Below are 57671 nucleotides of genomic sequence, written 5' to 3' on the forward strand. Positions count from 1 at the left end.
CCAAACCATGCTGGATTGTTGAAATACCCACTGTTAACAAGTAGTCCTAATAGGACACGTGAACCCCATACAGCTGTTAAGAAGCTCAATAAAATACTAATAATTAATGTTGTAGCAAATCCTTTAACAGAGCTTGTTCCCCATTGGAACAATACTGCTGCAGCTAATAAAGTTGTCAACTGTGCATCGACAATGGCTGATAAAGATTGTTTAGATCCAATTTGGAAGGCTTGTTTAGCGGAATAGCCCACTCGCAGCTCTTCACGTATACGTTCTGCCGCTAAAATATTGGCATCTACTGCCATCCCTATACCAAGGACAATGGCCGCAATACCTGGTAGCGTTAATACCGCATTAATCCAGTCAAAGACCACCAATACTAGGAATGTAAACACAACCAGTGTAATGATGGAAATAAAGCCTGGTAAACGATAGTAGAATAGCATAAATAAGAAAATAACTACTACGCCGACAATACCAGCAAAAATAGTACTTTTCAGTGCTGCATCACCAAATTGAGCACCAACAGAAGTTGAATAAATTTCATCTAGCTTTACAGGTAATGCCCCAGCATTTAAAATATCTGCTAAATTTTTTGTTTCTTCAACAGAGAAATTACCGCTAATCATAACATCTGTTGTATTTAACGTTTGACTAACTGTTGCTGCAGATGCATAGCGAGGCTTTGCTTTTTGTGATTCCGCTTTATAGGAATCGACACCCTCTTCAAAGTCTAACCATACAACTAGTAAATTTTGACCTGCGGGTTTTGCCGCAATTTTACTTGTGATGTCAGCAAATTTTTTCGCATCTTTTAAAGTTAAGGATACAATCGGACGATTTTGTTGGTCAAAAGAGCCTTTAGCACCGTTGGCTTTCAAATCGTCTCCATCTAATAATAAATTATCATCCACATCACGGAATGTTAAATTCGCAGAAGTAGACAATAACTTACGTGCCGATTCCTGATCCTCAACACCAGCTAATTGCACACGAATACGATTTTTGTCCTCAACCTGAATACTCGGTTCACTAACCCCCATCGTATTTACACGTTCACCAAGTGCAGTGGATGTTGCTGTGACAATTTCTGGTGTAATTTTTTGTCCTTCTTTTAATTCATTTACCTCGTAAAGCACTTCAAACCCGCCCTGTAAATCAAGACCAAGCTTGATGTCCTTTAAGACGCCGTTTACAGTCGTACTAATACCTGCTGCCAATAGCACGATAATCAGTAGGAATGCAACTATACGACTTTTTAGTTTCATCAATAAATCCTCCTCGAATTGGTGTAAGGGCTGTCCTTACACGCCAAACAAGTAACTAGCAATACCTTTTGAAACGTTTAATCCTCCTTTTCATTTAGAATCGTGTTACCTGTGCTTCAAAAAGGTTGCTTTACTTATTTCAATCGTTCATAACGCGCAAGTTTATCTTTGTATTATTAGGTACTAGCCTTCTAAATGTCAATAAAAGCATAGAAGACTTATGTAAGTAAGAACTTATTCAAAATAAAAAAAGCGCAACACACTTATTATGAAACAGGTTGCGCTTGGTGTCAATTCAACACGTATAGGATTCTTTGAATTATTGTAAAATTTGACACATCATTTTACGTTCTGACTGGACCAAGCAGTAATTGTAACTCTTCTGTATTGACTTCTCCAAACCAATTATTACTTTGTAAAAACTCTACTTGATTAAATGAGACGATATCAGATGGTGAAACGGAAAAAATGGTAGAAATGACTTCATGTAATCGTAGTTGTTCAATTTTCTTTTTACGCCATTTTTTTTCAATACAGTAGCGCCAGAGTTCTTCTGCTGTAATAGCATTGTATTGATAATGATGGAACTCTGCTATCTTACTATCAATTGCCGGACGAATCTTTTCAAATAGTTGCTCATATTGCATACTCATTTTGAATCATCTCCAATCAAAGTCGTAACGTAAGACATGCTTGCATACAAATAGTGTAAATGAATTTTTGCGGCTTGAGAAGGGACGGATGGCATGAGTTCTTTTGTACGAGGTACATTATTTTTAATGTTTGTGATTTTTTTATCTAAACTTTTTGGCTTCTTCTATAGAATGCAATTTATGCGAATTGCTGGTGAAGAGGCTGTCGGTATTTATATGACCGTCTATCCAGCATTTATTTTCTTCATCTCACTTATTCAACTAGGACTACCTATCGCTGTGGCTAAAATAGTGGCTGAATTACTAGCAAAAAATAAACGTGAAAACATCTTTGGTGTCATGCGTACAGCCATTCTTTGGTCATTCATTGGCATGATCGTTTTTATGCCACTCGTTGCATTAACAATACCATATATTTCAACAACGCTATTACATAATGAACAGACAACATTTACACTATGGATTGCACTCTTTGCTGTACCAGTATCAGTTGGATCTGGCTTATTACGTGCTTATTTACAAGGTGTCGCTAAAATTACACCGACTGCTTGGGCACAAATGATCGAACAAATTGTACGTATTAGCTTCATTACTTTAATGCTTCCTTATGTGGCTAATTACAATAATGCCGCTGTAACAGCTGCTGCAGCAATGGGTATTACGCTTCTTGCTGAAGTTGTAGCATTCTTATATTTATGGCTACATTATATTGTCTCGAAAAAGAAATTACTGACACGAAAAACTAAAATTGAAGGGTATCCTGCATCACCAATGTTGCGTGTTGCCCTTCCCTCTGCTGGCAGTAAGCTTTTTGGCTCTTTCACTTGGTTTTTAGAGCCGATTATCTTTTTAAAAGCCTTGACTGTAGCCGGTTTAACCGCTTCTGCTGCCACTATTTTATACGGTGTCATCTCAGGTGTTTTGGTGCCATTATTATTATTTCCTGCGTTTGTATCAACAGCCTTATCGATTGTGCTCATTCCAGCGGTTAGTGATGCCGTCGCTCGTCAGCACATCCCCCTATTGCAGGAAAGAATTTCGGTGTCCCTAAGATTGTCTTCCCTAGTGGGTTGCTTTGCTGCTACGTATTTCTTTGTGCACGGTGATGAATTAGCTATGAAGCTTTTCCATTTAGAAGAAAATCGTGGGTACGTTAAAATTTTAGCACCTATTTTTTATTTTTATTATATTCAAAGCCCTCTACACTCCATCTTACAGGCGATTGGTGAGGCAAGAGCTGCCATGATGAACTCCATCTATGGTGGACTAGGTAAACTATTTGTGATGTTTGTACTTGCCTCTCAGCCAGGTATCCAGGAAAAAGGAGCTGTTGTAGCCATTGGCTTTGGGGTTTTACTAACGTCCTTCTTGCATATTGCAACAGTTAGACAACGAAAAAACCTGCGTGCAGGCTTCAGAATGTTTGTCGTACCATATAGTTGCTTTATTGCCGTTTGCGTCGCCCAGTATTTCCTTATTCCCTTATTATCACTACCATTTATTTTAAGTAGTGGTGTCACATTATTTTTACTATTTACCTTTTTATTATTTACCAATCAGTTGCGCATTACAGATTTCCGTTACATCAAAAAATTGGCGAAGAAAGTTTAAGATTCCTTTAATTGGATATGCAGTTTACTGTCTTCCCAAATACAAAAAAATACCGTTTCACTGTCAGTAATATTATTTTTCGCTAGCTCACCCATTAGCCAATCTACATCTTTATGCATGGTAAATAGATGTCTTTCTTGAATATCACCGTCGATAATCAATGGATACACAAAGGCTTTTTCATCTTTTTTAAAGACAGAAAGATTGCCTGAAGGCTCTAAATACGCAAAGGCTACATCTGTCACAGATGCGATTCCGTTTTCTCGTAATTGCTGACATAAATCATCTAAATTATAGCGGTGTTTTCTCATCTCACTCTCTAAAATAACACCGTCTTTTACTAATAAAGCAGGGTCACCATCTACTAGGTCACGTATTTTTTTGAACTTTAAAGACAAAAAGGCACTTAAAATTTGAATAAAGAGCAAAATAATGATAGGTAGTATGGCATTAAAGAGAGGATTTTTATAATCGTCTAGGGCAAAGGCTGCCACTTCTGCAATTAATACAAAAACGACTAAATCGATGACAGATAATTCACCCACTTCTCGTTTACCCATTAAACGGAAAACGATGATGATAAACACATACAAAAAGCAAGTTCTAAAAATAATATGGTAATATTCTTCCATAAAAAACACCCCCATACTATCAAGGTGACCTTACTTATTGTTTTTTATACAATTTACAAGGAATAGTCCCAAATAGTTCGTACACACTAACAAGGAGCTAGATGCTTACCACTATAAAATGCAAACAAGGTGAGAACATGACAAAGAAAATAATTGTTTTCGTTTTTGTTTATATCCTTTTTCTTATTAGGCCTTATCCTATTTACGGGTATCAAGAACAGGAAATACCTATTCTTATGTACCATCATTTAGAGGACAATATAAACAATACTACAGTTATTTCACCCGAGAACTTCGAAAGCCAAATGAAATTACTTAAAATGGAAGGTTACCAGGCCATTTCTGTTCAGCAATTATATGATTACTTAAACGACCAAGCGCCGTTACCTCCAAAGCCTGTTTTAATTACCTTTGACGATGGGTATTTTAGTAATTATGAAAAAGCTTACCCGATATTGAAAAAATATAATATGCATGCAGAAATCTTTGTTATTGCAAGCCGAATCCTAGAGAAGAATGGTAACAATTATTATCCAAATGAAACAGTAAAGATGAGTTGGGATCAATTGAAGGAAATGAAGGATTATATTACAATCCAGAGTCATACTTGGGATTTACATTATAAATTACCTTCAAAAAGCGGTCAACCTATTGGCGCAGTATTTGGCCCTAGTTTTGTGAATGGGCAACTAGAGAGTCAGGCTGAGTATGAAGAAAGGGTAAGAAATGATTTTATTCATTCAAGAAAACGAATCAAAGAAGAGTTAGGGTATGAGCCAATAGCAATAAGCTATCCTTATGGGATTTATTCACCCTCCACCATCAAATTAGCCAAGGAAGCTGGTTTTAAGATGGCCTTTGTCATACAAAATAAGCATGTGAAAAAGGGCGATTCCATATTTACGTTAAGTAGAATCACTATTAATGGCAATGATACTGGTGAGGCATTTATTCAAAAATTAAAAACTGCCAAAAACACGTAAGCACAGCCATCCAATATTGTATAAAAAAGGCCTACAATATAGCTATTGCCTATTGTAAGCCTTTTCTTCTGTATTACTGATTGTCATTGACAATTCGTCCAATTGCTTGACGGTCAAATTTCACTCGTACATTGTCAGCAATTTTTAATGTCACTGCTGTGTCTTCAATTGCATCAATAACGCCGTGTAAACCACCAATTGTAATGACTTTATCTCCACGTTGCAAACTACTTTGCATATTTTGTGTTTCCTGCTGTCTTTTTTTAGCTGGACGGATTAAGATAAACCACATTGCAACGAACATTAATAATATTGGTGCTAATCCTAATAATTGATCCATAATAGCATCTTGCCCCCTTTCCAAATCTCACTTTTTTAGTATAGACTATTCCACCATTAAAAAGCGATGGACAAGCCCAAAAATTTTCTCAATTACTAATATTTTTTCTATGATTGACAATATTTTGCTAGAAATATTCACTTTTTACAAAGTTTTGAATGATTTGCAAAACAATTGCTATTGATGATGGGACATTAGGGGATGCCTAATGTCCTTTTTTAATTATGCGCATGTAATAATCCGTCTAGATTAAAAGTTTTTTGCATCTGGCCCATTAAAGCCGTACTTTTCAAAGAACTCTTCACGGAAATCACCAAGACGATCTTGACGAATTGCCTCACGTACTTGCTCCATCAATTTTAATAGGAAGTGTAGATTATGATAAGATGTTAAACGAATACCGAACGTTTCTTCCGTGCGAATAAGGTGACGAACATAGGCACGAGAATAATTTTTACATGTATAGCAATCACAGTTCGGATCAATTGGACCAAAGTCACGTGCATATTTTGCATTTTTCACCACTAGACGTCCTTCTGATGTCATCAGTGTTCCATTACGTGCAATACGTGTTGGCAATACACAGTCAAACATATCAATACCTCGAATTGCCCCGTCAATTAAAGAATCTGGTGAGCCTACACCCATTAAATAACGTGGTTTATTTTCAGGCATCATTGGCGTAGTAAATTCTAAAACGCGGTTCATCACATCTTTCGGTTCTCCAACAGATAATCCACCAATGGCATAGCCTGGGAAATCTAGTTCTACTAACGCTTCTGCTGAGCGGCGGCGTAAATCCTCGTACTCTCCGCCTTGAATAATCCCAAATAAACCTTGCTCTTCTGGACGCTGATGTGCTTCCTTACAGCGTTTTGCCCAACGTGTTGTACGATCAACTGATTGCAGCATATAGTCATGTGTCGCAGGATATGGTGGACATTCATCAAAGGCCATCATAATATCAGAGCCTAAATCATTTTGAATTTCCATTGCCTTTTCTGGGCTCAAAAATAATTTATCTCCATTGAGGTGATTACGGAAATGAACACCTTCCTCCTCAATTTTTCGGAATTGACTAAGTGAAAATACTTGGAAACCACCTGAATCCGTTAAAATTGGACGATCCCAGTTCATAAATTTATGAAGTCCGCCTGCTTCTTTGACAATATCATTACCAGGACGTAGCCATAAATGGTACGTATTGGACAAAATAATACCTGCATTCATCTCTTTTAATTCTTCTGGCGACATGGTCTTAACCGTTGCTTGTGTGCCAACAGGCATAAATGCGGGTGTTTCAAAGGAGCCGTGCGGTGTATGCACGATGCCAAGGCGTGCTCCTGTTTGTTTACATGTATGAAGTAGTTCATATCGAATTGCTGGTTGTGTCATAAAATAAATAATCCTCTCTTATCTGAAGTAAAAACAGTACTCCGATTTTATCCCTATTATTTTTTTGGACGTATAAACATAGCATCACCAAAACTAAAGAAGCGATATCTTTCCTCTACGGCTTGCTGATAAGCACTTAAAATGGTCTCTCGAGTGGCTAGCGTACTAACAAGCATGACCAATGTTGATTTTGGTAAATGGAAGTTTGTGATTAACCCATCAACCACCGTAAAATTGTAGCCTGGATAAATGAAAATAGACGTCCAACCTTGTTCTGCTCGCACTTCTCCCCCATATTTAGAACCAATTGTCTCTAATGTGCGAGTAGAGGTTGTCCCAACAGCTATTACCTTGCCACCATTACGTTTTACTCGATTAATCGTATCTGCTGCTTGTTCTGTAACACTATAGAATTCCGCATGCATTTCATGATTCTCAATCGAGTCAACACTAACGGGACGGAAAGTGCCGAGACCTACATGTAGCGTAATAAAAACAACCTCTACGCCTTTAGCCTTCACTTGTGCTAATAGCTCCTCTGTAAAATGCAGTCCTGCTGTAGGCGCTGCAGCCGAACCACGCTCTTTGGCATAAACGGTTTGATAACGATCTTTATCCTCTAGTTTTTCCCGAATATATGGAGGTAATGGCATTTCACCAAGCTGCTCTAATATTTCATAAAAGATACCATCATACTGAAATTCAAATGTACGTCCGCCATGTTCAAGCTCACCTGTGCAAGTAGCTGTTAATAAACCATCTCCAAATGTGATGACTGTTCCTACCTTTACACGCTTTGCTGGTTTTACAAGTGTTTCCCACTCATCTGTACCAGCCAATTGCTTCAATAGCAATACTTCTATATGTGCACCAGTTTCTTCTTTTACACCCATTAAACGAGCAGGTAAGACTCTTGTATCATTTAGTACAAGACAGTCTCCAGCATGTAGCTCCTCTAGTACATGGGCAAAATGGTGGTGCTCCACTTTATTTGAGCCTGGTGTTACGACCATTAATCGACTCGCTGTACGATCGACTAATGGTGTTTGGGCAATAAGCTCCTCTGGTAATTCAAAATCAAAATCTTCTACACGCATGAAAAAAACTTCCTTCTTTATGTTTGTTGGGGATACTCATATCCAAAATGTTCGTAGGCTAAATGTGTGGCTACTCTTCCTCTCGGTGTACGTTGGATAAGGCCAATTTGCATCAAATAAGGCTCGTATACATCTTCTATCGTAACCCGTTCCTCACCAATCGATGCAGCAAGCGTATCTAAGCCTACTGGACCTCCTCGGAATCGCTCAATCATATTAGTTACAAGTTTATGATCAATATGATCAAGCCCTCTAGGATCTACTTGTAGCAGCTCTAATGCTTGCTGTGCAAGGCCCTCCGTTATCATACCATCTCCAAGCACCTGTGCATAATCTCGCACTCGTTTCAATAAACGATTGGCAATACGGGGGGTTCCACGTGAGCGTCTCGCCATTTCCATTGCTGCTACTTGCTCAATTTGCACCTCAAATAAATGAGCACTTCTGACAACAATTTCAGCAAGTGATTGGTCATCGTAATATTCTAGGCGCAGCAACACACCAAAGCGATCTCTTAGAGGAGCTGATAAGGCACCCGCTCTTGTCGTTGCACCTACAAGGGTAAAGGGAGGTAAATCAAGTCGTACAGAACGTGCTTCAGGACCCTTCCCTACCACAATATCTAAACAGAAGTCTTCCATTGCTGGATATAATACTTCTTCAATAGCACGGGGAAGTCGATGAATTTCATCAATAAATAAAACATCCCCAGGCTCTAGTGAACTTAAAATAGCTGCCAAATCTCCTGGACGCTCAATCGCAGGGCCACTTGTCATCCGTACGTTGACATTCATCTCATTCGCAATAACAGCAGCTAAGGTCGTTTTACCAAGTCCTGGAGGTCCGTATAACAACACATGATCTAAACTTTCTTGGCGAAGCTTTGCTGCTTCAATGAATATTTGTAAGTTTTCCTTTACTTTATGTTGCCCAATATACTGTGCTAATTTTTGAGGACGTAAAGATAACTCAAACTGCTCATCATAGCTACCTGCCTCACTTGCCATCATACGTTCAGACATGTACCTTCCCTCCTTTCCTTATTTTAGTTTTAGCAGTAGTTGCAATGCTTGTTTCATAAAGGCATCTGTCGTTTCTAGTTTGTCGTTATCTTCTAGCTGTGGTTTAATTTTTTCGAGCTCTTTTTCAGAATAGCCAAGTGCCATTAAGGCAAGTAAGGCTTCTTCTAATTCATGTTTATAAGCATTCACACCAAACAAAGGTAACTCATCTTCTGCACTAGGTAACTCCAATGTATCTAATAATGAACCAAGCTTGCCTTTCAAATCGAGGATCATTTGACGTGCTGTTTTTTTACCAACTCCGGGGAACTTCACTAAAAATGCTTCGTCCTCCCGTTCAATTGCGCTAATAACCTGCTGTGGATTCCCTGTCGCTAAAATAGCTAATGCGCCCTTTGGTCCTATACCCGACACTAAAATAAGCTTACGGAATAACTCACGCTGATCTAAATTAGGGAAACCATATAAAACTTGTGCATCCTCTCGCACATGCAAATGAACATATATCTGTTGTTCAAGGGCAGATGTCCGAAAAGCAAACGGATTGGGCGTATTAAGTTGCCAACCAATCCCCTGTTGTTCTAGCACAATAAATTCAGGCGTAATACGAGTAATTTGTCCTTTTAAATAATCATACATCTATAATCCCTCACAATCATCGTCTTCGATTATAGCATATAGCGAACGAATGCTCGACAAAAAGTAGCGCCGAAACGCCGTTCGCAGACAAAAATGACCGCCAATTGACGGTCATTTCTTGACAAATCTATCAATATCGTACCACAGTTTTGGCCAATAGGTGAGGGCTCGTTTTGTAAATGGCACTAAATAATCTAAAAATACTAGCTGCTGCTCGAGTGGTAAATCTATAGCAAACAGCCATTCTCGTAATAACTCATTCGGATATTTCAAGCGATGAAGCTTTCTTTTATCTAGTCGTTTCAGCTCAGGTAACTCTGCAAAAATCTTTCCAAGATCATAATCTACAGCAGGCAACACACGATGTAACCATAAAATATACTCGTCATCCGCTTCACCAAGGTGTGCTAAATCAAAATCAATTAAACGTAATTGTCCATCAGAGCACCATAAAAAATTATGATGGACTACATCCCCATGCAATAGCGTAATCTCTTTTTCAGGTGCATCTTCCAATGCAATCAATTGTAATGATTTATCACTATAATGCAGTATTTGATCAATTTCTTCTTTTGTTAAAAATGTTCGAAATTCATTTCTTCTACTTTTAAAACGCATATGACGCATTTGCCATTTTAAAAGCTGTGAGTAGGTATGCAAGCCTGGCATTCGCTGCCAAGCAATTTTTTTATGTGTGTCGTGTAAAGCAATTAATAGTCTTAGAGATTCCTTACGATCTTTTTTATGTGCGAAGTTAGCACCGTGGCTTCCTTCTTGCCACATTTGCACAATTAACTGCTCATCATCGCTCTGAACTAAAGGTAAGATCAACGAAGGCTCCATACGTCCTAATTGGCGATGAATGGTTTTTACCTTCTCTGCAATTTCCACTTGCTTTGCACGTTTGACAAAATAATTTTTCGATTGATACTTATATTTCCAAATATTTGGCTTTACTTCTTCTACAATATACGCTTTTTCACCATCGATAAGGCGTCATCCCGCCTGGGAAATAATGCGGTGACATCCAAGGACCTGCTGCTGATGGGCATGGTGGTGGACAATGTGTCGGACATGGTGGTGGCGGGCAATGACAAGGGTCCATTTGCCAATTTGGCATCATCATTGGTTGTGTGCCACAGCCACAAGATTGACCCATGTTCATATCAGGCATCATCATTGGTTGTGTTCCACAGCCACAGGATTGCCCCATATTCATATCAGGCATCATATCCATTTGTGGCTTTTGTTGATCTTGCGTATGGAAGAATGGTGATGTGGACTCTAAAAAGTCTTCCATTCCACCTACTTTATGATCTGGCATGTCATAGGACATTGGCTGCTGTGGCATCGTATAATGCTCGACCTGCGGCTGCATTGGCATTGGCCACCACATCTGATGATAGATTGGCTGATGGCAACTTGAACAATGTGGTACGGCAGGCATTTGTGGCATGATATGCATTGGTGGATGTGGTGCTGGTTGTGGCATTGGCATTGGCTTCGGTTTAGCTACAGGTGGTGGTGGCGGTGTAGGTGCTGGCGGTGGTGGTGGCTGTATTTGTATAGGCGGTGTTGTAACATTTTGCTCCATTTGTGGCATCACCAATTGCTGGTGCCAATTCATTTCCACAGGCTGCGGTACCCACATCGGTTGTTGTGGCATCTGCATTGGCATCGGCATCGGTATAGGTATCGGAATCATTTGTGGTTCTGGCATCGGCATAGGAGCTGGTGGTGGCGGTACAATTGGCGGCGGTGGTGGCATTGGTCGCTGTACCTCTTTTCTAGGACTTTCCTTCGGTGCCTCCTTATGCACTTGTGTTTCCTTTTTCGGCATTTCTTTATGTGAATCTCTATGCGGCTCTTTGTTTATTTTTTCAGGCAATATAATTTCCATACCTGGAACAATATAATCTGGGTTGGCAAGATGGACATTGAGCCGCTTCAAATCTTCAAACGAAATGCCGTACTCCTTCGCAATCTTCCACAATGTATCTCCCTTTTGAACAATATGAATACGCAATTTTTTCCTCCCTTCCTCTCTACGTATCATATGTTCAATGTTTCATTTGGATACAAAAATTTCAGCAAGTTCGAAAAGCTTCATGGTACACTAATTCATAAGGAATACGGATTCCTTTATTACGAGCAGGGGTGATCTCTTATGAAAAAAATGTTAGGCGAAGAACGCCGACTGCAACTATTAGCGCAATTAAAAAAAAATAAAGCACCTATAACTGGGACAGACTTAGCTAAGTTCGCCAATGTTTCTAGACAAGTAATCGTCAATGATATGACTTTATTAAAGGCAAGAAATGAGCCTATTATTGCCACAAGCCAGGGCTATCTTTATATGCATCAAGAACAAATACAGCAAACCGTTGAACGAACATTCCCTTGCTTGCATACATCAGAGCAGACAGAAGATGAATTAATGACGATTGTAGACTGTGGTGGAACCGTCAAAAATGTCATTGTTGAACATCCGATATATAGTGAACTGACAGCCTCAATCATGGTATCCAACCGTCATGAAGTGAAACAATTTATCGAACGTGTAAATGCAACACAGGCCAATTATTTATCTGCTCTCACTGGTGGCATTCATTTACATGTCATCACAGCACCCTCTGTTGAAGTTTTAACATTAATTGAGCGAGCTTTACAAAAAAAGGGTTACTTAGTGACAGATCAATGAATAGCAAAAGCACCGTCTGAAAATTAATTTCAAACGGTGCTTTCTGTTTTTAATGCAGGTATTGTGTCGTTAAGCATGGGTATTTCTCTTTTCACCGCAGCTATTGCTCCCTTAAAGGCGGCAATTTCCCTATCAGGATAGAAATCTTTGTCGTTGATCGGGCGTAGGCAATAGGCATTCACTTTTTTTCCCAAACAAACGATAGCGTTGCTTTGCAAATAAGCGATACAACGCATTGCGAATAAATGGTGGTACAAGGATGAGGGCATAGAAGCAAGGCCACAATCCATCAAATTTACGGCATATGTTTAACGCAGCTGTAGATTCAACAGACACTTTCCCTTGTTCAATAAGAATTACACTATCTATATTCTTTGGTATATGATATTGAGCGAGAAGCGATTGACCAATCTCGCTTTGCAACGATGCAAATTGAAAATAGCCAGCTTGATCATGTTTGATGATAAATTGAACAGTGCTATCACAAAAATTACATACACCATCAAATAAAATAATACCACCCATTACAATCCCTCCACTTTCAAGTTATTATGCTTCGTCTGATGTTACATACGTAAAATAGGTACCCAATGACTTTACTTTGCAGCCTAGCGCAGCTAATTCTTCCATTGCACCACGCATCATTGGTTCCTTTTCATCTGCTAATACATCAATCATAAAGAAATAATCGCCTAAACCTGTTTTTAATGGACGTGATTCGATTTTACTTAAATTCAGCTGACGCCATGCAAAAACAGAAAGCACCTGATGTAAAGCACCTGAACGATCTGTTGGTAGGGTAATCATAAACGTTGTTTTTGCTTGCCCGTCTGACAGTTCTTGTGGCAACCGTTTATTTTGCTTAGAAAGTACAAAGAAACGTGTATGATTAAAATGGAAATCATGGATATTTTGCTCAACTATTTCAAGGCCATACTTTTCCGCTGCTGCTGCATTGCCGACTGCTGCTATACACTCTTGTGGATTCTCTGATACATATTTTGCTGCTGCTGCAGTTGAAGTTGTTTGATGTAATGGTACATGGCTAAAACGATAAAATAAATATTTATGACATTGAGCTAGTGCGTGCGGATGAGAATAAACGCCTTCGATTGACTGCCAATGATCCTTTTGCGCTTTATTGACCATTAAATGCTGCTGAATTTTCAGCAATAACTCTCCAGTTACATAAAGTGTTGCCTCATGGAATAAGTAATCTAATGTTAATGATACAGAGCCCTCTAGAGCATTTTCTAGCGGCACGACAGCTAAATCTACCTTTCCCTCTGCAACAGCCTCTATACATTCTGGAATCGTGGCACACGGTACGAGCCACTCATTTGGAAAAGTAGCCTTTGTTGCTAAGTATGTAAATGATGCTTCTGGTCCTAGATAGGCGATTCGATTTTCCCATTGTTGCTTTGTCATTGCAAATACCTCCTTTATGGCACAATAAGGAGCAGTCCCTCGTGATGAATCTCTTTTGGGACAGCTCCTTATTTGAGCTTTGTTATCGTATCTTTAACCATTGGGCTTATACAACACGATGTTTGTCATTTTGTCAAAAATTAAAGGATTGAACACTCACTGTGATTATAATGCTCCAGAACTAATCACTTCCGCAGATTCTACAAAATCTAAGCGTTTTAATTGCTGGATAAGATCATCAAGATCACAGGTCATGCTTGTTACATCTAATGACAATGTAACATTTGCACGTCCCTGAATAGGGATTGTTTGATGAATCGTTAAGACATTACAATGTGTAATTGTCACAGTTTCTAAAAGCTTGGCAAGTGTTCCTTTTCTATCTTGAAGCTGTAAAAAGACTGTTAAAATGCGTTCCTGCACAATTGAATGAAAAGGAAAAACCGCATCACGATATTTGTAAAACGCACTTCGCGATAAATCCACCTGCTTTACCGCATCCCAAATGGAAGATACTGAACCACTTGATAGTAAGTGTTTCGCCTCCAAAGTTTTTTGCATTGCATCCGTTAAAACATCCTCACGAACTAAATAATATCGCTGATTCGCAACATTCTTCATACGCTTCCCCCTAAAACTCATGTCTTAATCGACAAATTCAAATTCAAACTCTTGTAGGCGTACTGTATCGCCGTCCTGTGCTCCACGCTCACGTAGAGCCTCATCCACACCCATTGCACGCAATTGACGAGCAAAACGACGTATACCATCTTCACGGCTGAAGTCTGTCATTTTAAATAAACGCTCAATTGCATAACCACTAATAATAAATGTACCGTCATCATCACGTGTGATTTCGAAATCTTCACCTTTTGCCTCATGCTTGTACATTACGGTTGCGTCTGATTGCTCCTCTAGATCATCATATAGCGGGAATTCAGGCGTTACTTCTAATAGATCAGCAATGGCAAACAGAAGCTCTTTTAATCCTTGACGTGAAACAGCAGAAATTGGGAAAATTTGTACATCTTCTCCTACCTTCTGACGGAATGCTGTTAAGTTCTCTTCTGCTTCTGGCATATCCATTTTATTGGCTACTATAATTTGTGGACGCTCTGTTAAACGAAGATTATATTGTTTTAGCTCTTCATTAATTGTTAAATAATCTTCATATGGATCTCGACCTTCCATCCCTGACATATCAATGACATGAACGATTACACGTGTACGTTCGATATGTCGTAAAAATTGGTGACCTAATCCAACTCCTTGATGTGCTCCTTCAATAAGCCCAGGTAAATCAGCCATCGCAAAGCTTCGATGATCATCCGTTTCAATCATGCCTAAGTTCGGTACAATTGTTGTGAAATGATAAGCACCAATTTTTGGCTTAGCTGCGGAAACAACAGATAAAAGTGTTGATTTACCAACACTTGGGAAACCAACTAACCCTACATCTGCTAATACTTTTAACTCTAATATAACATTTAATTCTTGTCCTGGCTCACCTTTTTCAGAAAGTTCTGGCGCCGGGTTGGCAGGTGTAGCAAAGCGAGAATTACCTCGTCCACCTCGGCCTGCTTTCGCAATAACTGCTCTTTGCCCATGCTCGACTAAGTCTGCAATAACGGCATTTGTTTCTTCATTCATAACCACTGTGCCTGGTGGTACTTTAACAATTAAATCCTCCGCATTTTTACCATGCATGCCTTTACTCATCCCATGCTCGCCACGAGGTGCTTTAAAATGGCGTTTATAGCGGAAATCCATTAATGTTCTTAAGCCCTCTTCTACTTCAAATACGACGTTACCGCCATGTCCACCATCTCCACCAGCTGGACCACCATTGGGTACATATTTTTCTCGACGAAAGGCAACCATACCATCTCCGCCGTCGCCACCTTTAACATAAATCTTTACGTGATCGACAAACATTTAATTCACTCCCTATTTGCACTCAAGACATATTGCCAGCGTGTAGTTGTCTGCTCAATTGTTTGAATGTCGAATTGTTTCAAACCTTTTTCGGTGAATGCATCAGCACTCCATAACCCATTTAGCGTGAATGTCACGGCAAATGTATGATCGTCAACACGTACATCAAGCGTTAGGATCTGCTCTGTAAATGGATCTAATGTATCATAAACATGCATAACTGTTTTGTTTAAATAATCTACAACTTCCTGATCAATATCATTGGTCACAGGCTTTTTTATCTCACCGTTTAGCTTCCACGCTAATGATGGGTAACGCCATCCTGCTGTTTGAAGCCATTCAATTGTTTGTGGTAATTGTAGTCGATTGAGGATAGAAAACACTCGTAATTGTTCTGAATAATGTTGAATAAGTTTTTTCGATTCCTCGATTCTACCTAAATCTAAATTCATGCGAATCAGTTGCAGTTGATTCACATAATCATGATTTGCAAAACGTAATACTTCACTAATGGTTAGTGATTGATTGTTCATCCCATTCACTCCAATAAAGTTATCCTTACTAGTATAACAAGTTTTGCTGTATTTTTCCCTTAATTCTTTAATCAATTATACCTTGGTGTCATTGCGTCCAAAATCGGCTGTGTTGAAATTTAGCCAAAAAAAGGACTGCAATAAATGCAGTCCTCCGCTTTATGTTATCTTATAAAAGATTAAGCTTCTTGTGTTGCTGGGTATACAGATACTTGTTTGCGATCGCGACCTAAACGTTCGAATTTAACAACGCCGTCAACTTTAGCAAATAGTGTATCGTCACCACCACGACCTACGTTTGTACCTGGGTAAATTTTTGTACCGCGTTGACGGTAAAGAATTGAACCACCAGTTACGAATTGGCCATCAGCACGTTTAGCACCAAGTCGTTTAGACTCAGAGTCACGTCCGTTTTTAGTAGAACCTACCCCTTTTTTCGATGCGAAAAGTTGAAGATCTAATGCTAATAATAATTTCATCGAGTTCCACCTCCTACTTGGTTGTAGTTGATTTGGATGTATTGTCCGTAATTTTGCACCATAGAATACACTTGGGCAGTCATTACTTGAACAATTAACTGTAGTTTTGCATCTACTTCAGGCTCTAAATCTGATGGTAAATCTACCTTGAGATAGCCTCCACCTTCAGCAGCTTGTTCGATTTCTGGTTGAATTTGTAATAATGCATAAATAGCATTTACTGTACCAATGGCAACAGTTGATGCTCCTGCACATACTAAATCCTTACCAGATTCATCATAACCAGCATGTCCTGAAAATTCGAATGCTGACACATGTCTATTTTCATCGTGATGAATCGTAACTTGTATCATTCGCTATACCTCACAATTAAGCGTTGATTGCTTCAACAACTAATTTTGTGTAAGGTTGACGGTGACCTTGTTTACGACGGTAGTTCTTTTTAGCTTTCAATTTGAAAACAACGATTTTTTTCGCACGGCCTTCTTTAACAACTTTAGCTGTTACAGTAGCGCCTTCTACGAATGGAGCGCCAACTTTAACGTTTTCGCCACCTACGAATAATACTTTATCAAAAGTTACAACCTCGTCAGCTTCTACGCCTAATTTTTCAACATAGATTTCTTGACCAGCTTCTACTTTGACTTGTTTACCACCAGTTTCAATAATTGCGTACATTTTACTGCACCTCCTCTTAGACTCAGACTCGCCTGTTTCATAAGGTGATCTTACTAGACACTTAAACCTTTACAGAGCGGTTGTAGTAGCACGGGTGCTACAAACAATAACATTAAAATATTACCACATGATTTTTTTCAAGTCAATCTATTCATAACATATTTTTCAAAGGCCACTCGATATTTTCGATAACGCCATTCTTTCAATACTTGCAACCAAATGAATAAATTTATGATGGCTAAAAAAATAGATTGTGGCAAGAACTTGAAAGTAACTAGTAATAGTATAGTAGCTATGATGAAAGATAACCAATAATAAAGCTCAACAATAGGAGCTCTTGGATATTTTAAAAATAGCCCGGCTAACAATATCCTTCCACCATCTAACGGTATGATGGGTACAAGATTTACAGCCAATAACACGAATTGTACATTTATAAGCTTAGTAGCGAGTAAATTAGGCATAAAAAAAGCGAGGCCAATCCCAATAATCGTAGCGATTGGTCCTCCTAATGCAATCCATAGGAGTGACGAAGCTTGCACAACCGCTGGATTTTCAAATTGAATTTCTCCCCCGTATGGTGTAATTACGCAGGATTTCACCTTTACTCCGCACATTACTGCCGCAACTAAGTGACCTGCCTCATGCCACAGTAATGAAAATAGAATAATCGCGTAATATGCTAATTGACCACTAAAAATCATGACAAATACGAGAGGGATACACAAAAGATGTAATTTAATCCTCATTGGTCTCCGAGGTCTCAAGCCATTGTACAATTTGCTCTAAATCAAAATGGGCATCTCCCTTTTCGATGGACACATAAAGTTGACCCGCTTCTTTCATGCCAATTAAATCATTTGCTTGAATAGATGTGTAGGGTAGTTGAGCTAAACTATCTAACATACCATAGGAAACAGTTGTACCATCTTCATAGCTGATGGTCATGGTCTTACCTGTGTATTTTGTATGGCCAGTAAAAACGACTAACCCATTCTGACCAGCATAGATGGGTAAGCCTACATCATATTGCAAAAGATAGCCTTCTTTAAATACTTGGGCATTCGCAAATGTTAAAAGATCTGCTTGCCCTACATCACTAGAAACCATGATGGTCTCTTTTTCTTTCTCGAACCAGCTTTGACCGAGCTCACTTAAATACGTTAAATCAGCAGAGGTTGTTACAAGCTTCCGAACAGGGGTATCCACTACGCCCTGATCCTCTAAACGAATTACAAGCATAATTGCTGCCACAAGAAGTATCGTGACGAACCATTTCCATTTTTTAAACAAGCCCTCATCCTTTTTTCCTCACTATATGTGACTGCATGTCCAAACATGCACAAGAAAAAAACCTTCTCGTACACTCGCACGAAAAGGTTTTAATTTATTTTGAGAAAAGCGCTTTAAGTTTGGAAAACATCCCTCTTTGCTCATCTTGAATAGCCATTAATGGCACGGACTCACCAAGGATACGACGGGCAATATTTCGATAGCCCAATGACGCTTTATTTGAAGGGTCCATCACAATTGGTTCACCTTTATTAGAAGATGAGATAACGCCTTCACTGTCTATAATAATGCCTAATAAATCAATTGATAAATGAGTTGTAATTTCATTGACATCCAGCGTGTCACCGCTCTTCATCATATGTTGTCGAATACGATTAATGATGAGCTTAGGTGCTGTGATCTCCTCCTGCTCCAGTAAACCGATAATTCGATCAGCATCACGAACAGCAGAAATTTCAGGTGTTGTGACTACAATCGCATGATCTGCACCTGCAACAGCGTTACGATAGCCTTGTTCAATTCCCGCAGGGCAATCGATTAATACATAATCATAGTCTCTTTTCAATTCCTCTACTAAGCTCTTCATTTGCTCAGGGGTAACAGCATTTTTATCTGTTGTTTGAGCAGCAGGTAATAAAAATAGTTTTTCGTCTACGCGTTTATCCTTAATCAATGCTTGATGAATTTTACAGCGTCCCTCCACCACATCAACCAGGTCATAAATAATACGATTTTCAAGGCCTAAAATCACATCTAAATTACGTAGGCCAATATCTGTATCCACTAAACATACTTTTTTACCTTGTAGAGCCAATGCAGTCCCAAGGTTAGCCGTTGTCGTTGTTTTACCGACACCGCCCTTACCAGAAGTTATGACGATCGCTTCTCCCACACTAGCTTCCTCCCTTAGACACATTTAACAATGGTCGAATATTTTTTAAGGCATGAATTTGATCGTACGTAATGCGTCCATCGTAGCCAATAAATGCACAAGTCATTTCTACTTGATTTATCGCTTTTACATGTTCATCTGACATTACCTGAACTTGATCGGCAATCATGATATGCGTAGCTTCAAATCGAGATGCTGCAATGATTGCTTCTTTATTGCCTTGCACACCCGCATGTGCAATCCCTTTAAGTCTACCTAGGACATATACATTACCTCCAGCCTCAACACGACCGTTTGGATTCACATTTCCTATGATGGTAATGTCTCCTGATGAACGCAGAATTTGTCCTGATCTGACCACTCCTATATATGTATCTTGTTGGCTTTCAAACATCTTCTGGTTGCTTTCGTGGACAGTCAGTACTTCACTTTGCACCTTCGATACAATAAGCTGCTCTGTTTCTTCAATAATTTTTATAAGTTCATTTAATTGTTCTTCAGTACAGTATCGATAGCCTAAGTATAATTGTACATCAACTTTACCATCGATACCGCCCTCTAAAACCTTATTCTTTAATTCTTCCACTAGTTCACCATACGCACATTGGTCGTCTAGGCGTAGTACAAAACCGTCCTTCGTTCCCTTCATATTAACTAACTGTTTTTTCATGAATGCCTCACCTCACGTTGTTCTTTGTTAAGAAACCTCACGTGCTCTCTGTAAGACACGCGCATTAATTAGATACTTGAAGGCCCAACCAAGAATCATTAAAAATAAAGCATTCGCAATGATTGTTGGGAGTAGTCGTGAACGTAAGAAATCCGCTAAAGGAATTGCTGTAAAATCGATTAGGAAAAAGAATTGATAGAGAATAAATTCTAAAATCGCTACTAGTACAACTGAAATTGTAGTTGTTACAACTAAGTGCTGATGTATAACTTTCACGATAGACCCTGCCAAAAAACATATAAGTGGATAAAGTACGGAATATAATCCAATAATATCAATGTAAAACACATCATACAAGACACCAAAAAAAAGTCCATACATTACCGCTCGTTGACGGCTGTAATAGATGGATATAAAAATTAGGTATAAGATTAAAAAACGCGGTACCAAAAAATAGACTTCCCCTTTAATTTCAATCGGGGAAAGCATAGCAAATTCTGGTTCTAACAGGAATAGTAAAACCGCCACAGAGGGAATGAGAAATCGAACCATCACTCCGCCTCCTCTTTACTCGCCTCTTGCGGATTCGATAAATCCTCATTCGTTGCGTTGCCATCTGAGCCATCAATAACTGTTGATGTGCGCTTAGCAATCACAACATGTTCTAAAATTGAAAAATCAGCTGATGGTTTGACATAAGCCATTTTTGTTAAGCCATAATCATCTGTACTAACCTCTGTAATTTCTCCGATTGGGACACCTTTAGGGAAAATACCACCTAGCCCTGAAGAAACTACTAGCTCGCCTTCTTTCACCTTCAAGCTAGAATCGATTCGCTTCATAATGAGATCATTACGTTCTTCATCAAAGCCCTCGATTAAACCGTATGCTTCTTTTTCTCCTAGCACCATCGCAGATACACGATAGTTTGGATTATTTGTATTTAAAAGCTCTACCTCAGATGTGAAAGGTGTTACTAGTGTAATTTTTCCCACTAACCCTTTCGCCGTCATAACTGCCATATTTTTTTGGACACCATGAGAAGATCCTTTATCTAAAATAATTTTCTCTTCCCACTGATCAGGATTTCTAGCAATCACTGTTGCATGAATTGGATTAAATGCCTTCAAGCTCTCGGTTTTATCCAATAGCTCTCGAAGCTTGTTATTTTCTGATTTTAAATCCGTTGCTTCAGCTTGTACAACTGCAAAATCTTCTAAGCGTGCTTTTAAACGTTTATTTTCTTCGTACGTGTTTAAGAGGGAGTCAATACTATTAAAAATACCATTAATATAATTCGCCGGCTTCGCAACAATGGATTGCGCGACGCCGACCGTATCTTTAATAATTTGCTCTGGTAAAGTTGCATTCGTCCGATCACGTAATGAGAAGCTAATCAATGCCACAAGAAAAACCATGCCTACGAGCAGCAAAATTACTTTCTTATTGAAAAAAAAGTGTGGCATTGCCTAAACCTCCTTACCCTTTAACTTGTTGTTGACGAATTAAGTCGATATGATCTAATGCCTTACCTGTACCAATTGCAACACAGTCTAAAGGATCTTCTGCGATGAATACTGGCATATTTGTCTCTTGGCTGATTACTTTGTCTAAGTTTGTTAACAGTGCACCACCACCAGTTAATACAATACCGCGCTCCATTACGTCAGCAGATAATTCTGGAGGTGTTTGTTCTAATGTTTTACGAACACCGTCAATAATAGAGGCAACCGCTTCACGCAATGATTCAGAAATTTCCTGTGAAGAGATTTCGATTGTTTTCGGTAGACCTGTTAACAGGTCACGTCCTCTAATATCCATTCGTGCTTCTGGTCCTTCTGCCAATGCTGTACCGATTTCCATTTTTACGGCTTCCGCTGTACGTTCACCAATTGTTAAATTATACGTTTTACGAATATACGAGATGATGGATTGATCCATCGCATCCCCACCAACACGTACAGATTCACTTGTTACAATACCACCTAAAGAAATAACGGCTACTTCTGTTGTACCACCACCGATATCAACAACCATTGAACCAGTAGGATCCCACACTGGAAGATTTGAACCGATTGCTGCTGCAAATGGCTCTTCGATTGTGAATGCCTCTTTTGCACCTGCTTGTCGTGCTGCATCAATAACAGCACGCTGTTCAACGGATGTAATGCCATAAGGCACACAAATCATCACATTCGGCTTTTTCCAATTGCCTCCCGAGTTTTTACATGCTTCTTTTAAATAATACTCGATCATTGCTGTTGTAATATCGAAGTCAGCAATAACCCCATCTTTCATTGGACGAATCGCTACGATTGAGCCAGGTGTACGACCAATCATATTTTTCGCATCATTACCAACGGCAACGATATCCCCTGTTTTTGTATTTTTTGCTACAACTGAAGGTTCACGTAATACGATTCCCTTTCCTTTAATAAACACTAATGTATTCGCTGTGCCGAGGTCAATCCCGACATCTTTGCTTCCTAGTCCAAACAAATTGTGTACTCCCTTTCTATATAAGCCATACTTTCGTTGACATCCAATATATTTGACGACAATGTATAGGAAATTGAATTGTGTAAATACACAATTGACTCCTTTCAAAGTCCATAACATCTGTCAAAGTTTTTTCATCTTCATCAGTTGGTGGTTTACACCCTTGAAAAAACTACACACTCATTCACCTCACCACCAATTTCGATGGGAGTCCTCCCTGAAATAAAGATAAAATTCATACCGTTCATTATAACGGAAAAACGCAAGAATTTGTAGTATCACATACTTCATCTCACAGAAAAGATACTATTTTAATTCCCTCTTAAACTAAAAATAGTACGTATAGATTAGCATATAATTTTTATTCTCATAAGACAATGTGTATCAGGCTACCAATTTTTGTGAAGATAATTGCTTTTCTATGAATACATTAACGTTATGTAAGAAAAAAGGTTCTCCAATATACCACAAAAAAATACAAAATTTTTATGACTGATTGTAAATAAGGTCATTATAGCAATAAAATCTTCAATACAACAAAATGAATTCATCATAAAAAACTCTGCATATTGTATGCAGAGTTAAAAATATCCTTTTTCCTTTAAACTAATATATTGATGATCGCCGATAATAACGTGATCAATTAACTCTATCCCTATAATATAGCCTGCTTCAACAATTCGCTTTGTTACTTCAATGTCCTCTGTGCTTGGTGTTGGTACCCCACTTGGATGGTTGTGGGCACATATAATGGAAGCGGCAGACCTTTTGACAGCTTCTCGATAAATTTCCCTTGGATGAACGATGGAGGCGTTTAAACTGCCAATAAAAATCGTCTGCTTATGAATAATTTGGTTTTTAATATTCAAAAAAAGCACAACAAAATGCTCCTGATTAAGCGAAGTCATATCAGGCATTAAGTAAGTTGCTGCATCTTGAGGAGAACGTATTGTGAATTTCTCATCATTATGTTTTTGAGCCAGTCTTCTACCAAGTTCAATGGCAGCTATTAATTGAATGGCTTTCACCTCACCGATTCCTTTAATAGCCACCATTTCTTCGATGGTTGCGTGCTTCAAATGATGGAGTCGTTCAAAAACATTTAATACCCTGTTTGCAAGAACAAGCACAGATTCTTCCTTTGTACCTGTCCTCAATAAAATAGCGAGTAGCTCTTGATTGGATAAACTTTCAGCCCCTTGTCGTAATAGCCGTTCACGGGGGCGATCCTCTATATTGACATCACGTATCATCAAAGTTGGTAAAGCGTCTTCCAGCAAAAATATTCACTCCTTCGCAAATTGGACTATCTGTAGATCCACCAATTGCGAAAACAAAGCTGCAAGTGGTAGACCTACAACATTGTTATAATCTCCTTCAATTCGTTTAACTAATAGTGTGCCAATCGTTTGAATGCCATAACCACCCGCTTTATCAAAAGGATCTCCTGAATCTACATAAGCTTCGATTAATTCCTGCGATAGGCGGTGGAAAACAACTGTGGTTTCTTCCACAAAGGTCGTTTCCTTTCCATTCGGTTCGATTATGGCGACGGCTGTCATCACACTATGTTTGTTATTTGACAAACGTAATAAGTGAGAAATAGCTTCCTCACGCGTCTTTGGTTTATGTAGTAGCTCTTGATTGTAAACAACAATCGTATCTGCACCAATAATCGTGGCATTAGCTGCTTTTTTGGCTACATCACGCGTCTTCAATAAAGCTACTTCTTTTACATAATCCTGCATTGTATTAGCTTGTACACTTGTTTCTTCCACTTCACTTGTCAAGACTTCAAAGGGAAGCGCTAGCATGCTTAGCAATTCCTTGCGCCTAGGGGAAGCAGAAGCAAGGACAAGCTTATGATTTGTTTTCAACATTATCTGATCATTCCTCCTTATCCTTATGATACAGAAGAATGGACAATTTGAAAATTTTCAAAAAAACAAGATAATGATGATTTCGCTATTATTTGACGTTAAAATTTCACCTGAAGACACGTATTTTTAGATTGATAATGTGCAAAAACATGCAGACGAATGATGTTGATATCGTTGGAAATAGTAGAGGCCGCTGCTCCAATGGACTGCCAATCCTCTGGTAGTGTTGAGTCCTTGCCATTTTCCTTAAAATTTAATTTTGCTGCATTTTTATCTGCTAAAGCAGTTGGGATTTCTGCAAGGGTCGGCTCTTTACAGCTTTCACCACTGATGCTAAATGCCTTTTTAAAGGTAGCAGGGTCCTGTAAAAATTGGAGCTGACTTTCCTCCGTCACCATGCTTGTCCAAACATAAAACTTGTCATCAACTTGAACAATCGCGCTCTCTTTTAAGGCAGGATACTCAGCAACAAATGAACTAGCGCTCTCATAGTTTGAATACACGCCAGCCTGGCTAGCATAAAACATTGATGCATTAGATGTATTGGTTGTCTCACCGGCAGTTGGAATCGTTTCTGTTTGTGATTGATTATTTGCCACTTCACTGCCATTTTTCTTTAATGGTAACTGTGTACTGGCTTGTAAAACGCCCAAAAAAATGGCTACACCTAATAGACCAACAAATCCACCAATAATCATTGCTCGAAATATTTGTTTTTTCATCACATGACTTACAATTTTCATTCAACTATCACCTCATCCTTCCACCTATCTATGCACTAGTAACGTTGCCAACCTCATATGGTATAAGTATATGTAGATTCCGAAGGGTAAATGCGAATTTATTATTTTTTGATAAAGGCTCCTTTATAAAAAAAACTAGGACTCACTATCAAGAGTCCTAGTCGTTTCATTGTTTTAATCTATTACGAACCTCTGTTAATAAATATAACGAGCCTGATACAATGGTTCTTTGCTGTCTATATGATTGTGCCTGTATAAAGGATGCATAGTCAACCAAGGTTGTTTTCGATGCTGCATGAGAAAGTTTGACCATTTGATGGGCTGGCATTGCTCGTGAATTAGCAAAATCAACGAAGTAAAAATCATCACTCACCTGCTCTAAAAGCCTGAGAATCTGCTGAACATCTTTATCTGCTAGTATGCCAATGACAAATGTTATCTGCTCATTTGGATATTCACACTGGATCGTTTCTACTAATTTTTCGGCACTTGCAGGATTATGTGCACCATCCAAAATAACGAAAGGCATTATTTCTTCAAAGCGTCCCAAAATAGAGGCCTTTTGCACAGCTTGACGAATAGCTGTTTTATCCATAGACACGCCTAATACTGACGCCACTTCGAAAAAGGCTGTAATGGCGAGTGCCATATTGTTCCCCTGATGTGCTCCCTTCATAGAACGAGTTAGGTTCGCAATTTGGAACTGCTGTACGTCATTCGTATAGCTTTCTCCATCAGTTGTCGGCTTTATGGCAAAATGCTTACCTAATGCAAATAGCGTGGCTTTTTTTTGATTGGCTACTTCATCCACAACACGCATCGCCTCATCTGGCAAATCACCAATAATAACTGGACGTTGTTGCTTAATAATACCTGCTTTATGGTGAGCAATGCTTTCAAGCGTATTCCCTAAAAACTTTGTGTGTTCTAAAGCAATACTTGGGATAACAGAGACAATGGGTGTTACCACATTTGTGCTATCCAATAAGCCACCCATTCCCGCTTCAATCAGTGCTATATCCACCCTGCCATTCACAAAATGTAAAAATGCCGCCACCGTCAGCAATTCAAAATCGGTTAGTTTACTACTAAGCCCAGCCTCATGCATCTGTTGAAAAACTCGATCCATTTCAGCTTCTTTAATAGGTTGACCAGCTATTTGAATTTGGTCATGAACATCTACGATACAGGGTGACATAAATTTGCCCACACGTAAGCCATGTTCTTGTGCAATAGCCTCTAGAAACGTTAACGTAGAGCCTTTGCCATTTGTGCCTGCTAAGTGGACGACATGCAAAGTTTGTTCAGGATTACCCACTAATGATAAAGCCTCTTCAATCGCTGTAAGACCTGGTTTAATTACATCATCACTTTTAACCTGCCATTTCTCTTTATAATGATCAAAGTTTGGGATCATTGTCCTTCCTCCTGTAGCCACTGTCGAGCTTGTGCTATAAAGTATAAAGAGCCTGTTATGACAATAATATCCTCTTTATGGCGTCCTTGTAATATAGTTTGAAGGCTTTTTAGCCACTCTGTATGATATGTTTTATTGGCATGTGTCGACAACTTCGCTAAGCTTTCAGCAGGCATTGCATTCGGTAGGTCTATTTGTGTAAAAGTGATCGAGGTGGCAACAGCATCCATTAGTTCTATACTGTTGGCATGATCCTTGTCTGCTAATGCCGCATAAATAAAGTGATAATTGTTTCTTGGATAGACGTTTTTTAGTGTTTGGATAAGAGCAGCTGTACCCTCGGAATTATGAGCACCATCTAGCACAATTTGATTCGGCCATTGCTCGAAGCGACCTGCCCATTGCGCACACTGTAGACCCTGACAAATAGAATCATCAGCAATGGCAATTGCCCCCTGTTCACGTAATGTTAGCATGGCTGTGATGGCCAAACTTGCATTATTTATTTGATGTTGACCAGCCATTTTTAATGGTACATCCCTCATCAAGACATGAGCCTTTTCATATGTAAAGTGCTGATAGTCAGTGCTCTGCCAACTATTTGTCACCGTGAAGCCTTGTCCTAAAACAAAGCATGATGCATGTCGTTCCTCTGCAGTAGCTTTAATGACAGCCAATGCCTCCTCATTTTGAACGCCTACAACAACTGGGATGCCTTCTTTGATGATACCAGCTTTTTCAGTGGCAACCTTTGCGAAGGTGTCACCTAAAAAGGCTGTATGCTCTAGCGAAATCGTTGTAATAATAGATAAAAGCGGCCTTACGACGTTTGTCGCATCCAAACGTCCTCCAAGCCCTGTCTCAATAAGTGCTATATCTACTCCTTCATGTGCAAAATATTGAAACATAATCAATGTAACTACCTCAAAAAAGCTTGGAAAATCGCCATTGTAGTGCTCTTCTATAATTTTCGCAAGTTTATTGAAATAGTAGAGAAATTGCTCATCTGAAATTTGGCGGCCGTTAATGGTCATACGTTCATTGACTCGCTCTAAATGCGGAGACGTAAATGCCCCTACTGTGTAGTCTGCATGTTGTAGCATTTCTCTTAATGCGTTCACCGTAGAGCCTTTACCGTTTGAACCTGCTACATGGATTACTCTTAGCTTGTTGTGAGGCTCATCTAAATGTCCTAGTACTTCACGCATAAGGACAAGTGGTGCACGTTTATGATCAACTGCTTTTAATGTAAAAATAAATTTTGTACATTCGTTCATTGTGTGAAACAAAATAAACACTCCCTCTTACTGCAATATCTTTATTTTAGTACAAGTAACGTTTAATAACATAGCAAAATGGTAAAATACAAAAAACACGCAGCTAGCGACTGCGTGTTCATATTAATATTATATTAGTGTACCTTGTGAGCACCTAATAAAGCACCCATATTGTTTAAAATAGTTTTTGCATCACTATTTAATAACGGATGTACATCTGGACGTTGCACTAATTCAAAAGCGTTTTTTAACGTTCTTTTTAGCATAGATATATCAAAGTCTGAGCAATACTCATTAATTTTTTGGATTGTTAATAAATCAGTCCTTGATAATTTAATGCTATCCTGCTGAGGATTACTATTTGCTAATATGTGCTTAATAAGGACACGGCCACTTGTATTCAATAAACGATAATACTTTGCTTCGGATAATTTTAAGAGATTCGTTTCGATCAATACTCTCGCGCTTACAAAGTCTAGTTCATCACATGCTTTGTTGACTTTTGTAATAATGGTTGCAATATTTCCTGACATTCCCAACACCCCCATTGGCTCTTATTTTTTTAATGAAAAAGACTGTCTATCTAAAAAAACCGTCCATTCTCCCAAGCTTTTTTCACGGCTAAATAATACGGAATTAGGTTTTGTTTCCTACCAAATCAACCCTGCACGACATCTATTAGTCTGATTTATTTTAAATAATACTATATATTTTTTCCTAATACAATGCATATCTTTAGATCTATAAAAAAAAAAGCAATGGATGACTTTTTCGTCATCCACTGCTTCAACTTTACATTTATTTCAATTCTTCTAAACGTTTTAACACAACTGCATGCTTGCTTTCATAATCTGCTAATTTCTCACGTTCTGCGTTAACTAACGCTTCCGGCGCTTTCGATACAAACTTTTCATTCGATAACTTACCTGTAACAAGCTTCACTTCTTTTGCCCATTTCTCTAATTCTTTTTCAAGGCGAGCAATTTCTTCCTCTAGATTGATCAGTCCAACAAGAGGTAGGAAAACCTGTGCTCCTGTCACAACAGCCGTCATTGATTGTCCTGGAGCCTCTAAACCTTCACCAATTGTTAAAGTATCAGGATTACAGAATTTTTCTAAATATGCTTGATTCTCTTCAAGTACAGCTGCTGTTGCTGCATCTTTCGCTGAAATAAACAACGGTACTTTTTTGCTCATTGGGGTATTTACTTCCGCACGAATATTACGTACTGAACGTATAATATCCATTAGGAGCTTCATATTATCTGCTTCATCAGCAAAATGAAGATCTTTACGTACTGTTGGCCATGCTGCCACTGTAATAGATTCACCTTCATGTGGTAAATGCTGCCAAATTTCTTCTGTAATGAAAGGCATAAATGGATGTAATAGACGCATTGTTTGATCTAGTACGTAAGCTAAAATAGAGCGAGTTGTCTTTTTAGCTGCTTCATCCTCACCGTAAAGAGGTAATTTTGCCATTTCAATATACCAAGAACAGAAATCATCCCAAATGAAATTGTATAATTCACGGCCAACTTCACCGAATTCATAACGCTCTGCAAGAGAGGTAACGCGTTCAATCGTTTCATTTAAGCGCGTTAAAATCCATTTGTCAGCTACTGATTTTTCACCAGTTAAATCGATCTCATCATATGTCATACCATCCATATTCATAAGCGCAAAACGTGATGCATTCCAAATCTTATTGGCAAAGTTCCATACTGCTTCAACTTTTTCAGTTGTATAGCGTAAATCTTGACCAGGTGATGAACCAGTAGCTAAGAAGTAGCGTAATGAATCTGCACCGTATTGTTCAATGACATCCATTGGATCAACACCATTGCCAAGTGATTTACTCATTTTACGCCCTTCACCATCACGTACTAAACCATGAATTAGCACATCTTTAAATGGACGTTGATCTGTAAACTCAAGACCTTGGAAAATCATTCGAGAAACCCAGAAGAAAATAATATCATAGCCTGTTACTAATGTATTTGTTGGATAATAACGTTTATATTCTTCATTTGCTTCATCTGGCCAACCCATAGTAGAAAACGGCCATAGTGCTGAAGAGAACCATGTATCTAGTACATCTTCATCTTGCGTCCAGTTTTCTGCATCTGCTGGGGCTTCTTTACCTACGTATATTTCGCCTGTTTCATTATGGTACCAGGCTGGGATTTGATGGCCCCACCATAATTGACGAGAAATACACCAATCGCGTATATTCTCCATCCAGCGGGAATATGTGTTTTCAAAACGAGCAGGAACAAAGTTTACTTTCCCTTCTTCGTCCTTTTGCAGCTCTAGGGAAGCATCAGCAAGTGGTTGCATTTTAACGAACCATTGTGCTGAAAGATATGGCTCAACAACAGCACCAGAACGTTCAGAGTGTCCTACTGAATGCATATGCTCTTCAATGCGAATTAACACACCTGCTTCTTGTAAATCAGCAACAATTTGCTTGCGGCATTCGAAGCGATCCATTCCTTTATATTTGCCAGCAAGATCATTCATTGTGCCGTCTTCATTCATTACTAGAATGCGCTCTAGATTATGACGATTACCAACTTCAAAGTCGTTCGGATCATGGGCTGGTGTCATTTTTACAACCCCAGTACCAAATTCCATATCAACGTACTCATCAGCAACAATTGGAATTTCACGACCTACAATCGGTAAAATAACGTTTTTACCAATTAAGTGCTGATAACGCTCATCGTTCGGGTGAACAGCTACCCCAGAGTCACCAAGCATTGTTTCGGGACGTGTTGTAGCAACTTCTACATAGCCAGAGCCATCAGCTAATGGATATTTCATATGATAGAAGGCACCTTGCACATCCTGATAAATTACCTCGATATCAGATAATGCTGTTTTTGCTGCTGGGTCCCAGTTGATAATACGTTCACCACGATAAATTAAACCTTTTTCATATAACTGAACAAAAACTGTTTTTACCGCATCTGAAAGACCTTTATCTAGCGTGAAACGTTCACGCGTATAGTCTAATCCAAGACCAAGCTTTGCCCATTGATCACGAATATGTCCAGCATACTCTTCTTTCCATTCCCATGTTTTTTCAAGGAATTTTTCACGTCCTAAATCATAACGTGTAATATTATCCTCACGCAGCTTTGCTTCTACTTTTGCCTGTGTTGCAATACCTGCATGATCCATACCTGGCAACCAAAGGGCATCATAGCCTTGCATGCGTTTCATACGGATGAGGATATCTTGTAATGTTGTATCCCAAGCATGGCCAAGGTGTAGTTTACCTGTTACGTTCGGTGGTGGAATAACGATTGAATAGGGCTTTTTCCCACTTTCAGGCTGCGCCTCGAAAAACTTCCCTTGTAACCACCATTCATAGCGACCAGCTTCAATGGACTGTGGGTCATACTTAGTTGGCATTGAAATGTTTTCTGTCATATTGACTCCTCCTATTGTTTGAAAACTGTAGGTAAAGAAATGCTGTTCATTTTTTACCCAATAAAAAAACTCCTCTCGTCTAAAAGGACGAAGGAGTTTTAGTTCGCGGTACCACCTTTAATTCCAGCAGTGGTTAAGATAAATGTTCAATGACATATTTTCTCAGCCTACCCTACTGGCTCTCAATTCGGTAACGGTGTTTAACCGGCTTTAACTACTATTAGTTCACTAAAGCTGCTCAAGGGCTACCTTCAATTCCGTACAAATAGAAACTTCACAGCTACCGTTTCTTCTCTGAAAATGTAGACAAAATTTACTCTTCCCTATCATAGCATCTGTATTTGATTTTCCTAATTGTACCGCAGGATCGTGTCATTTTTCAAGTGATTTAGTCATCTTTTAGTAAGAGGAAAGTAAATAGAAAAGGAAGTGACAATTCAAATGCGACGACGCAAGTATAACCCTTGGCTTTTACCACCTTGGCTACGGCAAGTTCGTTTTTATTGTAGAACCATTATCGTGCCGATTTGTGCTTTTCAGTTTATCCGTGTCATTATTGTGCCAACATCAGGTGATTTAATCTTCTTATTACTTCTGCTACTTCTCTGCTATTTACTTTTGAAAGATATCATTTGAAACACGAACTTTAAGCGGTGTATATTCTTCTGTTAGATCCCAAATCATAGAAGGCACTTCATGCCAAGTACTGGATTCACGTACAACAATATGGCTTGAGGATTCTCTTAATACAGCTTTTTGGTCAACTGTTGTAGAATTCTCTTGGCGTGAAGCTGCTGCTACTGCGGCAGGTTGTTTCACTTGAACACTTTCTTCGATTACGGCCATTGTTTCCTCTTGTTCGAAAGCATGTGTTGATAGGTGCGGATTGTCTAACACAACTTTTTCATCAACAGGTTCATATTCATTAAAAACACTTGTAACGGTCCACTCAAGCTGACACATCTGATTTGTTAGACTAGGGCGAATATCCTTGACCATTAAATCTTTGACATCGGATTCTTTTGGTAAATCCACATGTAAAGGTACAGCATACTCAAAATAACCAGTATCTCCTTGGATGTCTAGAGCATCAATTGTAATTAAATCTTCATTTTCTGCAAATGCTTGCATATCTTGAAAATCAAAGCGAACGTGTGCGGTGATATGATAGATGCCCATAAGTCGCAAAGAATCTTCTAATTGCATTGCCTGCCACTGTGGCTTAATTTGTACAGCTGCTATTTCAGTTGGGCAGCCATATCCAGGAAAACAAAATGCTTCGCGCATATTCCAAGTTTTGTGTTCGATAATAATCCCTCCCTTTGCATCATATGACGATTTAAAGGAGAGTATGCTAGGGTGTTGCCATTTGAACACATTTAAAAATAGATACTACTAAAAAACTGGCATGCTAGAAGCAATATTCTAGCATGCCAGTTTCATGAATGTTCATATCTTTAAACATTTACTAATTTAATTTTATTCGCTACACGATCTGTTAGCATTTGCGTTGCTTTTGGTACAATCGGTTTAAAAATAGGATTTAAAACAGGGCCAGCTAACCCGCCCGCAACGACTTCTAAGAATCCTGTCATTTTTGTATTTTCAGGATCAATACTTTCTGCGAGGAAATAGCCATTTCCTGTGAAGTTATCAGAAAGCCCCTTTAATTCGAATGTAACTTTTGATGGTGCTAACCATTCTAAGATTGTAATTTCTACTTCAACTGTTTTTTTCAAAACGCCAACATTGCCTTTAAAAGTCCAAGTGGAGTGTTTTTCATCAATCATTTCATGTGCATTATAACCTGGGACAAGCTTTGCCCATTTTTCCATATCACTAACGAAATCCCATACATCCTCAATCCCTACAGGAACTTCGACCGTGTGTGTGCCTGTTGCCATATCAATTCACTACTTTCTTTTATGAATAGCTATATTATAAACGATATCGCCCACAATTTGGCTATGCTGAAAGATGTAATTTTGACAAAAGCAGGTCCTTCATCCAGTATAGAAGATCTTGTTTACTAGTAAATATATGCTATTCTCTCTTTTTGTCCTTACATTTCTCTAGCACTATAATGCTTTCTGCTTGATCCATTAAAAAAGTACAACGGTAGAAAAAGCAAGTTTGACGGGCGAAGGGCTTTGTTTTTCAAAAATATGAGAGCATGCTAGAAATAATTCTAGCATGCTCTATCAAATTTTATTTGGCTAATTGCGCAAATACTTTATGGAATGCAGCCACTGTTTTCGCAATATGCTCTTCCGTATGGGCTGTTGAGATGAATAGTCCTTCAAATTGAGAAGGAGGTAAGAAAATACCTTCCTCTGCCATTAGACGGAAGTATTCAGCGAATAATTGTAAATCAGATGTTTTAGCAGAAGCAAAATCAATGACATTTTCATTTGTAAAGAAGAAGCCAATCATAGAGCCTGCACGATTGACAGTGTGCGGGATATTATATTTTGTTGCTGCTTCACGGAAACCAGCCTCAAGCTGATCTCCTAATTTTTTAAAGTAATCATACGTACCATGGTCTAAACGTGATAACGTTTCATAACCGGCTGTCATCGCTAATGGATTCCCCGATAATGTTCCTGCTTGATAAATTGGTCCAGCAGGAGCTACTTGCTCCATAATTTCTTTTTTCCCAGCGAACGCACCTACAGGGAGACCCCCTCCGATTACTTTACCTAAAGTAGTCATATCTGGTGTTATCCCAAAATACCCTTGTGCACAGCCATAATCTACGCGGAAACCTGTCATAACTTCGTCAAAGATTAATAATGCACCGTGCTCTGAAGTAAGCGCACGTAAGCCTTCTAGGAAACCGGGCTGTGGTGGAACAACCCCCATATTTCCTGCGACTGGCTCCACAATAACTGCAGCTAACTCTGCGCCAAATTTCTCGAAAATCACTTTTGCCCCTTCTAAATCATTATAGGCAACTGTCAACGTATTACGTGCGATATCTGCAGGCACACCAGGGCTATCAGGAAGGCCTAATGTGGCAACACCAGAACCGGCTTTAATTAATAAGGAGTCACCGTGACCATGATAAGACCCTTCAAACTTTAAAATCTTATCACGCCCTGTAACACCACGTGCTACACGTAATGCAGACATAGTAGCCTCTGTTCCTGAAGAAACAAAGCGGATCATTTCCATTCCTGGTAGACGGTCTAATACTAATTGGGCTAAGCGATTTTCTGTATAGCTTGGAGCACCGAACGAAGAACCCTTCGCAGCTGTATCTGCAATTGCTTTCACTACCTCTGGATGTGTATGTCCTAAAATTAGCGGACCCCAAGACAATACATAATCAATATATTCATTGCCATCAATGTCTTTAATGATTGCCCCATGACCAGATTCCATGAAAATCGGGTCCATATTTACTGATTTGAATGCACGTACTGGGCTACTTACACCCCCCGGCATTAATTGAACAGCTTCAGCATAGGCTTGTTTTGATTTTTCGTAAGAACGTGTCATTTATTTCTCCTCCAACCAACGTGCAACATCTTTTGCATGATACGTAATGATTAAATCAGAGCCTGCACGTTTCATACCTAATAATGTTTCAAGCACAACTTTTTTCTCTTCAATCCAACCATTTATAGCAGCCGCTTTAATCATTGCATATTCACCTGACACATTATACGCAACAAGCGGTAATGGGTAGTTATTTTTCATGTCTCGAATAATATCTAAATAGCTAAGAGCAGGTTTGACAATTAAGAAATCTGCGCCCTCTTCAATATCTGACTCTGCCTCACGGAATGCCTCTAGACGGTTTGCAGGATCCATTTGGTAGGATTTACGATCACCAAATTGTGGAGCGCCATCTGCAGCGTCACGGAAAGGTCCATAGTAACTGGATGCATATTTGACTGCATAGGACATAATCGGAATATGTTCAAAACCAGCTTCGTCTAGACCAGCACGAATTGCCGTTACAAAGCCGTCCATCATATTAGAAGGAGCAATAATATCAGCGCCAGCTTTTGCTTGTGATATCGCCGTGCGGGCTAAAACATCTAATGAAGGATCATTCAAAATTTGATCGCCCTCAATTAAGCCACAATGTCCATGATCCGTAAATTCACATAAGCATGTATCCGCGATGACTAATAACTCAGGATGACGTGTTTTAATGAGTCGAGTCGCTTCCTGCACAATACCATGATCATGAAATGCACCTGTTCCAACCGCATCCTTTTCAGCTGGCAAGCCAAATAAAATAACCGCAGGAATACCTAAAGCTACAACCTCATCCACCTCTGCCTCTAGATTATCCAATGAAAATTGAAAAACGCCAGGCATTGACTGTACTTCATTTTTAATATTTTCGCCTTCTATTACAAAAATAGGATAGATCAGGTCCTCTTTATGTAAGTATGTTTCTTTTACCATTGATCGCATCGTTGCATTGGCACGCAAACGACGATGTCTTTGAAATTGTAGTTTTGTCATGATTTGTCCCCTACTTTCATAATTTCTTCGATGACTGCTTGCATTGTATAAACACTTGGCATAATATCCACAGTAGCACCGTATTGTTCAAGAGCCGCTTCCGTAATATGGCCGATGGCTGCAATGCGAGCTGCATGCCAGCCGATATGTGGCACAACATCCCTTGCATACACGTCAACTGCTGAAGGACTAGCAAAAATCACTGTGACATTTTGATGTTGCTGGATGCAATTGACAATAACAGGTGTTTGATCATGTCGTTCTATTGTTTCATAGACTGTCCATTCTTTTAACTTAAAAGGCAGTCCATCCTTCAGCGTACTTTTCGCCTTTTCGCCTCGAATAAACAGACATCTCGGATGATTACCCGCTACGTTTGGAAATTCTTTAACGAAAATATCAGCACTAAATACGGAAGGCATAAAGCTTACTTGAAATCCTAAATTTTCTAATGCTGTCGTTGTTTTTGTGCCAATGGAAGCTATTTTTCCTTGGAAATGATCCGCATTCAATTGATGTCGAAGCATTTTACTAGCAAAAGCTTCGACAGCATTTTGACTAGTAAAAATCAACCAATCATATTGCTTCGCGTGATTCAATAGTTCAGCATCCTTACTATCTAATCGTTCGCAAGTTTCAATTAATGGGGCTATGATGGCATGTCCACCTAAAGATGTTATGTTTTCGACAATGGTTGTTGTCTTAGATGTGCCTGTTAAAAGTATGGTTTTACCCTTTAGAGGTAAATTACTTGGCATCTTGCTCTGCCTTTACACGCTGAATTAAATCGAAAGCACCTTGTTCTGTTAAAATTGCAGCTAGCTCTTCTCCAATTTTTTGTGCATCTGTGCCAACTACTGTTTCCTTATATACAACAGATGCGTCTGGAGCAGCAACAAGGCCTGTTAATGTAATTTCTTCCCCATTTGAAGTAGCATACCCTGCGATTGGTACTTGACAACCACCATCCATTGCTGCCAAAAATGCACGTTCTGCATGTGCTTCTTGCCATGTAAATGAATCAGTCAGCTTACCTAATTCGGCTAAAAGCTCCGCATCATCGGCACGACATTCGATGCCTAGAGAGCCTTGTGCTACAGCTGGCAGACAATGTTCTACAGGTAAAAATTCAGTGACTACATCATCACTCCAACCAAGGCGTTTCAAACCAGCTGCAGCTAAAATAATAGCATCGTATTCTTCTGTTTCAAGCTTCGCTAAACGTGTGTCAACATTTCCACGAATCCATTTAATTTCGATGTCAGGACGTACTGTTAAAAGCTGTGCACTACGACGTAAAGAACTTGTGCCAACGACTGCTCCTGCAGGAAGGTCAGCAAATTTAACATGCCCTTTCGAAATAAATGCGTCACGCGCATCTTCACGTGGTGGAATACAACCAATCACTAGCCCATCTGGCAATACAGCAGGCATATCTTTCATAGAATGAACAGCAAAGTCAATTTCTTTATCGTAAAGGGCTTGTTCAATTTCTTTCACAAACAACCCTTTCCCACCTACTTTTGAAAGCTGAACATCTAAAATTTGGTCACCTTTGGTTACAATCTCTTTTACTTCAAATTCGAATGGTACACCAGCCGCTTTTAATTCATTAATAAACCAATTTGTTTGCGTTAGCGCTAGCTTACTTCTCCTAGAACCTACAATAATTTTTCTCAACAGTCTCCAACCTTTCTTCTAATACCATAAATGGAATCGCGATAAACTACTTCCTAGGAAGAAGTTCACAACAACTAATAGATAGGCATAAATATGTACCCATGCATAAGTTGTACCTGTCAGCTTGCTTTTGCGATTCACATATAAGATAAAACAATACAAAATTAAAATAATGAAGGACCCTATGATTTTCGCATCGAAAATCGAAAGACTCTCTAATGTTAATAGTGCCCATTCAAAGCCTAATATTAAACTTATAAATAACATCGGAATCCCAATAAAAAATGAAATATTCATCCAGCTACTTGTCTGCTGCAAGGAAGGCAACCTAGTCCATAAATGCGACCATTTTTTCTTTTTCAGCAAACGATATAGCACGAGATACAAAATGGCAAACACAAATGTTAAAGTAAATGCTGCATAAGACAGTATTGCAAATGATATATGAATAAAAAGCAACTCCGAAATTAAAGTATCCCCGACAGCTCCTGTAGGACGTTTCGGCATAAAAGTAAATATACTAGCGAACAAAAATCCTAGTATATTAATAATAAACACAGGTAAATCCACCCTTGCTATGCAATGAAGGATAATGGATAACGTCACGAGTAACCAGGAATAAAAAAGTATTCCCTCAGACAAGGATAAAATCGGAAAACGCTTCGTTTCCACAAACGTTAAAATGATAATGGCACTTTGAATCATCCATACAAATGAAACAAGCCAAAAAGCAATGCGCCTTGCACGTACTTGCTTATAAAAATAATCAGTAAAGTAAAAAACTAGACTGATCGCATACAAGACGATCATCACTTCATAGAGCCTCGTCATGGTCAAATCAGCCAATAGACATCCCTTCTTTGTCGTGAAATTAATAAACTATTCTAATATAGAAAACAAAAAAAACGTTTTCGTATCCTTAGTTTACCATACAGATACGAAAACGCCTCGTGTAATATCAGTAGAAAATCCAATTGCGCACAATACCTCTGTACAACCATGGCTATCTATATGAGCGCAATAGATAATTTAGAAAGAGTACTTTGGTTCAGTAGAAGTCTGAGATACCTGTGAGCGTTCTTTGCGCTCAAGCTCTTGCTTTGTCATCTCATGAACTTCAGCTTCCACAGCATCCTCTATACCAAAAATTTGTTGGAATAAACGTAACTGTTCATTTGCTTTTGGAGAATTAGCCATTTCTTTAGCTTGTAAGATTGGCTCTTTTAACAATTGATTGATAATAGATTTTGTATGTTTACTTAAAATTTTACGTTCACGTTCCGTTAAATCAGGCATTTTATTTTCGATACTTGTCATTGTCTCTTCTTGGATACGATTTGCTTTTTTACGTAATGCTGAGATGACTGGCACTACCCCAAGCGTTGCTACCCAGTCTTTAAATTGCACAACTTCTTTGCCAATCATATCAGTAATATCAGCAGCAGCACGTTCACGCTCTGCTAAATTCGCTTCGACAATACCTTGTAAATCATCGATATCATATAGAAAAACATTTGATAGGTCGCCAACTCGTGGATCAATATCACGAGGAACCGCTATATCTACCATGAATAATGGTTTTCCTTTTCGTAAACGTTCCACGAATTGCATTAGCTCGTAATCAATAACATAATCTGTTGCACCTGTTGAAGTAATTAAAATGTCCGCTTCTAGCAAAGAACATTGTAATTCCTTCATTGATTTAGCTTCACCATGGAATTTAGCCGCTAAGCTTTCTGCTTTTTCAAATGTACGGTTAATGACAGTAACTTTCCCTACACCACTACCGTAAAGGTTTTCAATCGCAAGTTCCCCCATTTTTCCTGCACCTAAAATAGCTACGTGCTTGCGTTGTAAAGAGCCAAAAATTTTCTTTGCTAATTCTACGGCAGCATAGGAAACAGATACCGCATTCTCACCGATTGCTGTTTCATTATGAGCACGCTTTGCAAATGTTACTGCTTGTTTAAATAGCTGATTGTATACCGTTCCTGTTGTGCCAATCTCTTGTCCACTTAAAAAGCTTTTTTTTACTTGCCCTAAAATTTGTGTTTCACCTAGAACCATTGAATCGATTCCAGCTGTCACTTTAAATAAATGTTCGATTGCCTCATCTTCTTCACGAATCGTTAAATACGAAGAAAATGTCTCCACAGGCAAATCAAACCAGTTGGCTAAAAATTGTTTCACAAAATGACGTCCAGTATGCAATTGATCCACAACAGCATATATTTCTGTACGATTACATGTCGAAACAATTACGTTTTCTAATATACTTTTTTGCTTTTGCAGCGCTTCCATTGCTTGTGGCAGTTCACTCTCAATGAATGATAACTTCTCACGTATTTCAACAGGCGCTGTTTTATAATTCAAGCCTACTACGATGGTATGCATGAATAACACCTCACACGTTCTAATTCACAAATCTCATTATAGCACAGTTCGACAATAGTTCATCAATAATTTGTGAACATGTCATGAAGAACTGCAATTCGTCATCTACATTAGAATTATTATAAACTAAGTGTAACAAATTATACGTGTTGTTTCAAATTAAAAAACTGCCCCACAATCGGAGGCAGTTTTCTCATTAATTTGTTATTGTAACAGTCTTTATTGCAATTATATTTCCATCTTTATCGTATGCTATAAACTCAATCTCATCATTGACTTTAAAGTCCTGCATAGTTTGAACAGTTTTCGTTAACATATAAACTTGATCACTACGCTTTTGCAAATCAAATTGGACATCTCCACTGATGGAATTAAAACGTACATTCATCTTTGCAACATTTGGGCAGTTACTATCAACACGAGCGCTCATTGTAATATAACCTTTTCGTAGTGAAACACTTGTTTCTTCAAATAAATCTTCCGGATTGATACAGCTTGAAGCGGACGTTTTACATAAAATTGTATCAATTAGCTTCTGGAAGACTTGATGCAATTGTAAATTATCAATCGCATGGAAGTACGTTCCGCCTGTTTCTGAAGATAATTGCATTAAAGTGGCGTCATTTACTTGTGATTTCTTGCCCATACTTACTGTGTATACCTTGACGCCTTGTTTTTTCGCTTCATTTATAACTTTTGTCATTTTTGATTTACTAGTTTTTCCATCAGATACAACGACAATCGCTTTGGATGTTTTCGAATCATTCGAGAATTTTGTTAAAGCAATATCAATGCCTGCAAAAATATCGGTTGCACCCTTTTCTTTCGATGCTTTATAAAGATCTTTTTTCAACACATTTTCTGTAGTGCCTTCTCCAAGTATTGTTGCTTTTGTATTCGTTTCAATGACTATGTTATTTTTAGCCTTTAATTGATTAATTAGTTCAATCATTTTCTTACCACGATAGTTTGTTGGATCAACTGCCTTCATGGAAGAAGAATAATCCACTACATAGGCAATTTCTGTTGCTAAAGAACAAGAGTTTTTACTGAAGTATGGATTCGTAAAAATATCTTTCGTCACTGTTTTATCTTTTAAACCCTTCAAGGATGTTGCATAGCGAGGATCTATTGGATTGACGAGTATTGCTTCCACTTTAGATTTTCCATAAATAACGGAATCAAAGTAGGCTACGGCAGTACCTGGATTTCCTGTGTTATTTAATGGATCTGAAGTGTTCGTAATGAATGAAGCTGTTTTTTCTACTCCATCATACTTAATTTTGACTGTCCCTTGATAATCCGTAATAGGCTCTCCACCTGGGCGCACTAAAGTCACCATCACTTTTGTATAACGATCTTTTCCTGATGGTCTTGATGCCGCATCGGCACTTTCCTTTAATGCCTCTACTCGTTTTTTATAGGCCTCTACTTGCCCAAGTAATTTACCGCCTTGATATTTTAATAATACTGTACGGTCATAGTTACTTAAGTTTGTGAAGATCGTATAAATCTTCATAACACTATCATAATGCTCTAATGTTAAATCCTTTTCGTCTGGCATCTTTTTCATAAGTTGAATAATAGCGCCGACTGGATTAATGTTTTCTACCTGTGAGGCAATATCATCATCAATGCCTTGAACGCGATAAATAGGACGACCATCGTCAGCAATCATATACATGATTTCCGTTATAGCTGTATTATCTTTAGTTGTAACAGAGTTTTGGAAACGCGTCTTTAAAAGTTCCTCAAATAAGTGAACAGAAATATCATAGTTTTCAAATTGTAGAATAGCATTTTCATAACCTAATGCTGGATATTTAGGATCAGATCCACCGTAACGTAAATAGATGTTTTGCACATTTCCTAAAACATCTGTTACATTTGTTTGCTGTCCAATACTAAATAGCTTTCTATCCCCATCAAAGTCAAAAGGAACTGGGCTATACACATCAATTAGGTTTTGCGTAAAGAACTCTGGGATATCTTCACTTTTTGGAAATTCAGGTATCACGCTGCCATTATCATCCGTATTTCCTGGGTCGTATACTTGGTAATCAATACGCAATTCAGGCTGTGGTGCGTAACGCACTTCTGCATTTAATTTCTCTCCAACAAGACACTTCATTGCTGGGTCTGTATTATTAATTAGCTCAAAAGTGATGGTATCACGTACCGATTTAGTTAATTTTGGTGCTACAACGATAGCGGACACAGTTGAACCATCCGATTGGACAATATCAACTGCTTCACCTGAAGTATCAACAATATTTCCGTAGGATGCCTTCACGCGGAATGAATAGGATTTATCATCTGCGATAGGATCACCATTACAAGCCTTTAAAGACACCGTAACAAGTGTTGTATCCACATTATTTGCAATTAAATCAGGTTTTTCCACCACAATACTTTGCAGTGCATTATTGACATTGTTCGGTCCAGTAAAATCATTTGAATTATCCTTCGGTTCTTCAAAATCAGCACTACTAGATCCCATAAAACCTGGAGGTAACGTAATGCTATCATTATCACGACCCGCTGGACTACGTTTTAATCCTTGTACTGCAAAAGTGCTATTTTGAACAGCACGATATAAGAATTCAGCAACATCACCACGTGTTAATTTTGTAGATGGATTGAAGCTAGCAAATGTCTTTTTGCCTGTAGAACTTGTAGATAAATCATTTGAATATAAATATTGTACTGCCTGTGGCTCATCTAAATCTAAGCCTTTAAAAGCAGCATAAATTTGGGCAAATTGGCCGCGCGTTACGGCTTTTGTTCGATTCGTATTCACATGTGTGCCGTTAAATGGTAAATAAAAATCGCTATAGAAATTATAAGCAACACTATCTACATAAGATAACGCATAGTTACGATCTAGCTTGGCAAACATTAGTACAAGATCGCGATCTGTCACTTGATCATTTGGTAAAAAATTATTTGCGCTATTTAAGGACATGAGATCATTATCCACCGCCCAGGAAATAGCTTTATAATTATTGCTATTTGTTGGAACATCTCTAATTGTTGTAGCTGCTTGCGTGACAGTAGGTGTCGCTGTCATCAGTAGAAGCATGAAGCAAAGCATAGCAAGCAATGCTTTTTTTACATAGGTCATTTTTGTTCCATCCTTTCTTTAGTTAAAGAACAATATGTCATCACGATAGTTTTGTTTTAAGTCATCTTCTAAATATTTCAAGAATCGCTCTAGAACAACTGACGCCTCCGCACGCGTTAGCGGTTTATTTGGATTAAAACGACCAGCAGAATCACCAATCATTAGGCCAAGCTCATTTGCAATATAGATGCCATCTCGCGCATAATTTGGAATCTGATTGTCATCTGTAAATTTAGTTAAGTAGCCAGGATCAGGTGCTCTATTTTCAAGTCCTAAAGCACGAACAAAGATAGTTGCAGCCTGTGCTCGATTAATCGCATTATCTGGCTTAAAGTAATCAGCTGATACACCTTTAATTATCCCTTTATTTAACGCTGATTCAATATAGCCGTAATCCTTGATAGAACGCTTCAAGTCTTTAAAAACACTTGTAGTAGGTGTCTTTTTTGATTTCTTTTCTTCAAACACACGTAAATCAACTGCTTTACCAATAGCCGTCGTAAAATCAATACGCTTCATTGGTGTATTAGGAGAAAAGAAGTTACTTGAATCTGAGTAAATACCTAGAGAATAAAGTTTTTCAATTGCTTCTTTCGCGTAATGGGTTGTTAAATCTCTGAATTTAGGAATGATAAGACGTTCAATTGTTGGCATGTACTCTGTATCTAAATCAAGTGTACCTTTTTGTCCTGAAGATAGGTCGTATGTATATTCAGAAATAACATCCTTTTCACTTACAACTGCATATCCACCTTCAAAACTTCCTAAGCTACCGAGATTTTCCTCATAATTTAAAACACGTGATTTACTTGTAGATAAACGATTTTTCACATGACTTGTTTTACCATCACTATAGGAATAAACAGACTCCGTGATTTGAGTTTCAGTCGCACCCCAGAAGTTCTCATAGCCTGCATGTCGGCTATCTGTTTCAATTGTTACTGTGTTTTGAACAGCATTTTTTCCTTTTCCTGTTTCAAAGGCATAGGTTTTTCTAGAAATAATATTTCCTGAGTAATAATCAGAGGCTGCACGATTATCAGTAACAGTTCCTTGTGAAAATTGATAATCGACTAACGTATAAGTAATGGCACCGATTGTAATTTTTTCAGTGTATTTCTTTACTTCACCATTGGATGTTTTTTGACCAAGAACTGCATAATCCACTACATCTGATTCATAGGCAATATTTCTTGTCAATGTAGCGCCATTGCTTGCAGTTAACTTCATGTTATACGTTTCAGTTAATTTACCTTTTGATTCTTTTTGTGCAATTTTAATATCTTTACTTGTCCCTTTAAAAATAACAGGTGTCCCAGACAGGAACACGGCTTCTTCATATGTATACTCGTTTTTTACAGCACCCGTTGTTTCTAATGAAGCAGCTGATGCATTGAACGGAATAGTAGTTCCAATCAAAAAAATAGTCAGAACTAGAAGCATTACTTTAGATAATTTTTTTTGCATTCGCTTTTCCTCTCTTTCACTGTGCATTTGCGTGCATAATGAAGCTTGTTTCTACTATCACTAAAAAAATCTGCTCGTCTTGCGAATGTATTCAAAGTAACTTTTTCATCTTTAGCTTATGAAATATATTCGCTTAAGACTCGCAAATTTTTTTAGTTTCATATTCATACTAATCTACCAAAATAAAATGAGCTTTAACAAATCGATCTGATAATACAACTAAACGATCAGATGACTGTAAGTCAGAAGCTTGAATCACCTTACCTGCTTTTATCAGTGTCGCTTGGTCAATATTCATATTAACCATTTCACCTGCTTCATACCAACGACCATTTTGCCATTGACTAACACTCTTGACATTAATAACAGCAGGATACGTAGATTTCACAGACTGTAGCTTCCCTGCGAGCATTAGAGGGGCAACAGGTTTAGCATTGTCTAAAATATGAAGAGCTTGTACATGGCCATTCTTCACATAGAAATAACCATAGTCACCCTCTGATAAGTAAAGTTCAATATCTGGCATGACACTATATGTTTTATTGCCGTCATCTACCATAGCTTTTGTGGAATTACTAACTGACAATACAGTACGATCTGCTTTTTTGAAAACATTTGATTCAATCTTCATCGCATCATCAATTTCAATTACATATCCATCAGCTTGAGATAAGCGTCCATAATATAATTCATGACCAGCAAGATTAGGTGACATAAAACTATCACTTGTTACTTGTATTACTTGAGCATAGTGATCGCGTGTAGCACCATCAGCCACGACAAAAGCAGTACCATATGCCATAAGACCAGTAGGTTCGATTAATCGCCCATTTCGAATTAAAATCGTCCCATTATGGAAATACATTGTTCCTGCTGTTTTCAGTTTCAATAGTTGGTAATCTGTATCTACAGACAGCATTGGTTCGTAATATGTTCTTTCATTATTTTTCAATACGACAATTTTCTCGATTACTTCCTTACCAAATTGTTTAACGGTCGCATAGTATGCTTCGCTACCTATATAATTTTTTAGCTGACCTTTCTCGACTTTCGTATTCCCAACATATATTGGTACTTTGGATGTAAAAGGCATAGTGGAAAGTTCATTTGTTGTTTGAGAGCCAAATTGCCAGTTAACAAAGGCATGTTGATTTTTCACGGTAAGCTTATTGGCATTAGGATTGACCGCTTGTATCTCACCTTTATATAAATTTTCTACTAGTGTACCTGTTTCACTGATAGCTACCTTTGAGATGACCGAGGAAGTTTTATTTTTAAAGCTTAATTTAACTCGATCCCCGACGTATAATGCACTAATATCCGTTGCAGAAGAACCTTTTTGATAATTGGTTTCTTTGTTTAAATAGTACGTCGTTTCTGCACCAACATCTGGTTTCACCATAATAAATAACCCATTTGGATCAATACTCGTTACGACACCAGCCGTTGTTTTACCGTTACTGCTTCCTGTTGAGGGTACATTTGTTTCTGTTGGTGTATTAGAGGTACCGCGAAGTTCAACAACACTTCTGAGAGAAATGTCAGCCTCGACTTCCATACCCATCTTAAAGCCCTCAATCGTTGTAGACGTATTATTAATATATAATCTAGTATTTTTATTAATATTAAACGTCACTGTTCGTCCACGATCATTTTCCAATGTTATTTTACTAAGCTGCTTTTCTATCGTGCCATCTGGCTTCGTATATTCTGAAAACGTTACATCGACAAAGGTCCCTGTCACTAATTGGGCAGCTTTAGCAGATTGATTAAAGGAAAAACCTACTATCATCAGTAACGTAATCATCAGTATGTATGAATATTTTTTCAAAAAACCCTGCCTCCTTACTAATTATTAGTATATCGTATTATTGGTAGTTTTTCTTATTCGAAAAGTTACATTTTAGGCCTTCTTGAATTTTTTTCTAAAAATAAAAGTTGAGGTAGCTTTTAACCTCAAGCTACCTTGCCTACTTCATACTTGAATATCAATTGTATGTCCAGCTGTTGGATGTGGAGCATCTAACATTTCAACTAACTGTTCTGTATTTTGCTGTTGCATTTCCATTGCCTGCTTCGTAACAGCTAAAGATACATTTTGCATAAGTGTTGCTTGGTTCTTTGCCATCGATAAAGCTGCGATATCCATCTAGTCCACCTCCTATCTAATTTATCGGACAAATAGTTTCATCATCAAGTATTTTTCCCTAATTTTCTATACGATTGAAAATACAAAAACATCTATTGTCCTAACGCCTTAGACACAATAGATGTTTTTTATTACATTTTGTTTTCGATTGTTTTCCAAGCTTCCTCAAAGCCAAGACCTGTTTCTGAAGAGAAGACAATAAGAGGATCACTTTTTTCCATCTCCAGCGTCTCTTTGACAATTTTCTTATGTTTATCCCATTTACCTTTTGGAATTTTATCTGCCTTGGTTGCAATGACAATGCAAGGAATATTGTAATGCTTTAAAAAATCATACATCATACGATCATCAGCTGTTGGAGGATGTCGCAAATCTATAATTTGTACGACTGCTTTTAACTCCTGGCGTCCTGTAAAATAGCGCTCGATCATTTTTCCCCATGCCTCACGCTCTGTTTTAGAAACCTTTGCATAACCATACCCTGGAACATCTACAAAAAATAGCTGCTCTTCAATCTTATAAAAATTAAGGGTTTGTGTTTTACCAGGCTTAGATGAAATACGTGCTAAAGCTTTACGTCCGATCATTCGATTAATGAAGGAAGACTTTCCTACATTCGAACGACCTGCTAATGCAAATTCTGGCAGTCCATCTTCTGGATATTGGTCTGGTCGTACCGCACTAATGACCATTTCGACATTATGGACTTTCATTTTTTTAAAAACCTCCGTCCAGCGCATAGGCTAAAACTTCATCAGCCGATGTCACTAGTTTAAATGTTAATTGCTCACGTACACTATCAGGAATATCCTCTATATCACGTTCATTATCCTTAGGACATATGATTGTCGTTAATCCTGCACGGTGAGCGCTTAATGTTTTTTCTTTTAAGCCGCCGATTGGCAATACACGGCCACGCAAGGTAATCTCACCTGTCATACCTACCTCGCGGCGAATCGGGCGATGTAGAATAGCCGAAACGATAGCTGTTGCCATTGTAATACCAGCTGATGGTCCATCTTTAGGTACAGCGCCCTCTGGTACATGGATATGAATATCATGAGTATCAAAAAATTCTGCATCCACATTTAGGTGTTCCATTTTTGTACGAACATAGGATAATGCTGTTTGAGCAGATTCCTTCATTACTTCACCAAGCTTACCAGTAAGTTGTAACTTCCCTTTACCCGGCGTTAAAGAAACTTCAATTTGTAATGTATCTCCACCAACTGTTGTATAAGCAAGTCCAGTTGCGACACCCACTTGATTTTCCTTTTCAGCCTGTCCATAGCGGAAACGATGTTTACCAAGTAAATCTTGTAATGATTTTGAGCTAACCGTTACGCGTTTTTTCTCACCAGATACAATTACTTTGGCAATTTTACGGCAAAGCGTAGCGATTTGTCGTTCTAAACCGCGCACTCCTGCTTCCCGTGTATAATAACGTATTATATCAGTGACTGCTTCATCTTTGATTACTACCTGTGTTTTTTTCAAACCATGTTCTTTAAGCTGCTTTGGTATGAGATGGTTTTTGGTAATTTGAGCTTTCTCGATTTCAGTATAGCCTGCAATAGAAATTACTTCCATACGATCTAATAATGGTCCTGGTATGCTACTTAAATCATTGGCAGTTGCAATAAATAACACATTAGAGAGATCATATGGTTCCTCAATATAATGATCACTAAATGTATTATTTTGTGCAGGGTCTAAAACTTCAAGCATCGCTGCTGCAGGGTCACCTCTAAAATCATTCGACATTTTATCGATTTCATCTAATAAAAACACCGGATTAATGGTACCTGCTTTTTTCATTCCTTGAATAATACGTCCTGGCATTGCACCAACATACGTACGTCGATGTCCACGAATTTCCGATTCATCCCGAACACCACCTAAAGAAATACGAATAAACTTTCGATCTAAACTTTCCGCAATGGAGCGAGCTAATGATGTTTTACCAACGCCTGGAGGTCCTGCTAAGCATAAAATAGGTCCTCGCAGCGAATTTTTCAGCTGACGTACGGCTAAATATTCCAGAACACGTTCTTTGACTTTTTCTAATCCATCATGATCTCGGTTTAAAATGTTTTCAGCATGGGCAATATTCATGCGATCCTCTGTAGCATTTGTCCACGGTAAGGAAATAAGCCAATCAATGTAATTGCGAATAACACCACTCTCTGCACTAGCCCCGGGTATTTTTTCATAGCGATCTAATTCTTTCAGTGCTGCTTCTTTTGTTGATTCTGGCATACCAGCTTCGTCAATACGCTTCCGTAATTCTGCAACTTCTCCGGTTTTCCCTTCGCGATCTCCCAGCTCCGTTTGTATAGCTTTCATTTGCTCACGTAAATAATATTCCTTTTGCGTACGCTCCATTGACTGCTTTACTTTGGAATTAATTTTCTTTTCTAAATCCAAAACTTCCTGTTCATCATGCAAGCGAATAATTAAATGATCAAGTCGTTTTTTAACGCTAAGCATTTCCAATACTTCTTGCTTGTCAGCAATTTTAAACGGCAAATGAGAAGCAATAATATCTGCTAAACGGCCAGGCTCTTCAATATCCGTTACAGTATTAATCGTCTCAGTTGTAATTTTATTGGAGGATTTGGCATATTTTTCAAAATACGTCAACAATGTCCGCATCAATGCTTGTGTTTCTACATCTTTTTCTGTTGACTCCTCTTTAACCTCAATATCCACAACAGTATACTTCTCTAACGCACGATAATTTTTCCACGTTGCACGCGCAACACCTTCTACAAGGATGCGTAACGTGCCGTTTGGTAATTTTAGCATTTGTTTGACATATGCAATTGTACCAACTGAATACAGATCTTGCTCTTCAGGCTGTTCGTCGTGCATTTCTTTTTGTGTTACCAATAAAATCATTTGGTCCTCTAACATTGCCTGCTCAAGCGCCGCTACAGAACGATTTCTACCCACATCAATATGTAACACCATCGATGGGAATACTAAAAGTCCACGCAAAGGCAATAATGGTACATTTGTTGTTTTTTGTATTGTCACCATGCGGGCATTCACCTCCGTCAAAATTTTCATGTTAACATCCCGCGCTACTAGTATGTGTTTAAAAAGTTGATTCACACTAGATATTGAAGCGAGCCAAAAATTTCTTCAAGTTACAGCTGGCTTTATGTAGGAATGAATAAAAAGCTGACTGTCGATATGTGCGAATATTGCACAATCGAAGTCAGCTAATTACTCTCTATCTCACAACGGTAGACAGCCACGTCTATTCATTATGCTGAAGTTTTAGTGTCGCTACCTTCATCGAGTTCAGTGCCATCTTCAAGAAGCAATTTCGGTTTTTCTTTATCCGTAATTGTTTTTGCTGTAATGATACATTTTTTTACGTCTTCACGTGAAGGTAATTCGTACATTACATCAAGCATTGTTGACTCAATAATTGAACGAAGACCACGCGCACCTGTTTTACGTTCAATTGCTTCCTTAGCAATTGCCACAAGAGCATCTTCATCAAATTCAAGCTCAACGCCATCTAATTCAAGCATTTTTTGATATTGCTTGGCTAGTGCATTTTTCGGCTCTGTTAAAATTTGTACTAGTGCAGCTTCGTTTAATTGCTCCAGACTTGCAAGTACAGGTAATCGACCAATGAACTCTGGTATTAAACCAAACTTCAATAAATCCTCAGGAATCAGCTTGGACATGATAGAACCTTCATCTACATCAACTTTATTCGGATCTGAACCGAATCCTATTACTTTTTCACCCTGACGTCGTTTAATGATTGTTTCAATGCCATCAAATGCACCGCCCACTATGAAAAGAATATTGGTTGTATCGATCTGTAAGAATTCTTGATGAGGATGTTTTCGTCCTCCTTGTGGTGGAACGCTTGCAACTGTTCCTTCAAGAATTTTTAGGAGTGCCTGCTGAACACCTTCGCCAGAAACATCGCGTGTAATTGATGGATTCTCTGACTTACGTGCAACTTTGTCAATTTCATCAATATAGATAATCCCTTTTTCAGCGCGTTCGATATCATAATCAGCTGATTGGATTAACTTTAATAAAATATTTTCAACGTCCTCACCAACATAACCTGCTTCAGTTAAGGAGGTAGCATCCGCGATTGCGAACGGAACATTTAAAATACGTGCTAACGTTTGAGCTAATAAAGTTTTACCGCTACCAGTTGGGCCGATTAACACAATGTTCGATTTTGCTAATTCAATATCATCAATTTTACTATTCGTATTGATACGTTTATAGTGATTGTAAACTGCAACTGCCAATGCTTTTTTAGCACGCTCTTGTCCAATTACATACTCATCTAAAATCGTTAAGATTTCTTTCGGTTTCGGAATATCTTGGAATTCAATTTCCTCCTCTACACCTAGTTCCTCTACAACGATCTCTGAACAAAGCTCGATACATTCATCACAAATATAAACACCTGGACCTGCAACTAATTTACGCACTTGTTCTTGTGGTTTTCCACAAAATGAGCATTTTAAATTGCCTTTTTCATCATTAAATTTGAACAATATGTTTCACCCCTATTCAAGCAACAATCTTACAAGATTATTGAATCTTTATCAAATAAATTGTCTGCATCATTTACGCCTCAGCAATTATGCATGTGTAGATTATAACGCATCGTCATGTACTTTACTTCATTTAACTTTCGAAGCATGCTATAGGAACCTGCTTACTTCGCCACCTTATACTGCTATAAAGTTACATTTATTCACTTTCGACACACTACAAACTACCGATCTCTATTTATAAATCTACTACATTCAACCAAGGGTATATCACTCAAAAAATAAAATTTTATTAGGACCTTTCTGAATGAAGTTAAGTATAGCATCGTATCAATTTCGCCTTGACTCAAATAGCGCCTGGACTTCAATCCAAATCCTTGACACTTGCCAGTAGGCACTATCTTCATTCAGTCGTGGTTTAAACACACACTAAAAAGGTTAAAAGGCATACAGCTCGCCATCTATGTGAGATGGGCGTTTTTTGTACCTGACGATATGCTTTGGCTACAAAAAATATCTGCTGAATGAAGATAAAAACTAAAACAATACTATGTATAAGTGAAGTATAAAGTGAAATAAATGTTAAGGGGACTAATTTTTAAGAGTTTATGTGATAAAACAAGGCACGGATGAATGCCGTACCTTGTTTTTTTTGGGCTATCTAATTACACAAAATCTTATTCAGTAATTTTAGCGTTTTCTACTAAAAATTCAACTGTTTTTTGGATTTTGATGTCGTTTTCAAGTACTGCTGTACCACCTAAAGCACTTGTGATTTGATCTTTAGTCATGTTAAATTGAGCAGCCATTTTTTCTAATTCTGCTTCAATATCTGCTTCAGATGCTTCAATTTTTTCAGCTTCAGCAATCGCTTCAAGTGTTAATGATACACGTACACGGCTTTCAGCTTCTTCTTTCATTTGGCCACGTAAGTCTTCTTCTGATTGACCAGAGAATTGGTAGTAAAGGTCTAAGTTCATACCTTGCATTTGTAAACGTTGACCAAATTCTTGTAACATACGATCAGTTTCAGAGTTGATCATACCTGCTGGTACTTCAAACTCAGCGTTTTCAGCAGCTTTTTCTACAAGCTCGTCACGAAGAGCTGCATCTGATTCTGTTACTTTTTGAGCTGCAGTTTGTTCTTTAATTTTAGCGCGTAAAGCTTCAACGCTTTCAACTTCTGGATCTAATTCTTTTGCAAATTCATCATTTAACTCAGGAAGAACTTTTGTTTTAACTTCTTTCACAGTTACTTTGAAAGTAGCTTCTTTACCAGCTAATTCAGCTGCATGGTATTCTTCTGGGAATGTAACAACAACATCTTTAGATTCGCCAGCTTTAACACCCACAAGTTGCTCTTCAAAACCTGGAATGAATGAACCTGAACCGATTTCTAGTGGATAGTCTTCACCTTTACCACCTTCAAAAGCTTCTTCACCTACGAAACCTTCGAAGTCGATTACAGCTGTATCACCATCTACGATTGCTTCGTCTTCTTTGATTTCAAGCTCTGCTTTGCGAGCTAATTGGTCTTGAATTTGAGCATCTACTTCTTCATCTGTTACTTCTACTGGAAGTTTAGATACTTCTAGACCTTTGTAGTCTCCTAGTTTTGGTTCTGGTTTCACTGTTACTTGTGCAGTGAATGTGAAATCTTGGCCGTGTACAAAGTTTTCTGTACCAGCGATTTCTGGGTAATCAACTGGCATAATTCCAGCTTCGTCAATTGCTTTTGCATAAGATTCAGGAACGATGATTTCTAATGCATCTTGGTATAGAGATTCGATACCAAAACGTTGTTCAAACATTTTACGAGGCATTTTACCTTTACGGAAACCTGGTACGTTAATTTGTTTTACAACTTTTTTGAACGCTTGGTCCATTGCTGCGTCGATTTCTGCAGCAGGTACTTCGATTGTAAGAGTACCGATATTACCTTCTTGTTTTTCCCATTTTGCTGACATGTATAAATACCTCCAAATAAATAATCAAGTTTAGATGTTAGACAATTCATTCGTAACTACGATTTTGACAACCATTTTAGTATAACATAGATGTGTATAGTTTCAACTTATTTCATACCTAATGTAGTTCTGTTAGCTTTTCTAACATTTGTAAAAAGTCAATGATTTCATAATCCATTTCTTGTACATTTCCTAGCATCGCTAAGACAAAATCAATATAACTATAGGCAACATCATCTGCTTCGAACGGGTGCCATTCAAATGGATACGTTACAATGGCATGCTTTGCCATTAAATATTGTACCATTTCCAACGTAGATGGGTCTTGTTCTAACTTCACTTCTACTATATTTTTTATTTCTCCATACTGCGGTAGCTGGTTAGGCAATACTAACTCAGCAGGATTTACGATTTTTGTTTGTTTAAATTTAGCTACTCTAACCTTCATAGCTACTTCTTGTTCCACTAATAATATGAGTGCTAGGCTCTGGACGAACGGATGGATGCTTGAACATTCAATAATCTCTTTTAATGGCTCTTTTAATTGTCTTACATTTGTGTCCATAAGTCGATGCAAGCGTATAGACTGCTCATTTGAAGTAAGTGCACAAAATTTCTCAAGTTCATATTCCTGTTCTTCTATTAAACGTTGTGCATTTTCTTTTTTTTCTAGATTCTTAGACACTTCACTATTCAAATTTTTTAAGCGTTCAAATTTTTCAATCTGATCCTGAGGCAAAACATTTTCTTCAAGTAGGGTTGTAATTAATGACTTTACTTGATGGTATTCTTTTAACTGCATACATACGGTAATGTACAATTCCATGATTTCTACATAAAGTGACGTACCCATCGAAAATAATTGCTCACAAACATTCTTAACCTTGCTATAGTCCTTTAATTCATACAAAGCAAAGGCATAGGCACTAAGAGCAAATTCATCTCCTGCTTCGTACACAAATGCCTTTTCAAAACTTGCCACCGCTTTTTCATACTGAAAATTTTCAGCAAACATATGTCCTTCACGTATTAAAGTTTGGACAGCGCCTGGAAAAACAACAATATTGTCATGTTTAATGACATGACGCTTTCTTTTTGTCATTTTTCTCACCTCATTGTTCTAATTTTTCATTTCTGCTATTTACTAAAAAAATCCACAACTTTCTTGTTTTTAACAAAAAACTATTGCTTTTGCATTCATATTTTGTAATAAATTGTATTATAATTAGAATAGTCTAAAATTTATCACAATTCGCAGACGTTCCCTTTTGTTGTCTGCACCTAGAAAATCAAGTTCTTAACAAGGAGTGGAATCCATGCAATTACTTGATACAATTACTGAATTTGATCATTGTATCTCATCTGCATTCGAGGCATTATCGATTAAAGTCATTTCAATTTCTACAACGGACGGCGTTTTTCAAGATAAGCCGATAGAATTTGAACTTTTAACACGCACCAAAATTGATGTCTACACACAAGAAGCCAGCACCTACATTTTAAAAATTCAAGGGTGTATTCCTGGATCTATTGCACTTGGTCATCAAAATGAGTCTCTTTCCATTATTCCTCAAAAAGTAAACATAGAATGTAACTACAAGCTGTTACATGTTGATAAAAAAGATATGCAGCAAATTTTACAGCATCCTGAACCAAATCGTCACTATAGTGAATGGCTCATTGATGCAATCAAAAATGCCAATATTCTTGTCGAGCTAAAGACAAATCAACACACGCTCACTGAATGGCCAATCGGCATTAAATCCGCAGTCATTATTTAGCTAGACAAAGACATACTTAAATAGGTATGTCTTTTTTATTGTTCACATTTAAGTTTTACCATTTTAATGCGTTTCTATCATAACAACTTTTTATAGTTTCTGGAAATAATATTATGTTTTAATAAGGACATTCTAACAGTGCTTATTTAAAATGAAGGTTTCAAATTTATCCCTTCGAAATGAAATGGCGCTATAATATATAGTACAAAAATAATGTTAGGGGCTTTTTTACTCATGGATATTAAAGAAACATTGCAGTCTTTTTCTACAATGACACTGTCTGAGCGTCAGGCATTTATGTTGCAACATAGTGATTGGTTGTTACAGGAGATGTTAGCCCATATTGGCTCAGCTGATGCAGAGTTACGAGATCACCTTATTTATCGTACCTTTGTTGATTTACTAAGTGATAATTTATTGAGTTCTGAACAACTTCAATATTTGTTTGAAACAGCTACAGGTGAGGATTTTTTATATTTACATATTGGAGAAAAAACAACGGATAGTGTCTTTACACGTTCGTTTTCCGCTTTACTAGTTGCAGGTCTGCTTGCAAAGGATACTGAATTACTCGTTTTAAGTGATGATAACTTACAAGTATTCTTTAAAAAAATCGGCCGTTATTTGTTATTAGAACAGGATACGAGAGGATATGTTCAGGAAAAAGGATGGGCACACAGTATTGCACATGGAGCAGATTTAGCTGCAACAACAATAAAACATCCAAAATTCGATTTACAGTATGCACCATCCATTTTACATGCATTAAAACTCGTCACTTGGAAAGAAACCGTCTTTGTTAATGATGAAGAGGAGCGTTTAATCAATATAGTGGATGCGTTATTACTTCAAAATTACTCAGAGGAAGCCTTGATCGAATTTGTCGAGCAGGCTTTTGATAAATTTGAAATGCATTTGTTGACACAAGGTTATAATGAACACTTCTTTAGCGGTAGAACTTGTACCTTAAACTTTATGAAAACACTGTATTTTTCTTTGAAAATGAATAATAAAGCTCCACAGCTACAAAATACGATTTATGGACAAGTAGCCAAATGGCTAAAGCTTGGTAATTGACAGGTAATCTTAAAAATGCTGAATTACTCCGCTTAATTCTTCATAACATAATTTTTTTCTAAAATACTAGCAAACTAAGTACTATCTTAGTTTGCTTTTTACTTTTCAGATAAAACAAACGAAGTAAAAATATGGATATTAATGAAAAACAATTATTATGTTAACATAATTAATAATTCACTCCATTTATTCCCTCACCACTCATTCCTTACATTGAAAATTCAACCTATTGTTTCCATAAAACGTCATTGCATCTACTCCTTTTTTGAATAAAAGGCAAATAAAAAATCCCAATAGGTCTGGTATGACAATGATTTTATTACAAAACAGCGTCTAAAATGTGAAATACCATTTTTCACATTTTAAATTATTTACTTAGGTAAACATCAGGAATGCAGTATTTTCAACGTTTCCACAGTGTTTAATAAATAAAACCTATAAATACCAATACTAAAATAACGATTTTTGTTCAAAAAATGTTCAAATTCAATACCGCTATACTATCATTTTCATAACAAAATTATGTTTTTTCTTAAAAACAGGGCGTATAATCCAATGTGCAAACAACGAGAGATTGTGACAATCGTAGTTAACCAAGTATGTATTTAAACGATTGCGCAAATCATTGATTTTGCTAACGCTTGCATCAGATCAATCAACACTAGATTTTATGTTTCATATTGAACCATGCCATTGTAATTTCTTATGTTGTTGATTGATACGCCAAGATAAAAGAGGTGACCTCAGTATCAACTATTTGTAAATGTGACACTGACAAAAAACACATGAATTTTATGAATAGCCGTTCTATAGAAAGGAGTCAAACATGAAGAAAAAATTAAGTTTAATGTTAGTAGCATTGAGTGCAATTGCTCTTCTTGCTGGATGTGAACCATTAACAGTGTTCAATCCAAAAGGACCTAATGCTGAAACATTATCAAACACAATTATCTTATCCATTATTACAATGGCCTTTATATTGCTAGTCGTGTATGTGCTTTTAGCCTTTATGCTTACAAAATATCGTGCATCAAAAGCAGCTGCAGATTATGAGCCTCCTCATGAAGAAGGAAGTCATCTGCTTGAAATTACATGGACAGTAATTCCAATTATTATCGTAGCATTTTTAGCTGTTGTGACAGTAAGAACAACATCTACAGTAGAAGCTCAACCAGCAGGTTATGACGATAAGGAGCCTTTAGTGATTTATGCATCATCATCAAACTGGAAATGGCACTTTAGTTATCCAGAAGAAGGTGTTGAAACAGTTAACTATGTAAACATTCCGGTGGATCGTCCAATCGAATTTAAGCTTTACTCATTTGGTCCAATTACAAGTTTCTGGATTCCTCAATTAGCAGGTCAAAAATATGCTATGAGTGATATGTTAACAACAATTCACCTTGCAGCAGATGAAGTTGGTTCATTTATGGGACGTAACTCTAACTTTAATGGACGTGGCTTTGCAGAAATGGAATTTGAAGCACAATCTATGACACAAGA

At 37.9% G+C, this 57671-nt stretch carries 56 protein-coding genes and 2 other annotated features (2 of these 58 only partly in view); of the genes, 7 read left to right on the forward strand and 49 right to left on the reverse strand.

What is annotated here, in order from left to right:
- Positions 1 to 1268: the 5' portion of a protein translocase subunit SecDF gene (gene secDF, locus MKZ14_RS15280; RefSeq protein ID WP_333004825.1), read on the reverse strand. It extends 1000 nt beyond the left edge of the window; only the first 1268 of its 2268 coding nucleotides appear in the window; the start codon lies at positions 1266 to 1268; its stop codon lies off the left edge, out of view.
- Between the two features lie 344 nt (positions 1269 to 1612).
- Positions 1613 to 1921, reverse strand: a complete 309-nt coding sequence (locus tag MKZ14_RS15285; protein ID WP_036075819.1) for a post-transcriptional regulator — start codon at positions 1919 to 1921, stop codon at positions 1613 to 1615.
- A gap of 93 nt (positions 1922 to 2014) precedes the next feature.
- Here MKZ14_RS15285 and MKZ14_RS15290 point away from each other — a divergent pair, with 93 nt between their 5' ends.
- The gene (locus tag MKZ14_RS15290) at positions 2015 to 3532 is read left to right on the forward strand and encodes an oligosaccharide flippase family protein (protein WP_016991903.1); all 1518 of its coding nucleotides are present in this window, start codon (positions 2015 to 2017) and stop codon (positions 3530 to 3532) included.
- On the opposite strand, the gene MKZ14_RS15295 is transcribed toward MKZ14_RS15290, so the two are convergent.
- Complete coding sequence (locus MKZ14_RS15295; protein WP_036075818.1) at positions 3529 to 4164, reverse strand: DUF421 domain-containing protein; 636 nt, start codon at positions 4162 to 4164, stop codon at positions 3529 to 3531. The two genes, MKZ14_RS15290 and MKZ14_RS15295, sit on opposite strands and share 4 nt — an antisense overlap.
- Positions 4165 to 4301: 137 nt before the next feature.
- Between MKZ14_RS15295 and MKZ14_RS15300 the strand changes: the two genes are divergently transcribed.
- Positions 4302 to 5147, forward strand: a complete 846-nt coding sequence (locus tag MKZ14_RS15300; RefSeq protein ID WP_339280196.1) for a polysaccharide deacetylase family protein — start codon at positions 4302 to 4304, stop codon at positions 5145 to 5147.
- A gap of 73 nt (positions 5148 to 5220) precedes the next feature.
- On the opposite strand, the gene yajC is transcribed toward MKZ14_RS15300, so the two are convergent.
- The 7 genes from yajC to MKZ14_RS15335 form a co-directional block, all read right to left on the reverse strand.
- Entirely contained in the window at positions 5221 to 5487 is a 267-nt protein-coding gene (gene yajC, locus MKZ14_RS15305; protein ID WP_004226696.1) for a preprotein translocase subunit YajC, read from the reverse strand.
- A 249-nt stretch (positions 5488 to 5736) separates the two neighbouring features.
- Positions 5737 to 6882: a tRNA guanosine(34) transglycosylase Tgt gene (tgt, locus tag MKZ14_RS15310; RefSeq protein ID WP_036075815.1), complete on the reverse strand. Its 1146-nt coding sequence runs from the start codon at positions 6880 to 6882 to the stop codon at positions 5737 to 5739.
- 56 nt (positions 6883 to 6938) lie between these two features.
- A complete protein-coding gene (queA, locus tag MKZ14_RS15315; protein WP_016991900.1) occupies positions 6939 to 7979 on the reverse strand; it encodes a tRNA preQ1(34) S-adenosylmethionine ribosyltransferase-isomerase QueA in 1041 nt (346 codons plus the stop codon).
- Positions 7980 to 7996: 17 nt separating this feature from the next.
- Entirely contained in the window at positions 7997 to 9001 is a 1005-nt protein-coding gene (ruvB, locus tag MKZ14_RS15320) for a Holliday junction branch migration DNA helicase RuvB (RefSeq protein WP_016991899.1), read from the reverse strand.
- Between the two features lie 18 nt (positions 9002 to 9019).
- The gene (gene ruvA / locus MKZ14_RS15325) at positions 9020 to 9640 is read right to left on the reverse strand and encodes a Holliday junction branch migration protein RuvA (RefSeq protein ID WP_004226690.1); all 621 of its coding nucleotides are present in this window, start codon (positions 9638 to 9640) and stop codon (positions 9020 to 9022) included.
- 111 nt (positions 9641 to 9751) lie between these two features.
- Positions 9752 to 10630, reverse strand: coding sequence for a phosphotransferase (locus tag MKZ14_RS15330; protein ID WP_312124334.1), 879 nt, complete (start codon positions 10628 to 10630; stop codon positions 9752 to 9754).
- On the reverse strand, positions 10620 to 11666 hold the full coding sequence (locus MKZ14_RS15335; protein ID WP_312124301.1) for a LysM domain-containing protein: 1047 nt from the start codon (positions 11664 to 11666) through the stop codon (positions 10620 to 10622). Before MKZ14_RS15335 ends, MKZ14_RS15330 begins: the two co-directional genes overlap by 11 nt.
- A gap of 141 nt (positions 11667 to 11807) precedes the next feature.
- On the opposite strand from MKZ14_RS15335, the gene MKZ14_RS15340 reads away from it, so the two are divergent.
- Positions 11808 to 12341 carry a transcription repressor NadR gene (locus MKZ14_RS15340; protein ID WP_333004833.1) on the forward strand — a complete coding sequence of 178 codons (534 nt, stop codon included), beginning with the start codon at positions 11808 to 11810 and terminating at the stop codon, positions 12339 to 12341.
- Positions 12342 to 12473: 132 nt separating this feature from the next.
- Here the strand turns inward: MKZ14_RS15340 and MKZ14_RS15345 are convergent, their stop codons facing one another.
- From MKZ14_RS15345 to MKZ14_RS15450, 22 genes are all read right to left on the reverse strand, one after another.
- The gene (locus tag MKZ14_RS15345; RefSeq protein WP_036075808.1) at positions 12474 to 12866 is read right to left on the reverse strand and encodes a thiol-disulfide oxidoreductase DCC family protein; all 393 of its coding nucleotides are present in this window, start codon (positions 12864 to 12866) and stop codon (positions 12474 to 12476) included.
- Positions 12867 to 12890: 24 nt separating this feature from the next.
- Complete coding sequence (gene pheA, locus MKZ14_RS15350) at positions 12891 to 13769, reverse strand: prephenate dehydratase (protein WP_036075807.1); 879 nt, start codon at positions 13767 to 13769, stop codon at positions 12891 to 12893.
- Positions 13770 to 13934: 165 nt separating this feature from the next.
- On the reverse strand, positions 13935 to 14390 hold the full coding sequence (locus tag MKZ14_RS15355) for an ACT domain-containing protein (protein WP_004226679.1): 456 nt from the start codon (positions 14388 to 14390) through the stop codon (positions 13935 to 13937).
- Between the two features lie 24 nt (positions 14391 to 14414).
- Positions 14415 to 15704 carry a GTPase ObgE gene (gene obgE / locus MKZ14_RS15360; protein WP_016991894.1) on the reverse strand — a complete coding sequence of 430 codons (1290 nt, stop codon included), beginning with the start codon at positions 15702 to 15704 and terminating at the stop codon, positions 14415 to 14417.
- A 5-nt stretch (positions 15705 to 15709) separates the two neighbouring features.
- The gene (locus MKZ14_RS15365; RefSeq protein WP_016991893.1) at positions 15710 to 16237 is read right to left on the reverse strand and encodes a Spo0B domain-containing protein; all 528 of its coding nucleotides are present in this window, start codon (positions 16235 to 16237) and stop codon (positions 15710 to 15712) included.
- A gap of 179 nt (positions 16238 to 16416) precedes the next feature.
- Positions 16417 to 16716, reverse strand: coding sequence for a 50S ribosomal protein L27 (rpmA, locus tag MKZ14_RS15370; RefSeq protein ID WP_024363181.1), 300 nt, complete (start codon positions 16714 to 16716; stop codon positions 16417 to 16419).
- The gene (locus MKZ14_RS15375; RefSeq protein ID WP_333004847.1) at positions 16713 to 17069 is read right to left on the reverse strand and encodes a ribosomal-processing cysteine protease Prp; all 357 of its coding nucleotides are present in this window, start codon (positions 17067 to 17069) and stop codon (positions 16713 to 16715) included. The genes rpmA and MKZ14_RS15375 overlap by 4 nt, the downstream gene beginning before the upstream one ends.
- Before the next feature lie 16 nt (positions 17070 to 17085).
- Positions 17086 to 17394, reverse strand: a complete 309-nt coding sequence (rplU, locus tag MKZ14_RS15380; RefSeq protein ID WP_004226667.1) for a 50S ribosomal protein L21 — start codon at positions 17392 to 17394, stop codon at positions 17086 to 17088.
- A 14-nt stretch (positions 17395 to 17408) separates the two neighbouring features.
- Positions 17409 to 17486: a sequence feature (ribosomal protein L21 leader region), on the reverse strand.
- A 45-nt stretch (positions 17487 to 17531) separates the two neighbouring features.
- Complete coding sequence (locus MKZ14_RS15385) at positions 17532 to 18143, reverse strand: stage IV sporulation protein FB (protein ID WP_333004850.1); 612 nt, start codon at positions 18141 to 18143, stop codon at positions 17532 to 17534.
- Positions 18133 to 18687 carry a peptidoglycan DD-metalloendopeptidase family protein gene (locus MKZ14_RS15390; RefSeq protein WP_036075799.1) on the reverse strand — a complete coding sequence of 185 codons (555 nt, stop codon included), beginning with the start codon at positions 18685 to 18687 and terminating at the stop codon, positions 18133 to 18135. Before MKZ14_RS15390 ends, MKZ14_RS15385 begins: the two co-directional genes overlap by 11 nt.
- Positions 18688 to 18781: 94 nt before the next feature.
- A complete protein-coding gene (minD, locus tag MKZ14_RS15395; protein ID WP_004226660.1) occupies positions 18782 to 19579 on the reverse strand; it encodes a septum site-determining protein MinD in 798 nt (265 codons plus the stop codon).
- 1 nt (position 19580) lies between these two features.
- Positions 19581 to 20249, reverse strand: a complete 669-nt coding sequence (gene minC, locus MKZ14_RS15400; RefSeq protein WP_036075798.1) for a septum site-determining protein MinC — start codon at positions 20247 to 20249, stop codon at positions 19581 to 19583.
- A 27-nt stretch (positions 20250 to 20276) separates the two neighbouring features.
- On the reverse strand, positions 20277 to 20801 hold the full coding sequence (gene mreD / locus MKZ14_RS15405; RefSeq protein ID WP_004226656.1) for a rod shape-determining protein MreD: 525 nt from the start codon (positions 20799 to 20801) through the stop codon (positions 20277 to 20279).
- A complete protein-coding gene (gene mreC / locus MKZ14_RS15410) occupies positions 20801 to 21715 on the reverse strand; it encodes a rod shape-determining protein MreC (RefSeq protein ID WP_258859794.1) in 915 nt (304 codons plus the stop codon). Before mreC ends, mreD begins: the two co-directional genes overlap by 1 nt.
- 13 nt (positions 21716 to 21728) lie before the next feature.
- Entirely contained in the window at positions 21729 to 22748 is a 1020-nt protein-coding gene (locus tag MKZ14_RS15415) for a rod shape-determining protein (RefSeq protein WP_004226654.1), read from the reverse strand.
- Between the two features lie 581 nt (positions 22749 to 23329).
- Positions 23330 to 24001 carry a DNA repair protein RadC gene (gene radC / locus MKZ14_RS15420; protein WP_176408531.1) on the reverse strand — a complete coding sequence of 224 codons (672 nt, stop codon included), beginning with the start codon at positions 23999 to 24001 and terminating at the stop codon, positions 23330 to 23332.
- 33 nt (positions 24002 to 24034) lie between these two features.
- Entirely contained in the window at positions 24035 to 24628 is a 594-nt protein-coding gene (locus tag MKZ14_RS15425; protein ID WP_036075793.1) for a Maf family protein, read from the reverse strand.
- A 98-nt stretch (positions 24629 to 24726) separates the two neighbouring features.
- Positions 24727 to 25371 (reverse strand): hypothetical protein, encoded by a 645-nt coding sequence (locus MKZ14_RS15430; protein WP_333004857.1) that lies wholly within the window; start codon positions 25369 to 25371, stop codon positions 24727 to 24729.
- A 166-nt stretch (positions 25372 to 25537) separates the two neighbouring features.
- A complete protein-coding gene (locus MKZ14_RS15435) occupies positions 25538 to 26788 on the reverse strand; it encodes a folylpolyglutamate synthase/dihydrofolate synthase family protein (protein ID WP_333004859.1) in 1251 nt (416 codons plus the stop codon).
- Entirely contained in the window at positions 26785 to 28065 is a 1281-nt protein-coding gene (locus tag MKZ14_RS15440) for a folylpolyglutamate synthase/dihydrofolate synthase family protein (RefSeq protein ID WP_333004889.1), read from the reverse strand. Before MKZ14_RS15440 ends, MKZ14_RS15435 begins: the two co-directional genes overlap by 4 nt.
- Before the next feature lie 134 nt (positions 28066 to 28199).
- On the reverse strand, positions 28200 to 28598 hold the full coding sequence (locus tag MKZ14_RS15445) for a hypothetical protein (RefSeq protein ID WP_016991882.1): 399 nt from the start codon (positions 28596 to 28598) through the stop codon (positions 28200 to 28202).
- Positions 28599 to 28863: 265 nt separating this feature from the next.
- The gene (locus tag MKZ14_RS15450) at positions 28864 to 31503 is read right to left on the reverse strand and encodes a valine--tRNA ligase (RefSeq protein ID WP_333004861.1); all 2640 of its coding nucleotides are present in this window, start codon (positions 31501 to 31503) and stop codon (positions 28864 to 28866) included.
- Positions 31504 to 31583: 80 nt separating this feature from the next.
- Positions 31584 to 31842, reverse strand: a binding site (T-box leader).
- Between the two features lie 102 nt (positions 31843 to 31944).
- Here MKZ14_RS15450 and MKZ14_RS15455 point away from each other — a divergent pair.
- Positions 31945 to 32139: a hypothetical protein gene (locus MKZ14_RS15455; protein WP_081977448.1), complete on the forward strand. Its 195-nt coding sequence runs from the start codon at positions 31945 to 31947 to the stop codon at positions 32137 to 32139.
- Here MKZ14_RS15455 and MKZ14_RS15460 read toward each other — a convergent pair.
- The 17 genes from MKZ14_RS15460 to MKZ14_RS15540 form a co-directional block, all read right to left on the reverse strand.
- Positions 32116 to 32880 (reverse strand): valyl-tRNA synthetase, encoded by a 765-nt coding sequence (locus MKZ14_RS15460; protein ID WP_258859791.1) that lies wholly within the window; start codon positions 32878 to 32880, stop codon positions 32116 to 32118. The genes MKZ14_RS15455 and MKZ14_RS15460 overlap by 24 nt on opposite strands.
- Before the next feature lie 80 nt (positions 32881 to 32960).
- Complete coding sequence (locus MKZ14_RS15465) at positions 32961 to 33407, reverse strand: SRPBCC family protein (RefSeq protein ID WP_333004862.1); 447 nt, start codon at positions 33405 to 33407, stop codon at positions 32961 to 32963.
- Between the two features lie 304 nt (positions 33408 to 33711).
- A complete protein-coding gene (hemL, locus tag MKZ14_RS15470; RefSeq protein WP_333004863.1) occupies positions 33712 to 35004 on the reverse strand; it encodes a glutamate-1-semialdehyde 2,1-aminomutase in 1293 nt (430 codons plus the stop codon).
- Positions 35005 to 35985, reverse strand: coding sequence for a porphobilinogen synthase (hemB, locus tag MKZ14_RS15475; RefSeq protein ID WP_016991877.1), 981 nt, complete (start codon positions 35983 to 35985; stop codon positions 35005 to 35007). It lies immediately after the preceding gene.
- Positions 35982 to 36743: a uroporphyrinogen-III synthase gene (locus MKZ14_RS15480; RefSeq protein ID WP_333004864.1), complete on the reverse strand. Its 762-nt coding sequence runs from the start codon at positions 36741 to 36743 to the stop codon at positions 35982 to 35984. Before MKZ14_RS15480 ends, hemB begins: the two co-directional genes overlap by 4 nt.
- Positions 36733 to 37665 carry a hydroxymethylbilane synthase gene (hemC, locus tag MKZ14_RS15485; RefSeq protein ID WP_016991875.1) on the reverse strand — a complete coding sequence of 311 codons (933 nt, stop codon included), beginning with the start codon at positions 37663 to 37665 and terminating at the stop codon, positions 36733 to 36735. Before hemC ends, MKZ14_RS15480 begins: the two co-directional genes overlap by 11 nt.
- 18 nt (positions 37666 to 37683) lie before the next feature.
- On the reverse strand, positions 37684 to 38511 hold the full coding sequence (ccsA, locus tag MKZ14_RS15490) for a cytochrome c biogenesis protein CcsA (protein ID WP_016991874.1): 828 nt from the start codon (positions 38509 to 38511) through the stop codon (positions 37684 to 37686).
- Between the two features lie 183 nt (positions 38512 to 38694).
- Positions 38695 to 40059: a glutamyl-tRNA reductase gene (gene hemA, locus MKZ14_RS15495; RefSeq protein ID WP_036075782.1), complete on the reverse strand. Its 1365-nt coding sequence runs from the start codon at positions 40057 to 40059 to the stop codon at positions 38695 to 38697.
- Between the two features lie 196 nt (positions 40060 to 40255).
- Positions 40256 to 43183, reverse strand: coding sequence for a VWA domain-containing protein (locus MKZ14_RS15500; RefSeq protein ID WP_333004865.1), 2928 nt, complete (start codon positions 43181 to 43183; stop codon positions 40256 to 40258).
- An 18-nt stretch (positions 43184 to 43201) separates the two neighbouring features.
- Positions 43202 to 44650, reverse strand: a complete 1449-nt coding sequence (locus MKZ14_RS15505) for an S-layer homology domain-containing protein (protein WP_258859788.1) — start codon at positions 44648 to 44650, stop codon at positions 43202 to 43204.
- A 169-nt stretch (positions 44651 to 44819) separates the two neighbouring features.
- Positions 44820 to 46481, reverse strand: a complete 1662-nt coding sequence (locus tag MKZ14_RS15510) for a hypothetical protein (RefSeq protein ID WP_333004866.1) — start codon at positions 46479 to 46481, stop codon at positions 44820 to 44822.
- 144 nt (positions 46482 to 46625) lie between these two features.
- Positions 46626 to 46799 (reverse strand): YjfB family protein, encoded by a 174-nt coding sequence (locus MKZ14_RS15515; RefSeq protein WP_016991870.1) that lies wholly within the window; start codon positions 46797 to 46799, stop codon positions 46626 to 46628.
- 131 nt (positions 46800 to 46930) lie between these two features.
- Positions 46931 to 47512: a ribosome biogenesis GTP-binding protein YihA/YsxC gene (gene yihA / locus MKZ14_RS15520; protein WP_016991869.1), complete on the reverse strand. Its 582-nt coding sequence runs from the start codon at positions 47510 to 47512 to the stop codon at positions 46931 to 46933.
- Between the two features lie 4 nt (positions 47513 to 47516).
- Positions 47517 to 49841: an endopeptidase La gene (lon, locus tag MKZ14_RS15525; RefSeq protein ID WP_016991868.1), complete on the reverse strand. Its 2325-nt coding sequence runs from the start codon at positions 49839 to 49841 to the stop codon at positions 47517 to 47519.
- A 230-nt stretch (positions 49842 to 50071) separates the two neighbouring features.
- Entirely contained in the window at positions 50072 to 51343 is a 1272-nt protein-coding gene (clpX, locus tag MKZ14_RS15530) for an ATP-dependent protease ATP-binding subunit ClpX (RefSeq protein WP_036075657.1), read from the reverse strand.
- A 677-nt stretch (positions 51344 to 52020) separates the two neighbouring features.
- On the reverse strand, positions 52021 to 53310 hold the full coding sequence (gene tig, locus MKZ14_RS15535; RefSeq protein ID WP_016991866.1) for a trigger factor: 1290 nt from the start codon (positions 53308 to 53310) through the stop codon (positions 52021 to 52023).
- Between the two features lie 118 nt (positions 53311 to 53428).
- On the reverse strand, positions 53429 to 54412 hold the full coding sequence (locus tag MKZ14_RS15540) for a hypothetical protein (RefSeq protein WP_339280197.1): 984 nt from the start codon (positions 54410 to 54412) through the stop codon (positions 53429 to 53431).
- A 214-nt stretch (positions 54413 to 54626) separates the two neighbouring features.
- Between MKZ14_RS15540 and MKZ14_RS15545 the strand changes: the two genes are divergently transcribed.
- The 3 genes from MKZ14_RS15545 to qoxA all read left to right on the forward strand — a co-directional run.
- On the forward strand, positions 54627 to 55091 hold the full coding sequence (locus MKZ14_RS15545; protein ID WP_016991863.1) for a hypothetical protein: 465 nt from the start codon (positions 54627 to 54629) through the stop codon (positions 55089 to 55091).
- A gap of 234 nt (positions 55092 to 55325) precedes the next feature.
- Positions 55326 to 56168, forward strand: a complete 843-nt coding sequence (locus tag MKZ14_RS15550; protein WP_339280198.1) for a DUF2785 domain-containing protein — start codon at positions 55326 to 55328, stop codon at positions 56166 to 56168.
- 826 nt (positions 56169 to 56994) lie between these two features.
- Positions 56995 to 57671, forward strand: the 5' portion of a protein-coding gene (gene qoxA / locus MKZ14_RS15555) for a cytochrome aa3 quinol oxidase subunit II (protein ID WP_048395109.1). The gene runs 229 nt beyond the window's last position; 677 of the gene's 906 nt are visible here — the first part of the coding sequence; its start codon is at positions 56995 to 56997; the stop codon falls past the right edge of the window.

It is taken from the genome of Lysinibacillus sp. FSL P2-0066, from assembly GCF_037969495.1.
GTDB classification, from domain to species: Bacteria; Bacillota; Bacilli; order Bacillales_A; family Planococcaceae; genus Lysinibacillus; species Lysinibacillus boronitolerans.

Coding starts and splice junctions, on each gene's coding strand:
- hemA (WP_036075782.1), bottom strand. CDS start 40,059: ATGCATACCATCGTAGTAGGCTTGAATTATAAAACAGCGCCTGTTGAA.
- MKZ14_RS15340 (WP_333004833.1), top strand. CDS start 11,808: ATGAAAAAAATGTTAGGCGAAGAACGCCGACTGCAACTATTAGCGCAA.
- pheA (WP_036075807.1), bottom strand. CDS start 13,769: ATGACAAAGCAACAATGGGAAAATCGAATCGCCTATCTAGGACCAGAA.
- MKZ14_RS15550 (WP_339280198.1), top strand. CDS start 55,326: ATGGATATTAAAGAAACATTGCAGTCTTTTTCTACAATGACACTGTCT.
- minC (WP_036075798.1), bottom strand. CDS start 20,249: ATGAAAAAACAGTTAGTTAATATGAAGGGAACGAAGGACGGTTTTGTA.
- MKZ14_RS15455 (WP_081977448.1), top strand. CDS start 31,945: ATGCGACGACGCAAGTATAACCCTTGGCTTTTACCACCTTGGCTACGG.
- MKZ14_RS15545 (WP_016991863.1), top strand. CDS start 54,627: ATGCAATTACTTGATACAATTACTGAATTTGATCATTGTATCTCATCT.
- MKZ14_RS15505 (WP_258859788.1), bottom strand. CDS start 44,650: ATGCAAAAAAAATTATCTAAAGTAATGCTTCTAGTTCTGACTATTTTT.
- MKZ14_RS15385 (WP_333004850.1), bottom strand. CDS start 18,143: ATGAGGATTAAATTACATCTTTTGTGTATCCCTCTCGTATTTGTCATG.
- MKZ14_RS15500 (WP_333004865.1), bottom strand. CDS start 43,183: ATGACCTATGTAAAAAAAGCATTGCTTGCTATGCTTTGCTTCATGCTT.
- rplU (WP_004226667.1), bottom strand. CDS start 17,394: ATGTACGCAATTATTGAAACTGGTGGTAAACAAGTCAAAGTAGAAGCT.
- queA (WP_016991900.1), bottom strand. CDS start 7,979: ATGCGTGTAGAAGATTTTGATTTTGAATTACCAGAGGAGCTTATTGCC.
- yajC (WP_004226696.1), bottom strand. CDS start 5,487: ATGGATCAATTATTAGGATTAGCACCAATATTATTAATGTTCGTTGCA.
- MKZ14_RS15365 (WP_016991893.1), bottom strand. CDS start 16,237: ATGAACAATCAATCACTAACCATTAGTGAAGTATTACGTTTTGCAAAT.
- MKZ14_RS15435 (WP_333004859.1), bottom strand. CDS start 26,788: ATGATCCCAAACTTTGATCATTATAAAGAGAAATGGCAGGTTAAAAGT.
- MKZ14_RS15450 (WP_333004861.1), bottom strand. CDS start 31,503: ATGACAGAAAACATTTCAATGCCAACTAAGTATGACCCACAGTCCATT.
- hemL (WP_333004863.1), bottom strand. CDS start 35,004: ATGACACGTTCTTACGAAAAATCAAAACAAGCCTATGCTGAAGCTGTT.
- obgE (WP_016991894.1), bottom strand. CDS start 15,704: ATGTTTGTCGATCACGTAAAGATTTATGTTAAAGGTGGCGACGGCGGA.
- MKZ14_RS15440 (WP_333004889.1), bottom strand. CDS start 28,065: ATGAACGAATGTACAAAATTTATTTTTACATTAAAAGCAGTTGATCAT.
- MKZ14_RS15425 (WP_036075793.1), bottom strand. CDS start 24,628: ATGTTGAAAACAAATCATAAGCTTGTCCTTGCTTCTGCTTCCCCTAGG.
- ruvB (WP_016991899.1), bottom strand. CDS start 9,001: ATGTCTGAACGTATGATGGCAAGTGAGGCAGGTAGCTATGATGAGCAG.
- tig (WP_016991866.1), bottom strand. CDS start 53,310: ATGTCAGCAAAATGGGAAAAACAAGAAGGTAATATCGGTACTCTTACA.
- MKZ14_RS15295 (WP_036075818.1), bottom strand. CDS start 4,164: ATGGAAGAATATTACCATATTATTTTTAGAACTTGCTTTTTGTATGTG.
- MKZ14_RS15540 (WP_339280197.1), bottom strand. CDS start 54,412: ATGACAAAAAGAAAGCGTCATGTCATTAAACATGACAATATTGTTGTT.
- MKZ14_RS15285 (WP_036075819.1), bottom strand. CDS start 1,921: ATGAGTATGCAATATGAGCAACTATTTGAAAAGATTCGTCCGGCAATT.
- MKZ14_RS15430 (WP_333004857.1), bottom strand. CDS start 25,371: ATGAAAATTGTAAGTCATGTGATGAAAAAACAAATATTTCGAGCAATG.
- mreC (WP_258859794.1), bottom strand. CDS start 21,715: ATGCCACACTTTTTTTTCAATAAGAAAGTAATTTTGCTGCTCGTAGGC.
- tgt (WP_036075815.1), bottom strand. CDS start 6,882: ATGACACAACCAGCAATTCGATATGAACTACTTCATACATGTAAACAA.
- MKZ14_RS15480 (WP_333004864.1), bottom strand. CDS start 36,743: ATGCCAAGTAATTTACCTCTAAAGGGTAAAACCATACTTTTAACAGGC.
- MKZ14_RS15445 (WP_016991882.1), bottom strand. CDS start 28,598: ATGTCAGGAAATATTGCAACCATTATTACAAAAGTCAACAAAGCATGT.
- MKZ14_RS15465 (WP_333004862.1), bottom strand. CDS start 33,407: ATGGCAACAGGCACACACACGGTCGAAGTTCCTGTAGGGATTGAGGAT.
- MKZ14_RS15290 (WP_016991903.1), top strand. CDS start 2,015: ATGAGTTCTTTTGTACGAGGTACATTATTTTTAATGTTTGTGATTTTT.
- mreD (WP_004226656.1), bottom strand. CDS start 20,801: ATGGTTCGATTTCTCATTCCCTCTGTGGCGGTTTTACTATTCCTGTTA.
- MKZ14_RS15375 (WP_333004847.1), bottom strand. CDS start 17,069: ATGATACAAGTTACGATTCATCACGATGAAAATAGACATGTGTCAGCA.
- ruvA (WP_004226690.1), bottom strand. CDS start 9,640: ATGTATGATTATTTAAAAGGACAAATTACTCGTATTACGCCTGAATTT.
- lon (WP_016991868.1), bottom strand. CDS start 49,841: ATGGTGACAATACAAAAAACAACAAATGTACCATTATTGCCTTTGCGT.
- MKZ14_RS15515 (WP_016991870.1), bottom strand. CDS start 46,799: ATGGATATCGCAGCTTTATCGATGGCAAAGAACCAAGCAACACTTATG.
- radC (WP_176408531.1), bottom strand. CDS start 24,001: ATGATACGTGATGTCAATATAGAGGATCGCCCCCGTGAACGGCTATTA.
- yihA (WP_016991869.1), bottom strand. CDS start 47,512: ATGAAAGTCCATAATGTCGAAATGGTCATTAGTGCGGTACGACCAGAC.
- MKZ14_RS15300 (WP_339280196.1), top strand. CDS start 4,302: ATGACAAAGAAAATAATTGTTTTCGTTTTTGTTTATATCCTTTTTCTT.
- MKZ14_RS15345 (WP_036075808.1), bottom strand. CDS start 12,866: ATGGGTGGTATTATTTTATTTGATGGTGTATGTAATTTTTGTGATAGC.
- MKZ14_RS15355 (WP_004226679.1), bottom strand. CDS start 14,390: ATGAAGAATGTTGCGAATCAGCGATATTATTTAGTTCGTGAGGATGTT.
- hemB (WP_016991877.1), bottom strand. CDS start 35,985: ATGACAAAACTACAATTTCAAAGACATCGTCGTTTGCGTGCCAATGCA.
- rpmA (WP_024363181.1), bottom strand. CDS start 16,716: ATGAAATTATTATTAGCATTAGATCTTCAACTTTTCGCATCGAAAAAA.